The organism is Pseudalkalibacillus sp. R45, assembly GCF_052246725.1.
Classification (GTDB): Bacteria; Bacillota; Bacilli; order Bacillales; family Fictibacillaceae; genus Pseudalkalibacillus.
In genome coordinates this window covers 57672-114105 of record NZ_JBQQCL010000001.1, presented here as the reverse complement: position 1 = coordinate 114105, position 56434 = coordinate 57672, and the positions used below count along the sequence as shown (strand labels likewise).

Below are 56434 nucleotides of genomic sequence, written 5' to 3'. Positions count from 1 at the left end.
ATCGGGTACTCTCTCTAGTGGCAGAGAAACTTAAACATCTGATCGGCCAAAAGGGAGGGGTTTACCGGATGAGTGGTGATGAATTTACAATCTTGATTCCAGACGTCGCCCATATATCCGATCTCTCACAATTAGCGAAAAGGATATCAGAGCTATTCGCTGAGCCGGTCATCATTGATGGCCATGAGTTCAGGATATCGTTAAGCATGGGGGTTTCCATATATCCAGATGATGGGGAGGATGTCGAAACTTTGCTTGTTCATTCGGATATGGCGATGTATCGGGCTAAAGAACAAGGCAGGAACGCCTACGCATTTTACAGTCCATCCATGAAGGAGAACAATTATGAGCGGCTCGTTTTGGAGAATGATCTTCATAAGGCGATTGAGAACGATGAGCTTACCTTGCATTACCAACCGAGAATCGATGTGAAAACGAGTGAAATCATTGGTGTCGAAGCATTGGTTCGTTGGAATCATCCACAGTGGGGAATGATTTCTCCAGGTGAATTCATTCCTTTAGCCGAAGAGACGGGACTGATCGTCCAGATCGACAATTGGGTGTTGAAAACTGCTTGTAAGCAAAATAAACGTTGGCAGGAAAAAGGATTTAAGCCGATTCGTATGGCTGTCAATTTTTCAGCTAGGCAATTTCTTCAACGCAATCTGGCCGCGTCCATACGAGAGGTGCTCATGGAACTTGAGTTAGATGGAAGGTGGCTCGAGATTGAAATCACTGAAAGTACACTGATGAAGTACGAGGACAGTATCGTCCAGAGCCTTGATGCTCTCGAACAGATGGGTGTCAGGATTGCCATCGATGACTTTGGGACAGGTTATTCGTCACTTAGTTATTTGAAAAAGTTCCATGTGCATGCGTTGAAAATCGACCAGTCCTTCATAATAGGTATTGAAAAGAGCTCAGATGAGGCAGCGATTGCTAGAGCTGTCATCACACTTGGACACAGTATGAAAATGCGAGTTGTGGCTGAAGGGGTCGAGACAGAAGAACAGTTCGCTTTCTTGAAAAATCAGGCATGTAATGAAGTACAAGGATTTCATTTTTACAGACCGATGAAAAACAACATTTTAGAAGAGCTGCTCTTAGAAAAACAAGCCACTGTTTTATAAAGTGGAAATATGTGAGGCTCCAGCGGGACAGCAAGCTATGCGACCCCTCAAGCGAGTATAGTTTGAAACTCAAAAACAACAATCTTTACGAAAACAGCTTTTATTAAATAACCCGGATCGTCATCCAGTTCTATCATGTCGTCCTTATCAATAAACATAGTAAAAAGGATAAGGGAGGCGCAGAACAGGATGACTTATTTTTTGCTTTCTTTCATGGCATTTTCACTTGGCACGGTAGGAGTTTGCGGGCTTCTTCAACGATTTGTAAAGATTGACACAACCGATTATGACATCTATCATTTATGGGAAGAGTATGGACATAGAAAAGAGGATTATCACATATTCTAATAGCTCTGTTAAACGCAAAAATCTAAGTTTTTTTCACCACAATACACACTCAATTCTCAGTAAGTTGACAGGGTAATCTATACATGAAAATGAGGAAAGTCACGTGCAATGGAAGATTCTTAAGAATTTACTCTGGTTGACCCTGGTGATTGGCTGTATCATCGCTATAAATTTAATTGATGACCTGTTGTCTCCAACGGTGGCGCAGGATACAAATGCAATGCAGATTGTTGCGATCGGCGATTCCTTGACATATGGAAGCGGTGATCCGAAAAAAGTCGGATATATCGGCCGTGTGCAGCAACAAATGACAAACAGCTTTGGAAGCGATGTCGCTTTACATCGGTACGGGGTCCGGGGGTATCGTACGGATCAAATCATGATCCACGTACAAAATATCGAAACGAGGCAAAAGATCAATCAGGCGAACTATATCTTTTTATTTATCGGAACGAATGATTTCATCCAGGTAGCGAGGAGGGATCTCAATTCCATCAATCCAAAAGAAATGGAAAAGATGCGTCCTGTTTTTGAAGAAAGTTTGGCCAAGCTCATTACACAGATCCGGACAGATAATCAATACGCGCCATTGATTCTTATCGGAATGTACGACCCGTATACGGACTTGGTAAACCATGACCAGCTCCATGGAATTCTCAAGGATTGGAATCAAGTGACCAGGGGAATGGTCGATCAATACCCGAATATCCATTACATCTCGACCATTGATTTGTTCCTTGATAAAGAGAAGAAGCGTTATTTCGCGGATATTATTCATCCGAATCCAAGGGGGTACGAGCTTATCGCAAAACGAGTCATGGATGAAATGAACCGAAAAGGTCTGATCCAATAGATGGACAGCCTGTCACCACCTAATCAAAGGTAGGGACAGGCTGTTTTTTTAGCACTTAAAGAAAGTATAAAATGCTTTCTTCAGTATAAGCGCAACTATGGCTCAACCCGCGCCAAGGCTTGGCTTTGCCAAGTTTTCTTTATTAGGCTGTTTTCGCAAACTTTGTTGCTCTTGCACTTAAAGAAAGTATAAAATACTTTCTTTAGTATAAGGGCAACTAAGGCTCGACCTACAAAAGGCTTGGTCTCACCAAGTTTTCTTTAAAAGTCGTTGATTTCCGCTCCAGGATGCTCGCTTTCCGCGGGGCGTGCGGTGAGCTAATCGGTTCCCTCAAAACTGCACAACACTAACTTAATCAGGAATGCCCACAAAAATGGTGGATTTCACCCTGAAATGAACAGAGCCAATTAAAAAGATGACCCGGATAAGGGGTCATCTCACTTTTCAAAGCGTTTATTTCATTGGCATATCGGAATTCAGTTTACCGTTCATATCGATCATGAAGCCGATTTCGCGTCCGAGTAACTGAGAAAGTTCTTTCGATTTCTTTTCACTTTCAGATTTGATCTGCTCTATTGTGAGTTCTCCTTTAAGCTTTGAAGAACCTACGATAATCATTAATTCCCCTTTTTCAAAAAAGACAATCCTCATATGTCCAACCTCCGTAAAATAGAACTTTTTTCTAACTATAGTTTTCGCCTTTCTTAAGCGGAGATAGGGGGTAATCCAATAGCACTTTTATGAGAAAATTTACGTGTTTTTGTAAAAGTTTGTCATGCTCTCCCGAAAAAATGATATGATGTAGCTAATAGGAAAACAGGAGGCTATACTAGTGGAAAACGTTACTGACCTCATACTGCTTGTTGCGACAATGTTCATTACAAAATTGAAGACACTCGTTATGGCAATCTGGTCGTTCTTGGATTTCTTTTTGGAGTATTTTTGGGTGCAATTCGCACTCGTTACAATTCTGTTGTATGCTATTTTACGTGTATCCGAAAAGGTCTATTTCTGGTATATGTACCACAATTACATGCATCGGAAGGTTGAGAATAGTCTTACCAGTTTCGTAGATTTCGAATTGTTCTTTACTGAATTGACAAATAAAAAGCGATCGAATGGCATCGTTCCAGATTTGAAATATGTCAAGAATCGACTTCACCAATATAATGAAAAAGAATTGAAGCTGCTTGCCTCATTTATACATACTGTTCATCGTGGCTATCGTGATTTACGCCCTAGCGTCTGGGTGGTTGCCTTCCTTTTTGGTATCGCGGCAGCATATATTTTGAATGTGATCAATTTTTCAACGTTGACATGGAATTTTGAAGTAGTCTTGAAAACGACTACGATCATCGCCTTCTGGTACTTGATCGCTTTATTCCGCTATACGAACCGTAAGAAAAAAGTGTCCCAACTGATCGGGTTGATTTCAACAAGTACCAAGGAAAAAATGCTGCAGTCTGATGAGGACCTGCAGTTGAAAGAATTGAACCCTTCACATTGAATAAAAAAAGAGTCAGCTATAAAATTGCCGGCTCCTTTTTACATATTTAGCTTCACTTAGATACATATGGATTTCCTCTGATTGAAAATCTCCAGGGAAGGTGGATATGTTCTTCGGCGTAATCGATATTGACCCTTGGTCCTGCTACGATATCCTCTTCTTTTATGGCCTCATAAGGCTGGATCAGGATTTCTGATCGATTGATTGGGAGGCCGTAATGCGCCATGTTCAATCCGAGTGATCGGCAAAGTTTCCCAGGACCGTTGGTGAGGTTCTTATAGTGTGTTTTCAAATACTTTGGTTTCTCTCCGAACCTCTTATGAAGCATGTGATCAATCCCCTTAGTAGGCTCAATCCCACGCACTAAAATCGCTTCTGGTTTACCAATCGGACCTGTCACGATATTAAAACAGTGATGCATACCGTAAATCAGAAACATATAGACATGTCCTGGTTCCCCGTACATCACTTCGGTTCTGGTAGTTCTCCTGCCACCGAATGAGTGTGCCGCTTTATCTTCTGGACCTTTGTAAGCTTCAACTTCTACGATCTTACCAGCCAATTCTCCATATGCGGTATCATGTACGAGTTCCATCCCTAACAATTCTCTGGCCAGCTCCAACGTCTCCTTTTTGAAAATCGGATCTATCGTCTTCAAAATGATCACCGGTCTTTCGTTAACTTGTATTATTTTCAAGTTGACACTTTTTCTCGCTTCTTACATAATAGTGATGGACATTATACGCTAAACAACAAGAATGGAAGTGAAGAGAATGAAGAAAACATATGCACTTGTTTTTGCAGCGATGTTTGCAGCTGTCATTGCAGCTCTTGGGTTGGTGCCACCGATTCCAGTGCCTGGTTCACCTGTACCTATTACAGCACAAACATTAGGGGTCATGCTAGCCGGAGGTCTTCTGGGAGCACGTCTTGGAGGATTAAGTCTTCTTGTTTTCATCGCCTTGATCATTGCTGGAGCGCCTGTCCTTTCCGGTATGAGAGGTGGGATCGATGAACTTGTCGGACCTAGTGCAGGCTACATTTTAAGCTGGCCGATTTCAGCCTTTGTGATCGGTTATCTCGTTGAAAAATCATGGAACAAATTGAAAATGTGGAAGGTGCTTTTAATCAATATATTAGGGGGAATCATCCTGGTTTATGCAGCTGGAATCCCAGTAACGGCATTCGTCTTGGATCTCCCGCTTCAGGCAGCAGCATTATCAGCGCTTGCTTATATCCCTGGTGATCTGGTGAAAGCTGTGATCGCGGCCTTTGTCGTTGTGAAAATGAAGAAGAGTAATCCGGTCCTTTCTAACAAAAAGAAAAATCTTGCCGCATAAATTGTATATGATACCCTGAAGGAAGAGGTTTGTCGATAGACGAAGCCTCTTCCTTTCCGTTATTGCACGTAAAGAAAGCATAAAATACTTTCTTCAGTATATGTGCAACTATTGGCTTAGCCAAGTTTCCTTTAAAAATAATTGAGGTAGGTAGAGACGATGATCATACTAGATTGTGTCACGAAACAAGCAAACTTACATCCAAATGAGATTGCCCTCAAAACAGATTATGGAACGATCACATATAACGAATTAATCCATAAAATCGATATGGCGGCTTCTCTGCTGTACAAAAGGAAACCGCTTACGGACGGTACTATAGCAATCTATTTTACAGAAAACCGTATAGAGTTCATCATCTATTTTCTCGCCGCCTCCTCACTAGGCTGGAAAGCTGTTCCGATTGATCCGAAATTGCCGATTGAAAAAGCGAAAATGATCCTTAAGGACAGTGAAGCGGATGCGTTGGTTTCCGATGCTTGTCACAAATGGTGGGATGGAGAAACGATCCATGCAGGGCAAGAACTTTCCTACACTTCTAAAAAGGAAAACTTGTCGAAAGCAACACCCGATTCCATCTTTTACTTAGGGTATACCTCGGGCACCTCTGGAAAGCCGAAGGGGTTCATACGTACACAAGAATCATGGACGGAAAGCTTCAGAAATACGGCCTGTGAGTATACACTTCATGCAGGAGATCAAGTGATCATCACTGGTTCACTTGCCCACTCTCTATTTTTATATGGGGCTTTACATTCATTATCCACCGGTGCAACTGTTGAGCTGTTGGATCATTTTTCTGCCGAAGCGACAGCTGGTCGTGTAAGGAATGACAAGAAAACGATTGTCTATGTTGTTCCAACCATGCTCGAAGCACTCTTGAATGAATCATATCCGCAGTGGAAAGCGATTAATCTTATCATTTCCTCAGGATCAAAATGGAATGTTGAACGGCGAAGAACGATTGAAAACACGTTTTCCAATGCGGAGTGCATCGAATTTTACGGGGCTTCGGAACTGAGTTTCGTTTCCATTCTCCATCAGGATGCCAGCTCGACAAAAATAGACTCTGTCGGGCGTCCTTTTACAGGTGTTGAAGTGTCGATTAGAGACGATCAGCTTCAAGAAGTAGCTTATGGAGAAATTGGAACCCTATATGTCAGAAGTAAGATGGTCTTCAGTGGATATCAGTATCTCCCTGCGGAAACTGCAAATGTTTTTATAGATGGCGAATGGGCAACAGCCGGAGATTTAGCTCGTATGGATGAAGATGGCTATATCTATCTTGTCGGAAGAGCAAACCAAATGATCATTAGCGGGGGACTCAATATTTATCCAGAGGAAGTAGAGCGGGTCATCCAACTTGTATCTGCAGTGGAGGAGTGTGCAGTGATTGGTGTTCCAGATATTTATTGGGGAGAAAAGGTTGTCGCATTCATCAAATGGCGACCGGGGCTAGAGGGTACAGATGATCTTTTAAAAGAAATCTGTCTCCGCGATCTTCCTAAGTACAAATGTCCGAAAGAATTCATCACTTTAGATGAATTTCCATACACCGTCAGTCGAAAAATAGCGAGGAACGAATTGATCCATCTTTATCCGGAAGGCTGTGGAAATCGTGCATAATGTTTTTATTTTAGAAGCGAAACGAACCCCCATCGGCAAGCTTGGCGGACAGTTGAAAGACTTTTCACCTGAACAACTGGCTGCTGAACTCATTCAAGAATTAGTAAAAGAAATGGATATCGATCCGCACGAAATCGACGATGTTATTTTAGGTAATGTGGTAGGACCAGGCGGGAATATAGCACGGTTATCGGCGTTAACTGCTGGTTTACCAGTCCAAATACCTGGAGTAACGGTTGATCGTCAATGCGGTTCTGGATTAGAAGCGATCAACCAAGCTGCAAGATTGATTCAGTCAGGTGGTGCAGAGCTTGTCCTTGCAGGAGGAGTGGAAAGTACAAGCCGTGCACCTTGGAAAATCGAAAAGCCTTCCAGCCTTTATTCGCCTTCTGGTCCTGCTTTTTATAATCGTGCTAGATTCTCACCAGAAGAGGTTGGTGATCCGGAAATGGGAGAGGCAGCCGAGAACGTAGCGGATGAGTATGGAGTTTCACGAGAAGATCAGGATATTTATGCATTGAAAAGTCATCAGAAAGCTGTTGCTTCTCAAAAAGAAGGACGTTTTGACAAAGAAATCGTTCCCTTGAAAAACGGAGAGATACGTACAGATGAATGTCCTAGAGAAAATACGTCATTGGACAAATTGAAACGATTATCACCTGTTTTCAGGAAGCATGGGACGGTCACTGCAGGCAATGCCTGTCCGATCAATGATGGTGCATCGATTGTTGTGCTAGCCTCAGAAAGAAAATGCCGACAACTTGGATTAAAACCCTCGATTCGCTTTGTCGATGCTTGTGTAGCAGGAGTCGATCCTAATCTGCTCGGTATTGGCCCAATTCCCGCGGTAAGGAAAGTATTGCAGCAACAAAGCTTGACTGTGGATGAGTTGGATGTAGTGGAATTCAATGAAGCGTTTGCTTCTCAAGTGTTGGCATCCTTAAGGGCGTTGAATATTCCGGAAGAAATCGTCAACATTGGCGGGGGTGCGATTGCACTTGGACATCCATATGGTGCATCTGGAGCGGTTCTGATGACAAGGATGTTTCATGAAATGCAAACGAGAGGACGTTCAAGTAAAGGGTTACTGACACTCGGAATCGGCGGGGGACTCGGACTTGCGACATTGATTGAGAAAACAGAGGAGGGGTGGGGAAGTTGAAAGTCGGCCAACAGACGGAACTCTTCAAAATGAGAATCACAGAATCAGAAGCGATGAAATTTGCCGAGGTCATCCATGATCTGCCGTTAGCTAAGGAGACTAGCCAGGCCATTGTTCCAGCCACATATCCGATTGTTTACTGGCAGAAGGTCGAACTCCCCTGGTTAAAAGATATTGGACCTCTTGTCCACGGAGAACAGTCCTTCCACTATAAGGACCCGCTTCTGACGGATCACACGTATTATGCTGAAATCAAACTGGTCGATATAAAAGAGAAAACAGGAAAGTCCGGAAAAATTGTCTGGCTGGTACATCAGATGTATGGCTATCAAGATGCACTGAAGAAACAGCCGGTATTTACGGGGATCACCACTGCGATGTTCAGACCGGAACAGGAGGGAGAAACTTGAGTCCAACACCGATGAGTTCCCCACAACTGATTTTTTCAAAACAGGATATTCGTGATTACGCTGAAGTCAGCGGAGATTTCAACCCAATCCATTTATCTGAGAAGGATGCTAAACGTATGGGCTTTAAAGCGTGTGTGGTGCACGGTATGCTTGTCATGGGCCGCATTGGAGCGGTATGCCGGGCGCAATTGGGAAGAGAGGAGATCATAGAAGATTATGAGATACGCTTCCAGGCACCTGTTTATGTGGAAAGGCCATATGAACTTGAAATCGAAATGGACGGACATGAATTATCTTTTCACCTTTATGCGGAATCTGGTATCTCAGTCATAAAAGGAAAAACAAAAATAAAAACATCACGATAGGAGGATCATCATGAAAGATAAAGTGATCATCATAACGGGATCGACTAAGGGGATAGGAAAAAGTATTGCACAGAGGCTCGCTACTGAAGGGGCAGCTATCGTCATCAATGGAAGAGATAAAGTTAAGGTAGAACAAACAGTAGAGGATTTGATGGAGATACATAATCGGATTATCGGCGTCACCGCTTCTGTTTCATCGGAGGAGGCTTGCAAACGTATCATTGATGAAACAATTGCTGCCTTTGGGCGAGTGGATGTCCTCATCAATAATGCTGGTATCACACGCGACCGCATTTCCTATAAAATGACTTTGCAAGAGTGGGATGATGTTATTGAGACACATTTGAGAGGAACATTCGCATGCACGAAACACGCGGTGCTGGCTATGCGTGAGTCCGAGGTAAAAGGGACGATCATCAATGTAACCTCTAAATCAGGAATGGAGGGGTTAGCTGGTCAATTGAATTACAGTGCTGCAAAAGCAGGGATCAATGGGATGACCAGAACGCTTGCCAAAGAGCTTGATCGATTCGGCATCAACGTTTATGCGATTGCACCTGTTGCAGAAACAGACATGACCCTCCCAGTCATCGAAATGCTGAAAAAAGAAGCCGATAAACAAGGTAAAGCGTTACCGGATGAATGGCGCATGGGCTCACCGGATGATGTCGGCATACTCGTTTCAACTATTCTGGATGAACTTCCGGAAACAGGTTCGATTTTTTCAGTCAATGGAGAAAAGATTGGCCGTTGGAAGGCACCTGAACATGAAAAGATTCTCCCATCCTCTAAAAATTCGACAGATATTGCTATTTTTCACGCCTTTTCCAAAAAAAGAGAGGATAAATCCACTAAATAATGACATATTTCGATCCTTATTGTATAATAGACCTAAGATTCTGAAAAATAATCCAAGTCTTATAAATCGTTAGATAAAGGCAAACTCATTGAAAAGTGAGGACGCAAAACTATAGGGACTAATTTGTAAACACAATATGTCAGCCAGTTGCCGGAACGATTATCATGTATCACCGATTTATGAGATAGGTTCAATCAAGGTGTTGAAGGATATGTCCATTTATCAAATCTTACTGCCTATGTCATCATTCATTCTTATTTACACATTCCTCTTATTCATCATTACTTCGCTTATCAAAGGATTACCCGATCGTTGGATGAATGCCTTGTTCAACATGGGTATTATTTTCGCTGCAATCCTCTGGGTTTATCTCATCAGTCGTCATGACATTTTTTAACTTTAAATCCAGAACATGTTTATGACTTTTTGGCGAATATTGTCGAATATTTGTTTTTTTGAAATAACATTTATCTTATGGGGATTGACAGCATTAAATTTTTCTTACAAATTTATTACCGCTTGAAATGGTGTTGAACCCTGTTATATCAATAAGTACACCGGTTTCCAGAATTTAGATCCTCTACGAATTTCCCGAAACCCCTTTCCGTGTGTTTTTTATATGTTTATAATATTAGTAACAACTTTAAAAGGGGGATGGTTATATGGCGACATTAACCATGTTAAGGTTATCAGAAGAGGAGAAAGCTTTGTTATTGGATGTAATGATGGAGCAGCGATATGCATCGGAATTGGTCAGCTGCGAGATTACAGATATAGAAACAGGGCATAAGCAATGTGAAGACGCTCGAGTCAAACGGTTGAACAACTTACTAGTGAGATTACATAAAGCTGGTGTTTAGTTGAGTATAAAAAAGAGTGATCCCATTATCGGGGTCACTCTTTTCTTCTAGATGCTTCAGCTTTCAATTAATTGTCCAGTAACCCTTTACGTCTTGCTTCCATACGCCATTCTGCTTCTTTAATATATCGTTTTGAAGCAGTATTACGAGTACGTAAATACGACCAATAATTTGTGTAGTTAGGAGGTCGGAATTCAGTAGGAACTCTGCGAGCATAACCCCACCAATTCATTTCTTGGTTCTCTAAGAGGATTAAATAGTGATCGTATTCTCTTTTCATGTTTGACTTACACTCCTATAAATTCATCTTTTAAATTCATTCTGTCTTTTTTGATCCTTTCATATTCATAAAATAAAGACTTTGTTAGTTATTATTGTTGATTTCTACGAAATTTACTCTCTTTCCGCTGGAAAACGAAAAGCGGTAGCGACCCGATTAAAAATACAATGAGCTCAAAATACATCTATATGGTTAGAAGCTCATAAAGTGTACAAATTGGATGTATTCATTAGACTCTTTTTTCTGCTCCTATAAGCCTATTTATTGGTAGAAAAAAGGCGTTTTCACTGAGCTTATGGAATTTATTACTATGCAAATAAGGATTGGAGGAGTTTGACCATGATGGAACAAGTGTTGATATTTGCATCCGTCTTAGCTCCGATTGTCACCGGTCTGACTGAAGTAGCAAAGCATTCTTTCAAGATTTCGAAGCGATTCATTTCACTCGTCAGCTTGATCATCGGTCTTCTCATCGGTTTAGCTGCTTTTCCTCTTACTGATCTTGATTGGACATTGAGGGTGTGGGCTGGAGGTATGGCTGGTCTTGCTGCTACTGGATTGTATGAAGTAGGGAAATATCGCATAAGGAATCGGCGAAGATAGCTTATTAAAATGGGCACTCTATTTATCGAATAGTTGAGTTCCTCGAGCTTCTGCTTCATATAATATCTTAGGGGGAGTACAAGCTGGAGGTATTTGAAATGGAATGGACATATTTTATCGTGTCCATGGTAGTCAGTGTATTGACGACATTAGCTGCCGTATATTTGAGACAAAAAATTAAGGTTAAGCTTGAAAAGGAGCAAAACCAACAAACTGCGAGAGAACTTGCAAAAACGATCCTCTTGCAAGAATTACAAGATAATCTGAAATTGTATTTGCGGAAAGAGACTCGAAACGGCGCCAGCCTTCAGGACTTTTTAGAACATGGGAATGTGGAAATCCAGGGTAACGAAAAGATATGGCAAGATGTTTATCTCTTTAAACTGGATGAATGGGATAAAGTGAAATATGAAATTGCTAAGCTGGATCCTGTGTTAGCAGATGAATTATTTAAAGTTTATCAGCAGATTGAAATCCTTGATGCCCACGCTCAGCTGGAATCGCCGATCTTTAGAGTAGACCGCCTTGGCTTTTATAACTTTACTGAAAAATATGAAACGATCATCAACGTACTCAAGACTTGAGGGAATCATTACCTGTTTCAAGAAGGTAATGATTTTCTTACATATAGGCTCTTATATTCAGAATTGTTAGAAAGGCGTATTTTTACAAAAATTTTAATTACCTACAAAAATTCAATTTTATCGACAAAACCGCCACGAGCGTATTCATGAGCTTTACAGGTTTTCAGCGACCTTGCCGTCGTAGGCTGCAATCCTTAATTTATAATCACTTAACGACTTCATTCGTCAAAACCAATCATTATTCCCAGAAAACGAAAATCATTCAACAAATCTCCCGTTACAACAAGAAAATTGGCGAATGTTTTTTCTAGTCACAATGGCATAATTTAGGAAAAATAAAGAGGGGAAATGACTTTCTGTATGGAATTGCATAAGACGGTTATAAATGTTTGAGCATGTTCTGGAAAAGGTATACTAAATATGAAACTAGTTCAGAATAATAAAGATGCGCATTTGACTTTATTTAAAAAGGGGAGTTAGGAAATGAAGAAAAGTTTAGTACCAATGATTGTAGGCATGTTTGTCGCTTTTGGTCTCTTTTGGGCTGGTCAACCGACAGACTCTACAACTCATCAACATGCAGACGGTTCGGAACTTCCTAAAAAATCATTTGCGAAAAGCCATGTGGAAATCCAAAACCAACCAATAGCTACCGCTACTAATATGGAGTTTTCAGATAAAAAAGAGAAAGTCAAGACGACTAGTGCTGTCAGTAAAACAGATGACCAAGCACCGAACAAAGGGGACTTCGTAAAAAAAGCAGATACATTCATGCAAGAAGTGGTTCAACCTACTGATGAAAATTATAAAGTTGAAGACTTTAACTCAAAACAAGAATTGATTGAATACTTAACCAAGTATGTGACAGAAGATGTTGCAACGTATTATGTAGATGGTCTATATGAAGAGAAACAGAATGGGCTTTATATCATACCGACAGAACTGCCTCCGTGGATCGTGAAGGGTGAATCTTCTAATCTGACTAAAGTGGATGATGAACATTTCCGTTTGGAGCAGAAAAACAGCAGTGATTTATATGGTGACTATATGATTGAACTGAGTTTTAAAAAAGAGAATGACAACTGGATCATTGAATCTGTAGATGTCCAGTAGGAATGATAACCGACTCATGAAAGGCTGATCCAGGAGGAGGGTGCATAAACTCCTTAGGATCAGTTTTTTTATTTGCTTCCCTGGTTTTATTTTATTGTGGATCTTTTAGTAAGGCAGTTTTCACAAACTTTGTTGCTCTTGAAAGTTGTTGATTTCCGCTCCAGGATACTCGCTTTCCGCGGGGCGTGCGGTGAGCCCACCCGTCGCCTTGCGACATTGAATGGTCTCACCTGTCCAACTGATCCCGCAGGAGTCTCGCACCTTGCTCTCCAATCAACTTGCACAAGATGGTTCTTTACAAAAATGACCCAATAGTAACAATCATTAAGAAAAGAGCCTTTAGTAAGTTGTTTTTAAATCCGTGGGAATTATACTCGCTTTCCGCGGGCGAACGAAAAGCGGAAGCAACCTACTTAGTCACGGAGGTCACTGGAGTACTGACGAGGAGGGGTTGTTGCGTCCGCAGGAAGTCTGAAGTGATTCAAGTGGCTGGTCGGTATATTTCAACCACTCAGTGACTTCCATCAATCACAACAAACTTTTAGTATACAGCCAAAAAACAAAGATCAAGCACTAAGAAGAGAGTTCTGAAGGTGTGATGTTGGAAAAAATCAAAGATCAAGCACTCAGAAGAGAGTTCTGAGGGGGTGATGTTGAAAAACAAAGATCAAGCACTCCGGAGGAGATTCAGGCGTACAGATGATTACGGATGTTTTGGAAAGGGATTGCGAATTTCCTGGCACTTAAAGATAAAATACTTTCTTCAGTATAAGAGCACAAGCTGGTGGCTTGGGAAGCAATACACCGCACGAAGGAAAAGCAATTGCTTTTTCGAGGAACTAAAGCTCAGCCTGCGCCAAAGCTTGGCCAAGTTTTCTTTAAAATCATGGTTTGAGAGTAAGAGCAGAAGACAATGAGATGTTTTTTTGGTGAAGATACGGTAGAATAAGCATACAACTTCCTAAAGGGAATAGATATCCAGATACGAGCAGATCACCAACACTAGCCTAAACATAACAGATGGCTTAGATAAATTGGAGTTTTGAATATGAGTTATTTTACATTTCAAGATTATTATAAAAATACTGTAGAGCTATCCTTCACAAACCATCCTTATTCACTCACACCAAAGCACGTATGGGTTATATGCAGGTTCAAGGGTCAATGGTTGTTGACGGAACACCCCCGGAGAGGAATTGAATTTCCAGGCGGTAAAGTGGAGAATGGAGAATCTGCTGAAAAGGCAGCGGTGCGTGAAGTTTTTGAAGAGACAGGGGCAACAGTCGATGCATTGAAATACCTTGGCCAATATCGTGTCAAAGGTAAAGGCGGAACGATCATCAAGAATATTTACTTTGCTTCCATCGATAAAATAAAATTAAAGGCCCATTATTTTGAAACTAATGGACCTATCCTGATGAAACAGCTTCCGGACTCGTTAAAAGACAACGACAAATACAGTTTCATGATGAAAGACGAAGTGCTTGAACGTAGTATGGAATACATATTCAAAAATAAGATCCTTCAGCTTTGACGTTTGCGTAGAAGGTTTTCAAACATTCCTACTCCTGTATACATGATCGTCGCCATCCCGGCAATGATGAGCAAGCTGAGTAGAACAAGTGTAAAGTTGAATACCTGGAATCCATATATGATCAGGTAACCTAACCCTTGTTTGGAAACAAGGAATTCACCAACAATGACCCCAACCCATGACAAGCCAACATTCACTTTCAATGTTGAAATGATTGTCGGGATTGCAGATGGAAAAATGACCTCATTGAACACTTGCTTCTTATTGCCGCCAAACGTTTGGATAACCTTTATATAATTATCATTCGTTTCATGAAACGCAGTATAGACAACGAGTGTTGTTATGATGAAGGATATCAGCACACCCATAGCAATGATTGATAGATAGCCAGGCCCGAGAGCGACAATGAGAATCGGACCTAGTGCAACTTTCGGCATAGCATTCAGCACGACCAGATATGGATCGGATACTTTAGAAACAAAAGGTAACCACCATAAGATTGCAGCAACAGCCGTTCCGAGAACTGTTGCGATGATGAAACTGGCTATCGTTTCACCAAACGTGACCATGAGGTGTGTCATCAAGGTTCCATCCATGATTTTCGTATAAAATAGATTAGAAATTTTAACAGGGGAACTGAACAACAAAGGATCAATCCAAGTGTTTTTCGATGCCGTTTCCCATATTCCCAGGAATGCAATGAAAACAAGGACCTGTGTGATGAACACATGTCTTTTTGTTCTGCGTTCCCTGTGTTTATATTGTGCATATTCTACTTCAATTTTCGACTTCAAGCTCATTCAACTCCTCCCAGATCATCTGGAAGATGTCTTTGTAATCCTCATGATTTCGAACATCAAAAGGCTCCATCTTAGCTAAATGCTCCGGTACGATATATTCAGACTTGATCCTGCCAGGGTCTGCTGAAAAAACAATGACACGATCAGACATGGCGATTGCTTCACCGATATCATGAGTGACTAGCAAGGCTGTTTTTTTATGCTCTTTTAAAGTTGTGAACACGAGATTTTCAAGCTTCAATTTCGTCTGATAATCCAATGCAGAGAATGGTTCATCCAGCAATAGAAGTTTCGGATTGGTAGCTAAAGTTCTTACCAATGCTATGCGCTGCCTCATGCCGCCAGAAAGTTCATGAGGATATTTATTCCTCGTATGCCCCAGGTTCATATGGTCTAATAGCTCAAATGTCATTGTTTTGCTCATATCGTTTAAGTTATCCTGTATCTTCAATCCAAGGAGGATATTTTGTTCGATCGTCTTCCAGGGAAGCAGGTAATCTTGCTGAAACATGTATCCGATCTGCTCATGTGCCTGTTTGACCGGTTCATTCCGTATGGTGATCGTCCCGAGAACTGGTTGGAACAAACCTGCAATCAGGGAAAGCAGGGTCGTTTTTCCACAGCCGCTCGGGCCGAGGAAAGAAACGAATTCACCTTCCTCGACCTCAAGGCTGATATCCTGTAACGCTGTTGTGACGGAGTCTGTTGAAAAGTAAGCATGGGTGAGTTGATCTATTGTTAAAAAGGCCAAAACCGATCTCCTCCTGTTACTTTGCTACACTTTCAGCGATTTCTGTATTGACCAGCGTGCTATGATCGACTTGCTTAGGCAGTTCACCCGCTTCATCCATGATTGTTTGCAAGTTGTTCCATTCCTCAACGTCGAGAATCGGGTTTGTGGCAAAGCTGTGTTGTTCTTTGTAACGTTCAGTTGAGGATTCAATCAGGTCGATCGGCGTATCTTCAAAGTAAGGTTCGATTACAGCAGCTATTTCCTTTGCACTATGGCTGTCAACCCACTGCTGGGCTTTGTATACGGCCTTAGTAAATCTCTCCACAATGTCTTTGTTTTTGTTGATATAACTTTCTTTTGACATGAAAGTCGTGTAAGGGATTTTACCGGATTCAGTACCGAAGGAAGCTACAACATGACCGATGCCTTCTTTTTCGAACAGGCTGGCAGTCGGTTCGAATAATTGCACGTAATCACCTGTACCAGAGGCAAAGGCATTCGGGATGTTTCCAAAATCGATATTTTGAATCAGATTCATATCTTCATGTGGATCGATCCCATGTTTCTTCAATCCGAATTCTCCAGCCATTTGTGGCATGCCGCCTTTTCGCTGACCGAGGAATGTACTGTCTTTAAGTTGCTCCCAATTAAATGTATCCGTTTTTTCTCGTGCGACGAGGAACGTTCCATCTGTCTGGGTCAGCTGTGCGAAATTGATGACTGGATCCGTCGTCCCCTGGGCATATACGTAAATGGATGTTTCTGAACCGACCAGTGCGACATCTGCACCGTCAGATAAGAGAGTGGTCATCGTTTTGTCTCCGCCCCAAGTTGTGGTAAGTTCAATATCAATCCCTTCTTCTTCAAAAAATCCTTTTTCTATGGCAACATATTGCGGAGCATAAAAGATCGAACGGGTAACTTCAGCAACTCGTACTTTATCATTGGTGGATCCGTTGGAACAGCCAGCAGCCACTAGGCTGATAGCAAAAAGTACAGTCACAGCTCCTATGATATGTCGTTTGATTCCCTTAAGCATTAATATCCCTCCACACACTATAGATGCAATAGTGTATGAAGCGAGTTGAAAATGTGTGTTGGCCTAAACTTGGTTCGAGGTGGTTTTATGGAATATTCATATCGAATTGAAAAAATAAACCGGTTCCCTTCGCCGAATCCAGACATCAAGTTATCTATTGTGACCTACCGTAGTCAGGATTTACGTGTAAAAGGTTTGTTGGCTGAGCCTAAAGTGGAAGGTCCTCTGCCTGGGGTTCTATATTTACGCGGCGGGATCAAACAGGTTGGAAAAGTACGGATTGCGAGGATCGTACAGTTTGCTTCTCAAGGCTTTGTGGTCTTTGCCCCTTTTTACAGAGGGAACGAAGGTGGAGAAGGGAAGGAGGATTTTTGCGGTGAGGATCGGCATGATGCATATGAGGGATTGAAGGTGCTCGAGGAACTCCCATCAACAGATTCAGCCTCCCTCCATCTATTTGGATTTTCAAGAGGAGGAGTGATGGCTTTATTTACTGCTGTATATCATTCGGATCTTGTCAAATCCATCGTCGTATGGGGCGGAGTGACGGATATGAAACTGACATATGAGGAAAGGACAGGTCTTCGTAAAATGCTCAAGCGTGTCGTCGGAGGCTCTGTATATAAATACCCTGAACGATATGAAGAGAGGACACCATTATCTCTAGTTGATGAGATTGTTGCACCAGTATTGATCATTCACGGTGCTTACGATAAGAATGTGTCGATCGAACATGCCTATCGTCTTGAAAAAGAACTGATCAAACATGGGAAATCGTATGAAACCTGGTACTTCGAAGACGATCACCACTTTTCCCCAAAAAAGAAACGCAAAGTGACCCATGAACTGCTGGAGTGGATGAAAAGTCATTGACTGTTTTTTGAAACCATTCATTGGACTGGTCCGTATGCATGGGGAAAGGGGAAATAGCTATGAATGAACAACTTTTTATTGATGTATCTCTGACATCAGAGGATTCTCTTGCTGAAGTACTCTCGCAGATTGTTGACGAAAAACGTGAGGAATCAGGCTCATATGATGTCACTGTACATAATGTCATTCCAGTAGGTCAAAACCGTTTCACAGTAATCTTGAACATCGTTGTCGAAGGCGTGTATGAATGAGCCGTTTTTGGAAATTTGCTTTTGGGTTTACCTTCATCTCAGTCATCTATGGATGGATATGGTTCATGTATGATTTTATCAAATTCAGTTCCTTCAATTTTAATGCTTTTTATTTGGCTTTTGCGATGAGCTGTTTATGGTATGTTACGTTCAAGGACAGAAGGGAATGGTAGACCTGCTGATGATCACGCATACAGGCGACCTTATGTACACGAACCTTATTTAAAAATTAGAGGACACCAGAGACCTTATTTACTGAAAACCTTCATGAATCAGCTTCGAATTTGCCAAATAGCGGAATAGTTGTCCTCTAATTTTTAAAATCACCCTATTTTGTCACAAATAACGGAACAGATGTCCTCTATTTCGTTTCAAACCTAATTGAACAAAAAAAGGAGTGCCCTCGAAAGGATCACTCCTAAGTGATTGAAATTATACAATCGGTCCTGCGTTTTTAATATCTGAACTTGCGTTTTCGAACTTATTGAAGTTTTCCTTGAATTTCATTGCGAGTTCTTTCGCTTTCTGATCATAGGCTTCTGGGTTATCCCAAGTTTTCTTAGGTTGCAGGACTTCACCTGGTACACCAGGGCAGCTCGTAGGGATGTGTAGTCCGAAAATCGGATCAGTGACCGTTTCAGCTGAACGTAACTCGCCTTCTAAAGCGGCTTGCACCATCGCGCGCGTGTGTGTCAAGTCCATTCTCTTGCCTACTCCGTATTCACCGCCAGACCATCCAGTGTTAACCAAGTAAACATCAACATCATGCTGAGCAATTTTTTCACCGAGCATTTTCGCATATCTTTCAGCATGCAATGGAAGGAATGGAGAACCGAAGCAAGTGGAAAATGTCGCTTGTGGTGAAGTGACGCCACGCTCTGTTCCTGCAAGCTTACTTGTATATCCTGATAGGAAATGATACATCGCTTGTTCTTTTGTCAACTTGCTGATCGGAGGCAATACCCCGAATGCATCTGCCGTCAAGAAGATGATCGTATTCGGATTTCCTGCAACGCTTGGTGTTATGATATTTGGAATCGCATCGATCGGATAAGCTGCACGAGTATTCTCTGTCAAAGTCGTGTTGTTGTAGTCGACCAATCGTGTGCACTCATCTGAGACTACGTTTTCAAGGACTGTTCCGAAACGGATCGCATTCCAGATTTGCGGCTCTTTTTCTCGAGAAAGGTTGACGCATTTTGCGTAGCAGCCACCTTCGATATTGAAGATCCCATTGTTTGCCCAACCGTGCTCATCATCACCGATCAGACGGCGGTTAGGGTCTGCAGATAGTGTTGTCTTACCAGTTCCACTTAAACCGAAAAATAATGCAACGTCACCCTCGACGCCAACATTCGCTGAACAATGCATGGAAAGGATGTCTTGTTCCGGAAGCATATAGTTCATAACCGAGAAAATCGATTTTTTGATTTCGCCAGCATATTCAGTTCCACCGATAAGTACAATTCGCTTTTCAAATGATATGATGATGAATGTTTCAGAGTTTGTACCATCAACTTCAGGATCAGCGTAGAAACCAGGTGCTGAAATGACCTGGAACTCTGGGGTGAAGTCGTTTAAATCGCTTTCATTCGGGCGTATGAAAAGTTGACGTGCAAATAGATTATGCCATGCATATTCGTTGATGACTTGCAGTGGAAGTTGATATGCTTTATCCGCACCGGCAAATCCCTGGAATACGAATGTTTCGTCTTTACTTGTTAAGTATTCGATGACTTTTTTATATAAGTTATTGAACTTCTCTTCATCAATCGGCTGATTGACTGAACCCCAATCAATCTTATCTTTTACAGAAGGTTCCAAGACAATGAATTTATCCTTTGGAGAACGTCCAGTATATTTACCCGTTTCAACTTGAAGTGCGCCTGTTGATGTAAGGACGCCTTCATTTCTAGAAATCGCACTTTCTACTAATCTTGGTGTCGCTAAATTCTTGTGTGTTGTTTCTTTACTTAATAACTCATCGGTAAGAGAGCTGAATTGTGCTGTATTCATATAAACCATCCTTTTTCACTTAAAGTTTAAACCAATACTTCGCTTAACTCGGAATTAGTATAACATATTTATTTTAATAATGTATACTATTTTTCCGTATTTGTGACATGTTAAACCTTAATTAGGATATAAATAGGCGTGAGGCTTAATATTGTAAAAATGCTTTGTTAAAAGCATCTCTTAAAATCGTAATTTTACCCATATATTGTGTGCGGAATATCCTCAATTACAGTGGGAATTCCGTTGACATAGTATGGGTACTGCGATATGATATTGCGAGAACGGCTACTCTTATTCCGAGTAGGTGGAGGGACAGGCCCAATGAAACCCAGCAACCGACACCATGATAGAGGTGAAAAGGTGCTAACCTGAAAAATAAGAGGGTGAAAGGTATACAACGAACCACCTTTCCTCTGAACAGGAAAGGTTTTTTTTCGTTCAATAGGCAGAATCCTTTTAAAAAAAGACTGAGAAGAAAATTGTTATACATGCAGCAGTTTTCCTATATATTATGAAACTTTGTTGCACTTTCTCATAAGGAAATGAGTACCGTATCAATTAAAACGATACTTAAAGGTCGTTGAGGAGGTTCCGTAATGGCAAAAAGCAGACGTCTATTCACATCTGAATCAGTTACAGAAGGTCATCCGGATAAAATTTGTGACCAGATTTCAGATGCGATTCTAGACGAAATCCTAGCAAGTGATCCAAATGCGCGGGTAGCGTGTGAAACATCTGTGAATACAGGGCTCGTTCTGGTTGCAGGTGAGATCACGACTTCTACTTATGTAGACATACCGAAAATTGTCCGTGAAACGGTGAAAGGGATCGGTTATACACGGGCGAAATATGGTTTCGATTATGAAACGTGTGCAGTTCTCACATCCATCGATGAACAATCTGCTGATATCGCACAAGGTGTCAACCAGGCTCTTGAAGCAAGAGAAGGGTTGATGACAGAAGAGGAGATTGAAGCAATCGGTGCAGGTGACCAAGGATTGATGTTCGGCTATGCGTGTAACGAAACGCAAGAATTGATGCCGCTTCCCATCTCCTTATCACATAAGCTTAGCCGCCGTTTGACAGAAGTACGTAAAAATGAAGTTGTTCCATATTTGCGTCCAGATGGCAAAACACAGGTAACAGTGGAATATGATGAAAACGGTCACCCGGTACGAGTGGATACGATCGTCATCTCTACTCAACATCATCCTGAAGTAACCCTTGAGCAAATTAAACGTGACTTGAAAGAGCATGTCATCAATCCTGTCGTGCCTTCTGAGTTGATCGATGAGAATACCAAATATTTCATCAACCCGACAGGACGTTTCGTCATTGGTGGCCCACAAGGGGACGCAGGACTAACTGGCCGTAAAATCATCGTCGACACATACGGAGGATATGCACGCCATGGCGGTGGTGCCTTCTCAGGTAAAGATCCTACAAAAGTTGACCGCTCTGCAGCTTATGCAGCGCGTTATGTAGCGAAGAACATCGTAGCGGCTGGGTTAGCTGAAAAATGTGAAGTACAACTCGCTTATGCGATCGGTGTCGCTCAACCTGTATCGATCTCAATCGATACGTTTGGCACTGGCACTGTATCGGAAGAGAAGCTTGTTGAGCTTGTTCGGACGAACTTCGATCTTCGTCCTGCAGGAATCATCAAGATGCTTGATCTTCGACGCCCGATCTATAAACAGACTGCAGCTTATGGTCACTTCGGACGTACCGATATCGATCTTCCATGGGAACAAACGGATAAAGCTGAAACATTGAAAAATAACGCATAAGTATATTAATAAAACCCCAAGTTGCATGATTAGAGTGCAGCTTGGGGTTTTTTGAGTACTGAAATATGCTGAAGTGAATTTCACAAAAATCAACAATAATAAGGTATAACGAGCTCTTTTTTTGAAGGCTCTTTTCAAAAGATTGTAGCTTTCGAGTTATTTTTAAAAAATCACCTTGTGCAAGTTGATTTGGAGAGCAAGGTGCGAGACTCCTCGAAAATGAAAATCGCATTTTCTTCGTGCGATGTAACGCTGCCGAAGCTTTCCTTGTCCTGCGGGATCAGCGTGCCTACTACCTGAATAATCTCCTCGCAAGGCATGCGACGAGGAAGCTCGCTTCGACAGGACTTTCTAGTAGACGCAGGAGCACAAATGCTTCCTTGAAAAGGAGACTCCTGAGATCGCAAGGCGACGAGTGGGCTCACCGCACGCCCCGAGGAAAGCGAGCATCCTGGAGCGGAAATCAACGACTTTTAAAGAAAACTTGGCGAGACCAAGCCTTTTGTAGGTCGAGCCTTAGTTGCCCTTATACTGAAGAAAGAATTTTATACTTTCTTTAAGTGCAAGAGCAACAAAGTTTGCGCAAACAGCCTTCTATTTTAAACGATCAGCAGCACTAGGTCGGATCGTCAATTGATAGACAATCATGATAGAGACGATGCTTAACCAGAAGGTATAGTAGCCGATCTGTGTCGTATACATATCAAGAACCGAATAGGTAGGTTCCATATCAAAAAGATAATCTATCATTTCATTATGTATGACCCAAACTGCGGCAACATAGAGATGCCACCTTTTGATCCGGTAAAATGGCGCGTATAAAAGTCCTTCGATTGCCATTCCCAAATGTGAGAAAATCAGCATATAATTTACCCATGTCAACGAACCGCTAACATATCCTCCGAGTAAATTCATCGCAACAGCCCAAATGCCATACTTGAAAAGAGTAATTGCAGCCAGTGCTTCTAATAAAGGCCAGTTACGCTCTAGCAAAAATGCAATCAATACAAATACGAAGAAAAGGCTGGCAGTTGGACTATCCGGAACGAATGGCAAAAAGTACCATGGCGTCGTTTTCAATTGTTCGGCATACCAGATATATCCGTAAATCGTCCCTAAAATATTGATGATAAGCAGCATCCATAAGACGGAACGATGACGCATTAGCATTAAGATAGTGTTCATGGTCGATCTCCTTAACATTCTGTATCTTTAATTTGTGTTGAAAAAAGCTGACTTTTTCAAGTCAGCTTAGTGTTGGTTGTTATTTTTTTTCAAGTTCAGAAATGAACTTTGCTAGTTCTTGTAGCTCTTTATCCGAACCTTTGAATTGATCAGCCGGCATGCTTCCTACACCGTTTTTCGCAATATCAGCAATTTGTTCGGGTTTCATTCCAGTTCCGATCAGTGATGGTCCGCTTCCACCCTGAAGATTATTACCATGACAACCTATACAGGTTTGTTCCTGATAAATTTTATAACCCTCAGCTTCTTTATCGATTTCCACTTCAACCGGTTTACCCTGTTCTTCAGCTTTTTCCCAGTCATGGTTGACAACTGATTCCCAAGTCAGAAAGACGATTGAAATCAATGCCAATAGCATCATAGTGGTCGCTACAGGTCGTTTCTTCGGACGACGCTCCGGTCCAAGGTCCAACCATGGTGCCAACAATAGGGCTCCAAATGCCAAACCTGGCATAATGACCGTACCGATCAGTGTGTAATCCCCTGCTGCGTATTTATATTTCAATAATTGGTATAAAAATAAGAAATACCAGTCAGGTAACGGAATGTAACTCGCATCCGTTGGATCCGCCTTACGCTCAAGCGGTGATTCGTGAACGACTGTCAGGATGAGATAGCCAATCAAGAATACGGATCCGACCATCCATTCTTTTAAAAGGAAGTTTGGCCAGAACGCTTCCGTTTTTCCAGGATACTCGGAGTAATCCTTCGGAATGTTAGGCTTACGTTCTGCAGGGATACGAGAATCCCCGACAAACTTCATACCTTTGCCACGATGCATCTTTCTCCCTCCTTATCCTATCGCATCTTTTACAGTGGTCCAGAAATTCCTTGCTTTCGAATCATGATAAAGTGCGCTCCCATCAGGCCAAGAAGAGCACCAGGCAAGAAAAATACATGGATTGCGAAGAATCGCGTCAATGTCTGTGCTCCGATGATCGTAGCATCACCTGCTAACAGTGTTTTCAATGCCGGTCCAATTACAGGAACGGTCACCGCGATTTCAAGTCCAACCTTCGTTGCGAATAGCGCTTTCATATCCCAAGGCAATAGATAACCTGTGAAACCGAGTCCAAGCATGACTCCAAAAATCAATACTCCGACTACCCAGTTCAATTCACGAGGTTTTTTGTACGCACCCTGGAAGAAAACACGTAAAGTATGTAGAAACATCATTACGATTACTAGACTAGCACCCCAGTGGTGCATTCCACGGACAATAACACCGAATGCGACTTCATTTTGCAGATAATGAACGGATTCATAGGCATTGATTATGTCCGGAACATAATACATCGTCAAAAACATTCCAGAAAGAATTTGGATTACCGTGATGAAAAACGTCAATCCGCCGAAACAGTAAACGAACGCTGAGAAATGGTGAGCAGGGTTGACATGCTCAGGCACTTCATGGTCTGCAATATCTCGCCACATAGGCGTAATATCTAGACGTTCATCTACCCAGTCATACATTTTTTGTAACATCAATTACGCCCCTTTCTACTGTGGTTCTGCTTGACCTAAATAAATCTTTCCGTCCTTGACCTCTTTCTGATACACATCAAGTGGTGCAAGCGGCGGCGTACCTTTCACATTCGTCCCATCCTTCGTATAACGTCCACCGTGACAAGGACAATAGAATTGATTTGGATGAGAAGGGTCTGTCCCCCAGTCTACTGTACAGCCAAGGTGCTTACAGATTGGTGATAATGCAACGATGTCACCATTCTTGTCTTTGAACACCCAGGCAGCTTGTGTGACTTCTGATTCATACCAGCCATCTTTTTGGTTAACTTTAAACGTAAATCTTTGCGGTTCTTCAGTAATTTCACTCTCTTCGACAACAGCTACCATATCTTGACCTGCCCCTTGTTTCAAGACAGGATCGATCGCAAACCGTACCATCGGTAAGAGCATGCCTGCAGCCATGAATCCACCAACACCGGTTAAGGTATAGTTCAAAAATTGTCGTCTGGAGACTTCATCTTTGTTGGCCATTGGTTTCCCCCCTTACGCAGTAGACTAAGTCCAACCGGACAATTGATTATATTACACATATATTACTAGGACATTAACATGATAGCGTAACTTAACACCCTCGTCAATAATATGATTGTCCATTTCAATCAATCTATTCGCTTTAAAATGCGTTTTGCCACTTTTTTGTGACAATTTGTAGAATATGCTTGACTTGTTCAGAAACGATTTCCCTCTGATATTCTTCATCCATATGCTCTAACGGTACGGGTGGTATATTGACCAGACGATCTCCGAACTCTTCCATTCCTGTCCACCTTGCATCCGAAGTGATGAACACCGGGTATGGCATTCCTCCGTTTTCAAGTTCATCAGTGAGGGCGGTAATCCGTTTTAGAACATCTTCATCAGACTCACTAACCAAATATGTAACAGCAGGAAAAAGGAAAACCCGCCCCTTCAATTGTCGCTCAATTTCCTCGGTTAAAATCAGAGGAAATTCACCTTTGAGTATATGATTCTTCATTTGTGATCCCCAAGTAATCGGAATCAACGGGACGATTGCTGTGTCTACATACTCTGAAGCTTGTAAGTACATGTCCAGATCTTTTGAGCACCATTTCATCAACGTTCACATCCTTCTTCAAGTGCATTCCTCCTCAGTTTACCATTAGCAATTGGGTTAGGAAAAGATTATGGATAAACAATTTATTCAAAAGATAGAGCTGCCTGTGTTAAAGCCAGCGTCATTATCTCGTTTTCAGCACTGATTTGTCCGTATGAAACGTTCATAGGACACTTTCACCTTCTTTTGGGCTACTTTTAATTAAGCACAAAAGTCCTAATCACAATTCTTCACACTCAAAAAAGAACAAACCCTCTTTCTATCTTTGAAAGGGTTTGTTCGTTATGGCGAGCAGCTACATAATCTCAAAATTCTGATCATCATAGCTTATTAAGTTCTTTAGTCAACCGTTCAAAGGAATCGTAATCCTTCCGATCAAGCGCCTCATCGATTTGCGTTTGCAGCGATTTCTTACGGAAATGGCTGAATGATTGATCAAGGATCATTTCTGCCCATAATCCATACTTCTTATCTGGTACCATGTTCTCTGGAATATGGGGGTTTTCCTCTAGTACAGCTACGTATTGGGGGGTACGGTATGCCCCTTTGAACTTCAATTCGATATAAACGTCCTCGTCCTGATTCAAACGGATATCATGAAACGATTTTTCTGCGTCCGTAGTCAGGATATTCTGTTTATAGAACCTGAATGGTACACCGTCTACACAGTTAGTGGACATGATGATCGCCTTCGGACAGTATTCTGCGTTTTCCACAAAATGGACATTTTCCATCAGCGCTTCATCACTTACCAAATAGTTCAGCAACCATACACATTCACGCTTTTTCAGTTGATAGTGGTTTAGAAACCATTTTAGAAAATCCTTTTTTTCTAGGACGGTAACGGTGCTGCTCATTGCAATCCCTCCATCATTCCCATGTCATTCGAGATCTTACAATTTCCTACAGCTCAACAAATTCACATGATTCATTTGATGATTACTTACTATGTTCTATCTCTAAACAATCAATTCCTTCTTTATTGTGAAATTTTTGTGTAATTTTAAGAATTTCCAGTGGTGGAAATGGTACCCAAAAAGTTCACAAATCTTGTAGCCTGTTGATTTCTTCCTCCAGGTGGAAACGGTCTGGATCGATTTCCATTGCTTTTGTAAATAATGTCTTCGCCTTGTCTCGCTGACCGATCTCAAGGGAATACCATCCATAATCCTCTAGAAATTCAGGCTGTTCTTTAAGCTCAGTATATGCTTCTTCATACTTTTCCAATGCATGTTCATCATCTTCTAGTTCTCTATAAGCAACAGCTGTTTTCCAGTTCGCATCAGGTGAAAGATCACCGTAACGTCCAATCTCAACTGCCAGGTCTATAAGAGCTTCGAACATTTCATCCTGCAAGTATTGTTCCATCAGAACAGATGTCGCTTTCATGTTAGACGGATTAAGACTTAACGTCTGCTTCAGCAGCTCCATCCCTTTTTCCTGATCATTCAAACGGAAGGCGAGTTTGCCAGCCTGAAGGTATAATTCCTCATTGAATTCATCCCAACGGATCCCTTCAAGGCTAACATCCATCGCTTCCTTCAAAGCCCCCTCTTCTTCATACGCCTGTGCCAATGCCGGGTATAACGTCGTATATTGTGGATCTAATTCCTTCAAGTGATTGAGGGCTTGTATCGTCTTCTGGTATTCACCGATCCTGCTTGCTGTCAAAGCATACCCGAACCAATCATCCGGGTTGGACTCGTCCTGAAGTCCTTTTTCGTAATAGTTCAAGGCTTCCTCAAATTGACCGGATCCTGTCAACGATTCTGCCATCCGTAAAAAGACAGGAGTCTGATTGAAATGTTCATGTCCTGATTTGAGCAATTCTTCATAATAAATCCTACTTCTATGAAAATTCCCTTGATGCAAATAAAATTCCCCAAGTCCGAATGTAATAACCGGTTCATTTGGCGCAATACGTTTAGCAGTCAACAATTTCTGTTCTGCCACTTCAGTAAGTCCTTGTCTTTCATATAAATCAGCTGAAAGCACGAGAGCTTCGAGATATCCTTCATGATCAGGTGTGATCGTTGAAAGCTGCTGGAGTGCTTCTTCTTCCCGTTCAATTTCCATATATAGTTCTGCTGCAAATAATTTCAACTCATCTACATCCGGATAAAACGCAATCAATTCCTCTGTCACATCGATTGCTTCTTCCATGAATCCGAGTTCATTGTATAGTTGTGCGATCTCTAATAACGTATCATGATCAGCGTTTTCTCTTACGTTTTTCAATAAACCGAGTCCCTTTTCAATCTCTCCCCGGTCTATACTCTCAATAGCTTCCTGCACACTGGGCATGATGGACATCCTTTCTTTCTATAACAAGTCGTTGGACATCGCACGGAAGATACCTGGCCGGATGATTCTCAACTCTCTCCCAGCACCTGGTTCAAGGTGGATTTCCTTTCCCGCTTTGATGACCTTTCCATTTTGTACAACAATATCTGGATTATTACTTCCATCATACTTGAGTATTTGTTCCTCATCAACCCAAATGTTTTCTTTATAAATCAAATAATCCACATCACAGCCGGACACCCATGAACCCTTTTTAGGATAGATTCCAAGTCCTTGTAGTTGTTCTTTTGTAAATCGTTCTCCTTCATCAGGAAATGCATCGATTGTACAGATCGACTTCTCTTTACAGATTCTGTTCCATTTCTCTTTCAATTGGATTAGTCTTTTTTCATGCACGGGAAGTTGCGACCAATCAGCAACGATTGGGATCGTGTAGGGGAAATTCACGTTCCTGATCCATTCCCAAATAACAGTCTCCAAATCTTCTTCTTGTTCAACAATTGCATTTATGAAAGGAATTTTGTGCTTCTGGCAGGTTCGGATCAGTGAAGGGGAAATACGAGTCATAGGCATCTGTAGACCAATGACGTAGTCGATCGGAAAGATAGCGAGCTGTTTCCTGAAATCTTCTAAACGAGGGACGAATTCTTTTGTGTATTTCAACGGAAAAGCGGTGACAATAGCGGTACATCCCTGAAGAACGAGTTCTTCACAATGCTTGAGCAATGATTCCTCATTAGTTTCGTTGATTTCAAATTGTCTAAGAATATGTCCAGGAATCACATTCAATCCAGCAGAGTTTACAGAAAAACACTTCATTCTAAGAGGTCTTTCTGAAACGTAACACACAACATTATTTTTGATATGCACATGTTTTTGCCGAGGATCTTTATCAGTCGTCCAGACATTTTCTAAAATATATTCCATACCCTACGGTCCCCTCCTCAAAATAGAACACGGTGTTATAGACAGGCTATGAGGAGAGGCCAGATTTCAGAACTTTTTTGCTTCAAAGCTATCCGTATGACAGTTTAATAATAAGGCTCTTTTCTAAAAGATAGTTGCTTTTGAGTTTTGAGTCATTTTTAAAAACTCACCTTGTGCAGTTGATTGGAGAGCAAGGTGCGAGACTCCTCGAAAATGAAAATCGCATTTTCTTCGTGCGATGTAACGCTGCCGAAGCTTTCCTTGCCTGCGGGATCAGCGTGCCTACTACCTGAATAATCTCCTCGCAAGGCATGCGACGAGGAAGCTCGCTTCGACAGGACTTTCTTGTAGACGCAGGAGCACAAATGCTTCCTTGAAAAGGAGACTCCTGAGGTCGCAAGGCGACGAGTGGGCTCACCGCACGCCCCGCGGAAAGCGAGCATCCTGGAGCGGAAATCAACGACTTTTAAAGAAAACTTGGTGAGACCAAGCCTTTTGTAGGTCGAGCCTTAGTTGCCCTTATACTGAAGAAAGTATTTTATACTTTCTTTAAGTGCAAGAGCAACAAAGTTTGCGAAAACAGCCTATAATAAATAAAAAAAGACCAGTTAACATGCAGGAGTCCTGCAAGGTAACTGGATCAATAGTCCATTTTTATATGGATAGGAGTGGAGAGAAACCATACTACAATTATTATAACAAGCTATACTGAAAAATCAATATATTTTTTGAAAATTTATATTATTGTACCTTTTCTGATAAAATCAACCGTTCGAATCACCGTCCGTCCAATTGGATAGACATTGTATAATCCCTTCGTTCTGCTCAGTACTTCCCACCGTAATACGTACACTTGTTGGAAATCCTAAAGCATTTCCTGAACGGACGATATAACCGTTTCTCAACAGATAATTGAAAACTTCATCACCCTGTTTCGTTTTGAAGTCGATCAGAATGAAGTTCCCTTGTGATGGGAAATAGTCCAAATCATATTTATTACAAAAATCCTCATACATTTTCATTCCTTCACGGTTCCGCTCACGACACATCTCAATGAAATCCAAATTATCCAGTGCCGTGATTGCTGCTCTTTGTGCAACGCGGGAAGTATTGAAGGGTTCACGGACCGGATCAACAACTTTAATCAGATTCTCATGGGCAACACCATATCCGATACGTAAAGAAGCCAATCCAAATGCTTTGGAAAAAGTACGAAATACGATCAAATTAGGATAATCACGTTGAAGCGTCAAGGTATCTGGATAGTCGTCCGCGACAACATATTCCTGATAAGCTTCATCACAAGCTACAATGACATCAGGCGGTACCTTTTCCAGGAATGATACGAGTTCTTTTTCCGTGACATATGTCCCTGTTGGATTATTTGGACTGCAAATCCAGACGATTTTCGTATTCCTATCGATCGCCTCATACATTTTATCAAGATCGTGCTTTCCATCCTTCGTTAGAGGTATCTCTATAATCTCAGCGCCTTCAATCACCGAATTATGTTTGTATTGCGGAAATGTTGGTGACGCCATGACGGTGTTTGATTCAGGCGATAAATATGTACGGCAAAACATCTCGACCACTTCATCTGAACCATTCCCGAAAAGAATTTGTTGCGGTTTTACATTCAAATAGTCGGCTAGCTTGAATCTTATTTCTGCTGCATATCCATCCGGATAGATCGATACACTATTCAACTCATCCATTACGGCATCTTTTACTGCTGGTGCACAGCCAAACGGATTTTCATTCGATGCGAGTTTCGTCACTGATGTCAATCCGAGTTCCCTTTTGACCTCTTCAATAGGTTTGCCTGGCTGATAGGCTTTCAAAGATAATATCTGCTGTTTCGCTTTCATACAAACACCCCTGTTCCAAATCATATTAAGTAGATAGCTTCAATTATTTTCTTGTTCCTTATCTGATCAACTCGTACCGATTGATTTAACCCAAGACTTGAAAGAATCCAATTGTTCAAGTATAACTTGATCCTCCACTTTTTCGAGAGTCGCTTCACCACATTCCTCCAGTAAGACCATCCAAATTTGTTGTCTACTATTCTTCTTGTCTTGCTTTATTCTCTCGAGCAATAACCCCGGTCGGTTCAAGGTAGGATGCCAATTCGCGTATCCTAATTGGCTGATCCAGTCATAAAATTTTCCGGACACGATCGAACGCTCCAATCGTTCTTCACTCAATTTGATTGCATAAAGCATCCCAATCATTACTGCTTCTCCATGAGAAATGCTTTGATACCTGCTTTCAGCTTCGATAGCATGCCCAAGTGTGTGCCCGAGATTCAGATATGCCCGGATTCCAGCTTCACGCTCGTCCAAACTTACGATTTCTGCCTTCAGTTCTATGGCACGCTTGATGACTTTTTCCAGTATGTCTTCTTTTACAGGTAGAGACTCAACTTTAGAAGATAGATATTCATAGAATTCTGCATCTCTAATAAGTCCCATCTTTATAATCTCAGCAAATCCGGATCGCCATTCCCTGACAGGCAATGTTTTAAGGAAATCGATGTCGAACAGGACCGCTTCGGGTTGATGGAATGCCCCGATCAGATTTTTACCTAGCGAATGATTGATCCCAACCTTTCCTCCTACACTGCTGTCATGAGCTAAAAGAGTTGTTGGGATTTGGATGAACCTGATGCCACGAAGATATGTGGCGGCTATGAAACCAGCAAGGTCGCCGACAACTCCACCTCCAAGAGCTATGATCAGAGATTTACGATCCAATTGACACCGCAGGGCATAGGTAAGGCCTTTTTCATATTCTCTCAAAGATTTACTTGATTCTCCTGCAGGGATGATCCATTCATTCACCTGATGGCCATCGAGTTCCTTCTTGACTAGTTTGAGATAAAGCGGTGCAACATTACTATCAGAAATGATCAAAATGCTGCTGCACTCAGGGACAGTTTCCTTGATAATCGTATTTAAATTTGAAATCATCCCTTTTCCGATAAAAACAGGGTATTGTTCGTTATCTGTTCTTACTTCAATGGTTTCCAATTTAAAACTCCTCTGACTGAATCAAATAATCCAAGTATTCCGTTTTTTAGCCACCCCTACAGAATCGATCCTTTTCGTAAATTCATCCATCATTCACTTTTTCCTATAAAAAAATGTTGCAACGGATTCAAGTCCATATTGATTCGGATTGAATATCTGTTCGGTGCTTCCAACAAACAAAATACCTCCAGGACGTAAAGCTTTACTGAACTTTTCGTAGAGCTGCTTTTTTGCATCCTCAGTAAAATAAATCATGACATTTCGACAAACGATAAGGTCGAAATTCGACTTGAATGGATCGGCAAGCATGTTATGTTTTTCGTAATGAATATTTTCTTTCAGTACATCACTTACCTTAAAACCAATTCCATCTTTTTCGAAATATTCCTTCTTCATTTTTTCAGGTACATCCTTCAAGCTTTTTTCGAGATAATAACCAAGTTTTGCACGCTTGATCGCTAATTCATCAATATCGGTAGCGAGGATAGAAAATTTCTCAGAAGAAATGCTCTCTCTTAATATCATAGCAAGAGTATAGGGTTCTTCTCCAGTAGAACATGCTGCACTCCAAACATTCAAGGAATCTTTCCCATTTAGTAACACAGGGATCCATTCTTTTTGAAGCACTTCCCATCTTGATGGATTTCTGAAAAACTCCGAAACGTTGATTGTCATCCTCTCAAGGAATTCCTTGAGCAGAATGTTATTCCTTGTCATTGCATCATAAAAATCAGAGAATGTGTCATAACCCTTCTTTTCCCTTAGAGCGATAAGGCGGCGTTTCATTTGCGCCTCTTTATAAAGGGTTAAATCAATTCCAGTCACCTGCTTGATTTGTGTTGAAAACTGTGAATAATCCTGATCCATTTTTTTCTTCTCCTCATTTGTGTTTTCTACTATATATATCGGTTAAAAAGCTGATTATTTATGAAAGAATGAGATAAAAAGAAATTTGAGGAAATAGAAATGGAGAGTACTTAAAATAGAGGACAACTGTTCCGTTATCGGCTACAAAAAGTGGTATTCCGGAAAATTAGAGGACATCTGTTCCGTTATCTGGGGTTTAGGAAGTGCTTTTTTATCATAATCAAGCTAATAAGGTCTTTGGTGTCCTCTATTTGTTTCAAACATGGCATTTTGGGGGAAATAGCGTCTCTGGTGTCCTCTAAAAGTTCAGAATGGTCAACTTTCCTCGTTGTTTACTTTGGCTCTTTTCTTAAAGATTGTTGCTTCGGGGTCATTTTTGTTATAAACCACCTTGTGCAAGTTGATTGGAGGAGAGCAAGGTGCGAGACTCCTCGAAAATGAAAATCGCATTTTCTTCGTGCGATGTAACGCTGCCGAAGCTTTCCTTGTCCTGCGGGATCAGCCGGACAGGTGAGACCAATCAATGTCGCAAAGCGACGAGTGGGCTCACAGCACGCCCCGCGGAAAGCGAGCATACTGAAGCGGAAATCAACGACTTTTAAAGAAAACTTGGCGAGACCAAGCCTTTTGTAGGTCGAGCCTTAGTTGCCCTTATACTGAAGAAAGTATTTTATACTTTCTTTAAGTGCAAAAGCAACAAAGTTTGCGAAAACAGCACTTACTTTAAACGAAGCCTAAGTAAAAACCAGCCGATTGGATTCGGCTGGTTCACAGTGTTGCTTATACCCACTTTGCAATTGACTTGTTGTAGTTCACCAATTCTTCTTCATTGAAGAACAAGTTGATTTCTCTTTCGGCACTTTCAGGAGAGTCAGATCCGTGAATGATATTCTGACCCACTTGGACAGCATAATCACCGCGGATTGTTCCAGGAGCCGCATCAGATGGATTTGTTTTCCCCATCATATTACGAGCTGTTGCAATTACATTTTCACCTTCCCAAACCATTGCAAAAACTGGTCCAGAAGTAATGAAATCTACAAGCTCACCGAAAAAAGGACGCTCTTTATGCTCACCGTAGTGATTCTGAGCTAATTCATCAGAAATCTGCATCAGCTTAGCACCAGCCAATTTAAATCCCTTTTTCTCGAATCGGCTTACGATTTCTCCGATAAGATTACGTTGAACGCCGTCAGGCTTTACCATCAAAAATGTTTTTTCCATTATCATTTACCCCTTACTTATGTATGATTTCGGACTTCCTTGGTTGTCCGAAATGATTTTATCAAATTTTAAGCGTTTTCACAACTTTTAATAGTTTCTGCGGCCGATATATTCAGCGATTTGTTTCAAAGACCGCTTGGCACGGTTATCTGGAAGCTCTTCTAGAGCACGGAAGGCTTTTTTTAAGTAACGATCGGAAATTTCCTTCGATTCTGCAATTGCCCCCATATCGTTAATTTCTCTAATCAATCCTTCCATCACACTTTGTGATATTGGTTGATTTTTAAATACGCTTTCCAGTCTCTCTTTGAAAGCAGGATCCTTCATTGCAAAAAATACAGGCAACGTTATGTTTCCTTGTTGCAGGTCACCTCCTGCAGGTTTACCAAGTTGTTTTTCAGTAGAAGTGAAATCCAAGATGTCATCCGTAATCTGGAAGGCCATCCCGACATAATAACCGAACTGCTTAAGTTGTCTCTGGACATGAGGATCGGTATCTCCTGCAAGAGCCCCTAATTCACAGCTGACAGAGATCAATAAAGCTGTCTTACGTTTGATCCTTCTGAAATAATCACGCAAATTCTGATTAAGGTCATACTGTTCCTTGATTTGTTCAATCTCTCCCAGGCACATTTCCATGATTGCTCCAGATAAAACCCTATGAGCCTCCAGGTTATTCAAGTAAGTAATATACTCTAGAGACCTAGCAAAGATATAGTCACCTGTATACATCGCTACACGGTTATCATATTGAGCTTTGATGGTGGATTTTCCACGTCGTAATGATGCATCATCAATGACATCATCGTGCACAAGCGAAGCCATATGGATGAGTTCTAACGCAACAGCCGCTTTTTTGACTCGATCCACATCGTATTTACCAAACTGCGCAGACAACAACACAAAAACAGGGCGGATCCTTTTTCCCCCTGCTTTCAATAATTGAATCGATGCATCTTGAAGAATCGAATGTTGTGCTTCAATGGTCTTCTCCAGGTCATTTTCAATTGTTGAGAGATCGTTACGCAAATGAGAATAGATTGTTGTTAATTTCATAACTTCACCTTAGCCCTGACGTTCTTGTGGATCAACGGGTTTATAACCAATATGGGTTGCTGCTACGCCACCTGAATATGGAATGACTTCCACGTTTTCGAAACCAGCCTCTTCGAAGAGTGCAGCTAATTCCTTTCTCCCTGGAAAGTCTTTAGCTGATTCTTGCAGCCAAGAATATTCTTGATAGCTTTTTGCAAAAATACGCCCCAATGCTGGCATGAGATAACGGAAATAGCCATAATAGAGCTGTCGGAAAACTGGTATAGTCGGTTGTGAAGTCTCAAGGCAAACAACTTTGCCGCCAGGTTTGACGACGCGCTGCATTTCCTTCAACACCTGTTTGAGATCAGGTACATTCCTCAACCCGAAACCGATGGTCACATAGTCGAATCCGTTATCATCGTAAGGCAGTTCCATGGCATTCCCGTGTTGCAGCTGAATATTTGCTAAACCTTCATCCTTTACCTTCTCTTCACCTACAGACAACATATTTTTACTGAAATCCAGTCCGTAAGCTTTTCCTTCCGGACCGATCACCTTCGCCATGGCAATCGTCCAATCACCTGTTCCACAGCAGACGTCCAATGTAGTTGAACCCTTTTGAACATCCATACGTCGCATGGTATCCCGACGCCATGCGACATGTCGCTGGAAACTGATGATCGAGTTCATTTTGTCGTAATGATTCGAAATGGATTCAAACACTTGGTGCACACGCTGTTCTTTCGTTTCTTGCTGCACATGATCACCCTTCTTCTGCATATTTCTTCATCCTGAAACCTGATTGCTTGATGTATTGTTCGATCCGTTTTTCTAACATTGAACTCATGACAGGTTCTTCAGCCCATAATTTTTCCAAACGAATCTTCGAATGAAGGATATAAGCATCAACCACTTCGAGGATTTGATTCTTCAAAGATAGCCAGCCGCCTTTTGATCGGTTCAATTGATTCATGATTTTCGCGACTAATGGAGTATAGGTGTTGTTCTGTATCCTCTTTCTTTCCACTAGCATCCGTTTCATGAACGTAAATTCGTCAGCTATGCCTTTCCATAATGGAAGGTGGAAGTGATCTGCAGTTTTCAACAATAGTGAGGATTCGATCCGATGGATGTTTTCCATTGAATTTTCGATAGATTGATTCTCGTTTTTATAGTATTGCATTTTATTTTCATTGATTTCTTGAATCGCTTGAGCAAGGGTCCGGATCATCGTCAAATCTTTTATTTCAGATAATAGATAATAGTACAGACTACTATAGTAATCCCCTGCTAAAACCGTCAATTGCCGGTTTTTCCTATCGTGATCCTCCGTCAACTCATGTGAGGAAATCTTCTCGTGCGTATCCAATGCGACCTGGACAAGCATGGAGGAAACGGCATAGTACTCCAGTTCTACATCACTCAACTCTTTTTCCTTGAGCATGATATATGTAAGGAGAAGCTTGTCCTCATCTATGACAGGTTGCTCGATGAAACGCATAAGATAAGGATGTTGTAATTTTTGGTTAATTTGTAGTAGCAGATCCGAAATCTTCCGACCTATGTCGTTGTTATTCATTGATTTTTTGCCCCCACCATTTCATGAATCTATGAAGAACAAAACGGATTCAAGAAATCGTCTTGTATTTACAGTATGTATGAAATCAACCAACTTGGTACTGCTTATTATATCATAAAACCCCTCGTATCATGCGGTCGTCTTTTAAGATGTGATGGTTAAGGGGCACTGAAATATGTTTTACCAATGGCTGACTGAGTGTCGGTGTTCTGAACAACTGAACACTGACACTCAACCCTATCGTTAACAGCCGATAATCAGTCTTGATCAGTATGCATCTCGCCATGTCTTGTCTGAATGACAGCTTTCCCTCTTACTTTTACGGCTGAAGTATGCTCAGTGAATTGTGCAATCATCACTTCATTCTTATCGAGCTTTTCTGAATGGTGGAAACGTGTATCCGAACCTCTCGTCAAACCGATTACGTTAACACCGTTCTCCTTTGCCTTGATCACGAAAAATTCGTTTTCTGATGTGGCCATAATACTTCCTCCTCGTTTATGACTTGATCAAGCCCATCACTTCAGCACGGGCAGCTTGGTCTTTTTCGAAAATTCCTCGCACTGCGGAAGTAATCGTTTGCGAACCTGGCTTCTTTACGCCCCGCATTGTCATGCACATATGCTCCGCTTCAATGACGACCATCACTCCATATGGGTGAAGTGAATTCAATAAAGAATCTGCAATCGTAGAGGTGATTCTTTCTTGAAGCTGTGGACGTCTTGTTACCGCTTCGACTGCTCTCGCCAATTTACTGAGCCCGGTCACTTTTCCACCCTTCGGAATATAGGCGACATGCGCTTTACCAAAGAAAGGTACGAGATGATGTTCACACATCGAGTAAAACGGGATATCCTTCACCAATACCAATTCCTCATGGTCTTCACCAAAAACCGTTTTGAAATGTTCCGCAGGATCTTGATTCAATCCCTGAAAAACTTCTTCATACATTCTTGCAACCCGTTTAGGTGTATCTAATAGCCCCTCACGTTCAGGGTCTTCACCTATCGCTTCAAGTATCATCTTAACAGCAGTTTCTATTTTTCCGTGATCCATTTCTAATCTCCTTCATTCAATACAGTATCAAACAGATAATAGCATAATCGCCTCTTAATAAGCAAAAAAGAAGAGCCGATGGAATCGACTCTCCTTTCACGCCCTATGTACGATTACTTTACAGCGTCTTTAAGGGCTTTACCTGGTTTGAATGCAGGTACCTTGCTAGCAGGGATTTCAATTTCATCTCCTGTTTGCGGGTTACGGCCTTTACGTGCAGCACGCTCACGTACTTCGAAGTTACCGAAACCGATGAGTTGAACCTTGTCCCCACCCTTTAGTGATTCTTCAATCGCTCCAAATACAGCATCAACTGTTTTAGAAACGTCTTTCTTAGAAAGTTGGGTTTGCTCAGATACTGAATTGATAAGATCTGTCTTGTTCACACGACTCACCTCCTCTCAAATGGTTATTGATTTTTCATTAATCGATTTTTAGTCATTATAACCAATTATTCAAAGAACTAACAGCGTGAATACGTTGACATGCCTTATATTAAACGAAAATGTTTAGGAATTCAATATTTTTTCTAGATATTTGTATAAATGTCTGTAATTTTCAAACATTTTCACATGATCATGTGGTCATTTTCGTAAAAAGGTGACAAAAAAGGGCTGACGCCGCTCCATATCAACGTGTTATAAAATCATAACATTTCATCTGGTAGTTGTACAAAGATTTTCTTTGAAACGGATCGTTTTCTGTCGATCCCATCCACTTTTACAGATTGCATGTTAGTTTTTATTGTTGATTTCTACGATTCACTCCCTTTCCACGGGCAACGAAAAGCGGAAGCGACCCGACTTGTCACACACACGATCAATTTGAATTCGAGCAAGTATTTTTCGACTTTAGCGGACACAGGAGACCTTATTTGTTCAATATCAACCGATTTTGAAGAATAGCGGACACCAGGGACATAATTTAATGTAAATTCATAAAAAGCAACTGTTATATCAACATATAGCGGCTCTGGTGTCCGTTATCCTCCTCCCTCCAAGGACTTGCCTGCTCGTTTTTCCCAGAGCAAATAAAAAAGACTCCTCTTAATGGAGTCTTTTTTATTATAGGATGATCGCAATCAGACCGCCTGAACCTTCGTTAATGATTCTTTCTAAGGTTTCTTTCAATTTGTATCTGGCGTTCTCTGGCATCAACGAGATTTTAGCCTGAATACCTTCCCTTACGATCGAGTTAAGTGATCGACCGAATATATCTGAGTTCCAGATTGATAATGGATCATCTTCAAAATCTTGCATCAAGTACCGAACCAGTTCTTCACTTTGTTTTTCTGTTCCGATGATCGGTGCGAATTCTGATTCTACATCGACTTTGATCATATGAATCGATGGTGCGACTGCTTTCAATCGGACACCGAACCTGGAGCCCTGGCGGATGATTTCGGGTTCATCTAAACTCATATCAGACAATGCCGGTGCTGCAATGCCATACCCTGTCTGTTTCACCATACGGAGGGCATCTGAGATTTGATCGTATTCAGACTTCGCGTGGGCGAATTCCTGCATCAGTTGGAGGAGGTGATCCTTACCTCTGATTTCGACCCCTACGACGTCTTTCAAGATTTGATCGTACAAGTCATCTGGAGCATATAGATCGATTTCGGCAATCCCTTGCCCCATCTCGATACCTGCGAGTCGTGCTTCATCAATGAATTCAAAATCAGTGAAATTACCGACAACCCGATCGACATCACGTAATCGTTTGATATCTTTCACTGTTTCGCGCACAGACTCTTCATAGCTGTGTCTTAACCAGTGCTCGTTGTTCAACACCATAACCCAGCTAGGAAGGTTGACATTGACCTCAAGTACCGGGAATTCGTAAAGGACTTCTCTTAATACGTTGTTTATATCATGTTCGGTCATACTCTCGACACTTAATGAAAGTACTGGAATATCATGTTCTTCAGCTAATTGCCTTCTTAACTTTTCCGTCTCAGGGTGATGTGGATGAACCGAATTGATAACCATGATGAATGGCTTTCCGACTTCTTTCAGCTCTTCAACGATTCGGTGCTCGGATTCAACATAATCGTAGCGTGGAATCTCACCGATGGAACCGTCCGTCGTTACAACCACACCGAGTGTCGAGTGTTCCTGGATGACTTTCCTCGTCCCGATCTCTGCTGCTTCATGAAACGGTATCGGCTCTTCATACCACGGTGTATGGATCATTCTAGGGCCATTTTCGTCCTCGTATCCTTTTGCGCTAGGAACTGCATAACCAACGCTATCAACTAGTCGTATGTTCACTTCCAAGCCTTCATCCACTTCAATTTTCACTGCATTGTTCGGGACGAATTTCGGCTCTGTCGTCATGATCGTTTTACCTGCTGCACTTTGAGGCAGTTCATCCTGTGCACGTGCTTTATCTGATTCGCTCTCAATGTTCGGCAGGACGACGAGTTCCATGAACTTTTTGATGAAAGTCGATTTACCGGTTCGAACAGCCCCCACTACACCCAAATAAATATCGCCGCCAGTCCGTTCTGCGATATCTTTGAAGATATCTACTTTTTCCATTAGTTCCCCTCCCCATTCCAGAGTAGTGTTTGGGTAGTTATAGACAATATATGTCTATGATGTTGTCCAATGAATATGACTGATTCTGCATTATTTTCAAAAATATCATTGCAAAAGATCAAAATTTATCTCTTACAAAGTCCTATAGGAAGAACATGCAGGAATACATATTCGCTATCAACTGCTCTCACCATTCTCGATGATACTTCCTGTTGAACCATTTGATATTTTTGACGCGCAAAAAAATCCCTCCCTTTCTACACTTTATTGGTAGAGAGGAGGGAACATACCTATTTTAATAAAAAAACAGGTTCATCATCTTCAACAGTATAAGGAACTGAAAAAGCAGGTACGAATGGAGAATCTTCAACAAGGATATCTCTGATGTCATCACCCTTCTTATAGTTATGCTCTTTCTTTTCAAGAGCCTGATAGAGATCCATCGAATAGTCAATATAGACATTATTCTTATTATCGACGATCAATGGAAGGTGATTTCCTGTAAATGGACTTTTGACTGTCGGTTGTTCTTTATAGCCTAATTCTTTATGTTTCAAAGTATATCTTTCGTTTGCGAGAACTTTATCATAAGGGGGATATTTATGCTTTTGGATATACAGTCTCAACTTCGTTTTATAATCTTTCACTTGTTCCACTGTTTCAAGGTCTACAAGTTTGACCTTAGGATCCTTTTCAACATCAAAAAGGACATATTGATAGACTCCTCCATTTTCATAAGAATTGCCTGGAGGTTCTTGGATGTAACGAGGAACTAGTTTCCCAAAATCAATAGGATATTTAACATATATAGGCGTACCTTGATCACGGTTTACGATGGGCAAGACGCCATTATCTTTACGGTATTCGATGACCGCATTTTGAACATTGTTCAATTGATCTTCATAAGGAACACGATTTTGCCCCAGCCTCTCTTCAGGATAAAGACACCCAGTAAGGAGAGTAAACACCAGGATCACAGACATCAATCGGATTAAAAGTTTCATTGTATCACCTATTTCACTGTGCTGTGGTATGTAAGCTTGTCCAAGATTAGTTTATGATCATACCGGGTACTGGACCGCTGAAGACTACCAGCAAGATCAGAATACCAGCAGTGACCATGCATACATACGCGAATAACGTGACGATGAATTTGAGTATTCCATTTAGTTTCGTACGACTCCATGTTATTGAAATGACGGCGAAAAACATCAAACCAATCGCGCCAAGTGCAATCCACATTTTCAATAAACCATCAGACATTTCCATACCTCCTTGATACCGGTATAATTATAGCACAATCTCATCTTTGTCCAAATGTAAATCTGATGAACATACAAAGGATTGCCATCAAAAATGGGGAAGAACTTCGCAAAAGCTAAAGTGAACAGTTATATGTACATTTCCCAGCTTTTCTTGAACGTTTGTTGATCTTGCACTTAAAGAAAGTATAAAATACTTTCTTCAGTATAAGGGCAACTAAGGCTCGACCTACAAAAGGCATGGTCTCGCCAAGTTTTCTTTAAAAGTCGTTGATTTCCGCTCCAGGATGCTCGCTTTCCGAGGGGCGTGCGGTGAGCCCGCAGGACAAGGAAAGCTTCGGCAGCGTTACATCGCACGAAGAAAATGCGATTTTCATTTTCGAGGAGTCTCGCACCTTGCTCTCCAATCAACTGCACAAGGTGAGTTTTAAAAATGACTCAAAAGCAACAATCTTTTAGAAAAGAGCCATAATTAAAATACAAATTAAAAGCTGAAGAAAAGGGCGCCCCTTTCTTCAGCAATGACTAAATAACTATTTCCCACTGCAGCTCAAACTGTCCATTCCATGCTAGTTTATGCAAGATTTATGGATACTGTATCGCTCAATCGCCTAATTTTCTAAACAATTATTTTTTGTTGAACATTTTCGCGATCGAGGTCATGTCCAGAGGGATATTATTATTAATGATCGCTTTCACAATCTGATCTTCTTTTTCCTTAGAAACTGGGACACCAGCCATACGAGAAACTTGTGAAATCAATTGTCTGATTGTTTTCTCATCACGTAAATTAGCACTTTGTACAGAATCTGCTAATTTGAAAATATCTTCTTTTTTTACACCTGTCTTTTTCTCAATGTCATCCATGAAATTTCTGTCCATCGAAGTCCTCCTCACACGTAACATTCATAATATCCTATGCGAGATGAAAGACTTCGTGAGTTCTATTCAGGATTTAATTTTCATCGAGTGTATATCGTTCTGAAATCAATGAGCTGAGATCCTCGACTTCATGGGTACGGCTTCGTCTCATCAAGGAATCCACCGCTTCCTTAGGTGTCTTGGAATCGAACAAGACCTGGTACAGCTCATTTGTAATCGGCATTTCAACGCCTTCCTTTTGCGCAAGCTGATAAGCCGCTTTCGTCGTTCTGACACCCTCGACGACCATTCCCATATTTTCAAGAACTTCCTCAAGCGAATTGCCTTTCCCAAGCAGATTTCCTGCCCGCCAGTTACGACTGTGTACACTGGTACATGTAACGACAAGATCTCCGATGCCAGAAAGCCCAGCAAACGTCAAAGGCTTTGCACCCATGAATGTACCAAGTCTGGCAATTTCCGCTAATCCTCTCGTCAACAAAGCAGCTTTGGCATTATCTCCATATCCGAGACCATCGGAAAGGCCAGCCCCCAGTGCAATGATGTTCTTCAGCGAACCACCTAGTTCGACACCTACGATATCTGGATTTGTATAGACACGGAAATTAGGATTGATGAACAAATCTTGAACTTCTTCCGCAGCTTCCTGATCCTTTGAAGAGACGGTGACTGTGGTCGGTTGTCTCAAGCTGACCTCTTCAGCGTGACTTGGGCCAGAAAGAACGACAACCGATTTTCTGAGCGTTTCTGGAATTTCGTCTTCGATCACTTCAGACACTCTGAATAATGTATCAGGTTCAATTCCTTTACTAGCATGAACAAGTGTAACTGGTTTCGTGAAGATTTCCTTCAATTGACCGAGAACTTCCCGGATTGCACTCGTCGGTGTAACAAGCAGTACTGTTTCGGTATCCTTTACAGCATCCTCTAGATCGTTTGTCGCTACTAAATTTTCAGGGAGCTTTATGTCCGGCAGGTATTTGCTGTTCGTATGCTTTTCATTGATTTCTTCCACTTGTTCAGATCTACGCGCCCAAATCCGAACATCATGATCATTATCAGCAAGTACCAACGCAAGGGCTGTCCCCCAGCTCCCCGCTCCAATAACAGCAACTTTCTTCATCAACTGGTCACTTCCTTCTTTTGTCCAAGTTTACTTTCTGTTCCTTTTACGAGACGTTGGATATTTTGTCTATGACGCCATAACGACAATAATCCGATTATGGTCGCCAATATTATATAGTTCGTATCATAGTCCCCGAATATCAAGGTAAGGACAGGTGTTAAAAACATGAAAATAAGTGAACCTAATGAAACATATCTAGTGATGGCAATCGTTAGTATAGCAACAATTCCAGAAATTAATGCTGGGACGAATACAAGTATCGCAAAGACACCAATTGTCGTCGCGACACCTTTACCGCCCTTGAAACCATAGTAGATCGGCCAATTATGCCCAATGATGGCAAATAAACCAGCAATAAAGGCAATCCATCCTTCGACACCGACAAGGTAACTTAATAAAACTGCGACGATTCCTTTTGAAGCATCCAGAAGCAGAACAGTAATGGCTGGACCCCAACCTAATAATCGCAATGTATTGGTAGCACCAGCATTCCCGCTCCCCTGGGTACGAATGTCGATTTTCTTGATTTTCTTTGCAATTAGATAACTGAAACTGATCGAGCCTATCAAATATCCAATAATACTGACTACGATAATGTTGACGAATTCCATACGTTCCTCCTATTCATTTTTTCTACGAGCAATGATACGAATTGGAGTTCCTTTGAATCCAAATGCTTCACGAATACGATTATCTATGAATCGTTTATAGGAAAAATGAAGCAGTTCCGGATCATTGACAAACAAAACGAAGGTAGGCGGTTTTGTCGCAACCTGGGTCACATAATTGATTTTAAGACGTCTTCCTTTGTCTGTAGGAGTCGGATTCATCATCACCGCATCCATCACAACATCGTTCAAGACGTTCGTCTTTACGCGCATTGCATGGTTTTCTGCAACGGTATTGATCATCGGCATGAGCGTATGAAGACGTTGTTTCGTCTGCGCAGACACGAATACAATCGGTGCATAATCAAGGAACAAGAAGTGATCTCTGATTTTTTGTTCGAATTCCCGCAGTGTCTTATCATCTTTTTCAATGGCATCCCATTTATTGACGACGATCACGACTGCACGTCCAGCTTCATGGGCGTACCCAGCAATTTTCTTGTCTTGTTCGATGATTCCTTCTTCTGCATTCAAAACGACGAGTACGACATCTGAACGGTCGATTGCTTTTAAAGCCCTTAATACACTATACTTTTCGGTGGACTCATATACTTTTCCTTTTTTTCGCATTCCGGCAGTATCGATGATCACATATTCTTGACCATCACGTGTGAACTTTGCATCGATTGCGTCCCTTGTCGTTCCCGCAATATCACTGACAATTGCACGTTCCTTCCCAACAATTGCATTGACTAAAGATGATTTCCCCACATTGGGGCGGCCGATCAATGAAAATTTGATAGTAGATTCATCATAATCATCAATTTCATCTTTCGGAAAATGTTTGATGACTTCATCAAGCATATCCCCTAAACCAAGACCATGAGCACCCGAGATCGGTACTGGTTCACCGAAACCAAGTGAGTAGAATTCATACACTTCACTCATGCGTTCTGGGTTATCGATTTTGTTTACCGCTAGGACGACAGGCTTTTTTGAGCGGAATAATATTTGTGCCACTTCTTCGTCAGCAGCGGTTATCCCTTCACGACCATTAACCATGAAAATGATGACATCTGCTTCATCAATTGCAATTTCCGCTTGCTGTCTCATTTGTTTCAATAACGGCTCATCACCAAGATCGATTCCCCCGGTATCAATGAGGTTGAACTCAGTATTTAACCATTCTGCAGAGCTGTAAATACGATCTCGTGTCACTCCAGGTTTATCTTCAACGATAGCTAAACGGTCTCCAATAATACGGTTGAATATCGTAGACTTTCCTACATTAGGTCTACCTACAACAGCTACGACCGGTTTTCGCATATAATCACTTCCTTTTCTGAGGTGCAGCAGTTTTGCAGCTGCACGTATATTCCGGTTTTGTATGTACGCGTGGTATATATACAAATGAACGCTTTGAATTTTAGCTTTTCGACAAAATCAGAACTCATTTATTTTAGCAAAAAACCGATAGAGCCACAACAAGAAGAAATATAAATAGCCTTATTGAATATTTTGTTTCACGTGCTTGACAGGCTTGTCAATTTTGATTCTCAACGTAGTCGCAAATAATTCATACATCGACCATAGATACACAATCATGCACGACAGACTGATAATATCGAGGAATAAGAAAGAACCGATCACATAATCCGGCGCGAAATCCTTGAATAGTATAATATAGGCGATTTCACCATGAGCATATCCTGATAAAAGCACTGGCAACCTGACATGAAAGTTTTTTGCCATGATCAAGACGAACAGTGATAGTGGAATAGCGATGAAAAAATTCAAATCAATGAAAATCCATACTGGGTCATAAACAACGATGAAGTGCATTCCTACATAAGATAAAGAAATGAGAAAACTCATGAAAATGGAATACCAAAGGTCCCGGAACTTTTGCATTCCCATGTATGCATAGCTTATCAGGATAATGATAACTAGTGATATATTGATAAGATGTCCGTCAAGGTCGAGCGTAATAGCTGAGCAATAAATCAAGGTTAAAAGCAATGCCGATAATACGACCCTTTGTTTCGTTTTTGCGAGAAAAAATGTGCTAATCGTCCAGCCAATCCAAGCGAACCAGTAAAATAATGTGCCTTCCATACAGAGATCCCCCACCTGAAATTCAATTCATATCTATTCAAAGTATGGAAAAAAGCTGGTGTTTCTAAACCCTTGCTCTTTGTGAATAGGATAAAGCAATTCCCGCAAAACTATCACTAAAGGAGTGATACAAGTGGGTAAAGATCGACAAGAGAGAAAGTTGAAGCAATCCAAACGTGTTGAATCGGATCGCGATCAGGCACTGCACCATGATGGAGCAGCAAGACTAGATACACCAGAAGAAGCAAGGGAAGATAACAGGAGATAATGATTGAATAAGGCATACGAGGTGTTTGAAAATTAGAGGACATCTGTTCCGTTATTTGTGACAAATTGGCAAGTTTTGAAAAATTAGAGGACATCTGTTCCGCTATTTGGGTAATATACGGTTGATTTCGATGGATTTACAGTAAATAAAGTCTTTGGTGTCCTCTAAATATTTGAATGACTTTACAAAAGTTGCAAGATGATCACACTAAAGATAAAAAAACTCCTATACCGGGAGTTTTTCTTAAGGCTGTTTTCGCAAACTTTGTTGCTCTTGCACTTAAAGAAAGATAAAATACTTTCTTCAGTATAAGGGCAGCTAAGGCTCGACCTACAAAAGGCTTGGTCTCGCCAAGTTTTCTTTAAAAGTCGTTGATTTCCGCTCCAGGATGCTCGCTTTCCGCGGGGCGAGCGGTGAGCCCACTCGTCGCCTTGCGACCTCAGGAGTCTCCTTTTCAAGGAAGCATTTGTGCTCCTGTGTCTACAAGAAAGTCCTGTCGAAGAGAGCTTCCTCGTCGCATGCCTTGCGAGGAGATTATTCAGGTAGTAGGCACGCTGATCCCGCAGGAGTCTCGCACCTTGCTCTACAATCAACTTGCACAAGGTGAGTTTTTAAAAATGACTCAAAAGCAACAATTTTTTAGAAAAGAGCCTTTGACAAAGAAAGCATAAAATACTTTCTTCAATATAAGCGCAACGAAAGCTCAGCCTGGGCCATAGCTTGGATTTGCCCAAGTTTTCTTAATCGAAGGGAGAGGGAGTAAGTGAAAGGGAAAGATAATGCATACTTTTGGATGACCGTTCCAGCATTGATACTTTTCTTCATCTTCCATACTTATCCGGCACTGCAAGGTATCTTCTATAGTTTTACGGATTGGAAAGGGTATGGTGACTGGAGTTTCGTCGGCCTTAAGAATTATTTCAATGTGTTTCAAGATGGTCGTGCTTGGAGTGCTTATTTGTTTACGTTCCAATTTGCAATCGTTTCTACGATACTCGTAAATGTTTTCAGTTTAGTAGTCGCCATAGGACTAAATGCCAAAATTAAGTTCCAAAAGACCTTACGGGCGATTTATTTCCTACCGAATATATTAAGCATTCTTATAGTAAGTTACATTTTTAATTTCATGTTTGCACATTTTATTCCACAGATAGCGGATTCGTTAGGTCTTACCGCATTATCTAAAAATATCCTGGGCGATCCGGATCTCGCCTGGTTCGGGATTGTCATCGTAGCCGTCTGGCAGGCGGTAGCATTCAATACGATCTTATACCTGGCTGGTCTTGCTACTATTCAAGATGATCTATATGAAGCGGCAAGCATTGACGGTGCAGGTGCATGGAAGAAATTCTGGAAGATTACATTTCCGATGATCGCTCCATTTTTCACCATTAACATGGTCCTTGCAATGAAAAACTTTCTAATGGTTTTTGATCATATCATCGCTTTGACTGGCGGTGGTCCAGGACAAGCCACTGAGTCTATTTCCCTCTTAATCTATCGTGGAGGATTCGAAGGCGGGGAATTTGCTTATCAATCTGCCAACGCAGTCATCTATTTCATTGTCATACTAATCGTTTCCATTGTCCAAATCCGTATCTTGCAACGAAGAGAGGTGCAAGCGTAATGCCGGGAAGAAAAGTGAATTGGATTGTCACAGCTTTATTGTTTCTAGGATCTTTATTGATTTTGTTTCCCTTATACTTAACAATTACCATTGCGCTCAAAACGCCTCAGGAGATGTCAGGGAACTTTTTAGCTTTACCGAAAGAATGGCGTTGGGAAAACTTTGTAGAAGCTATTGAAGTAACAAACTTTTTTAATGCTTTCTCAAACAGCTTTTTCATAACCGTTTCAGTTGTCTTGCTTACACTGATGACGAATTCCCTTGTGGCTTATGCAATTGCACGTAACATGCATAAACGATTCTATAAGATATTGTTTTATTATTTTGTGAGCGCCATGTTCATACCATTTCCAATCATCATGCTGCCGATTGTAAAACAGACAAGTACATGGGGGATGGATAATTTAACAGGATTGGTGTTTTTATACGTCGTTTATGGACTGGCTTTCAATGTGTTCATTTATGTAGGTTATATTAAATCGATTCCAATCGAATTAGAAGAAGCAGCAATCATTGATGGTGCTTCCCGGTGGCAGGTTTTTTGGAAGGTCATTTTTCCATTGTTGATGCCGATGAACGCAACAGTGGCAATCTTAACAACCTTATGGGCATGGAATGATTTCATGTTACCGTTGGTTATTTTAAGTGATTCGGATCTTGCTACATTACCACTTGTTCAATATATGTTCCAATCACAGTTCAGTACAGACTATAACCTTGCATTTGCATCTTATTTGATGGCACTTGCCCCTATGATCATTGTATATATCTTTGCTCAGAAATGGATCATCAGCGGGGTGGTTAAAGGTTCTATCAAATAGTTTGGCTGTTTTCGCAAACTTTGTTGCTCTTGCACTTAAAGAAAGTATAAAAACTTTCTTCAGTATAAGGGCAACTAAGGCTCGACCTACAAAAGGCTTGGTCTCGCCAAGTTTTCTTTAAAAGTCGTTGATTTCCGCTCCAGGATACTCGCTTTCCGCGGGGCGTACGGTGAGCCCACTCGACGCCTAGCGACCTCAGGAGTCTCCTTATCAAGGAAGCATTTGTGCTCCTGCGTCTACAAGAAAGTCCTGTCGAAGCGAGCTTTCTCGTCGCATGCCTTGCGAGGAGATTATTCAGGTAGTAGGCACGCTGATCCCGCAGGACAAGGAAAGCTTCGGCAGCGTTACATCACACGAAGAAAATGCGATTTTCATTTTCGAGGAGTCTCGCACCTTGCTTTCCAATCAACTTGCACAAGGTGAGTTTTTAAAATGACTCAAAAGCAACAATCTATTAGAAAAGGGCCAATAGTTATAACCAGAGAGGAGTTACGTTTATGAACCGTACTTGGTGGAAGGAAAGTGTAATCTATCAAATATACCCACGGAGCTTCAACGATAGTAATAATGATGGTATTGGTGATATTCCCGGGATCATTGAGAAGCTCGATTATTTACAAGAGCTTGGGATCGATGTCATTTGGTTATCCCCTGTCTATCAGTCACCAAACGACGATAATGGCTATGATATTAGTGATTACCAGGCGATAATGGATGAATTCGGGACGATGGAAGATTGGGACCTGTTACTTGAAGAAATCCATCGTCGAGGCATGAAACTGATCATGGACTTAGTCATCAATCATACATCGGATGAACATGAATGGTTTATAGAATCTCGAAAGTCCCATGATAATCATTATCGGGACTATTATATTTGGCGTGAAGGTAAAGGTGGAAAAGAACCGAATAATTGGGAGTCAATCTTCAGTGGATCTGCATGGCAGTTTAATGAAAGAACAAATGATTATTATCTTCATTTATTTTCAAAAAAACAACCAGACTTAAATTGGGAGAATCCGAAGCTTCGGAAGGATATTTATGAAATGATCAGATGGTGGCTTGATAAGGGGATTGATGGGTTTAGAATGGATGTCATCAATTTCATTTCCAAAGATCAAGCGTATCCTGATGGAGATGTGGTGGAGGGTAAGCGATATGCATCAGGGGCGAAATATTTCATGAACGGTCCACGCATACATGATTATCTGAATGAGATGAACAGGGAAGTTTTATCTGACTACGATATTATGACAGTAGGCGAAATGCCTGGGGTCACCCCAGAACAAGCAAAACTTTACTCTGGTGAAGACCGGAATGAGTTGAATATGGTTTTCCATTTTGAACATATGGATCTCGATTCAGGCCCCGATGGAAAATGGGATGTAAAACCTTGGTCCCTTGTAGAAATGAAGAAGATTTTCAACAAGTGGCAATTAGATTTAGGTAATGAGGGATGGAACAGCTTATACTGGAATAACCACGATCAACCTCGTGTCGTTTCCCGTTTTGGTGACGACTCGGCCTATAGGGAAACCTCCGCTAAAATGCTTGCTACAACCTTGCACATGATGAAAGGTACGCCTTACATCTATCAGGGGGAAGAGCTTGGAATGACTAATGTGAAATTTAATTCAATCGAAGAGTACAAAGACATTGAGACCTTGAACATGTACAAGGAAAAGATCGAGAATGGTGAAAATGTGGATTGTATCATGGAATCAATCCATATCAAATCGAGGGATAACGCAAGGACACCGATGCAGTGGAACGGAGAAACCAATGCAGGTTTTACAAATGGTACTCCATGGATAAAGGTTAATCCCAACTATAAAGAAATCAATGCAGAACAAAATACCCGGAATCCTCAATCTGTTTATCATTACTATCGGGATCTGATTAAACTGCGGAAGGAACATGAAATCATCGTCTATGGGGCATACGAATCTTTGCTGGAAGAAGATGAAGATATTTTCGCTTACCTACGAAGACTTGAGAATGAAGTATTGTTGGTGATCAGCAATTTCAGTGGTGAAGAGCAGCACTTTGTGATTCCTCCTGAAGTACGAAATCACCAAACGTGCAATTTAATGATCAGTAACTACAATCTATATGAAGATGATCTGCAAGATTTCCATTTGCAACCATATGAATCCAGAGTTTATAAAATAAGGCTCTAAGCTAAGCTTTATTAAATAATGATCTTAATTTAAGGCTGAGTATTATTAAAAAAAGCTTTATTTGCGACACTCATGTGGGAAAAGCGAGCCAGTCGAGACCCCACAACCATAATGTTTTTAGTTAACGGACACCAGAGCCGTTATTTGTAGGTAAAATCGGTGTTTCTAAATTTTAACGGACACCAGAGCCGTTATTTGTGAACAAAGCAGCTGATTTCCTATGATTTTTGCGAAATAAGGTCCCTGATGTCCGTTAAGTTTGTAAATTTCCATAAAATTGGCCAAATAAGGGCTCCTGTGTCCGTTAACTGTTTAGCCAACTTGGGTTTAAGCCAGAAGAGAACGTGGTTGCGCAGATCGCCTGCGGAAAGGGAGAGAATTTCGCAAAAATCAACAATAAAGTTAAACAAAGCCCTGACTAAAATAAAGATATAAAGCTTAAAGAATACAGATAACCGTCCGTTCAGCGGTATCTGTATTTTTTATTTCATTTAAAGAAAGTATAAATACTTTCTTCAATATAAGGGAAACTAAGGCACAGCCTGCACTAAAGCTGGGCTGTGCCATGTTTTCATTTTGGACAAAATAGAAAAAATTACTGGATGTGAATGCATGAAATTAAACGGGAACATCATATCAGGAGATTTCGACCAGGTGAATAATGAGTTCATGCTGGAGAGAGTCAAACAATTTACTACTGAATCAGCTCTTAATGAGAAACAGTTAAATACACTGTATGAATATTTAAATAAGAATGCAGACGTAACAGATGGATTGATTCTTACGCTATATGATCAAATGCTAGTCCATTTAAGCCAGGAAGACATCAGTCAGTTCTTAAAAGACTTAAACGAAATCAGAACGTTTTATCATTAAAAAGTGGAGGCTGTCCTTTAAGTGTCAGTCTTTTCTTTTGGCTGTATTCGCAAACTTTGTTGCTCTTGGACTTAAAGAAAGTATAAAATACTTTCTTCAGTATAAGGGCAACTAAGGCTCGACCTACAAAAGGCTTGGTCTCGCCAAGTTTTCTTTAAAAGTCGTTGATTTCAGCTCCAGGATGCTCGCTTTCCGCGGGGCGTCGGTGAGCCCACTCGTCGCCTTGCGACCTCAGGAGTCTCCTTTTCAAGGAAGCATTTGTGCTCCTGCGTCTACAAGAAAGTCCTGTCGAAGCGAGCTTCCTCGTCGCATGCCTTGCGAGGGGATTATTCAGGTAGTAGGCACGCTGATCCCGCAGGACAAGAAAAGCTTCGGTAGCGTTACATCGCACGAAGAAAATGCGATTTTCATTTTCGAGGAGTCTCGCATCTTGCATCTCCAATCAACTTGCACAAGGTGAGTTTTTAAAAATGACTTAAAGGCCACAATCTTTTAGAAATGAGTCTTTTCTTTTTTGACTTCGGGAGATTTCTCAAAATTTCGAAAAATAATATATGATTTGGGAGGATTTTGTCATTTTAAGAGGAAAATTAATTATATACAACCTTCCTCTTCAATCTCTAAAGACAATGTTTTTATTTCATTTAAAGAAGTATAAAGACTTTCTCAATATAAGGAAAACTAAGGCTCAACTTGCGCTAAGGCTTGGTTGAGCCAAGTTTTCTTCATAAAATGTATACGCTTACAATGTCTTTTTACTTGGCTATGTTCTTTAGAAAAGGGGAGGAAAGTACTTACATACATAGGAGGGCGGTAAAGGTGTTAGGAATGGAAGATGGCGGAGTTGCGTTTGTTTGGATCGCTACGGTACTATCAGCGATCGGTTGTGTGGTCTTTGGGGCAGTAATGTGGAACCGTGGGGGAGATGAGCAATGAATTTAGCTGTTTTGATACCCATCATTATCGTCTATATAGGAATTATGTCAGGACTCGCTTACTACGGTTATAAAAAGACGACTACGGAAGCGGATTACTTGGTAGGAGGACGAAACATCCACCCTGCTGTTATGGCTCTTTCTTATGGAGCTACGTTTATAAGTACCTCTGCGATCATTGGATTTGGTGGAGCTGCAGGTGTGTTCGGAATGGGGTTGTTATGGCTCGCCTTCTTGAATACCGTTCTCGGAATTTTCGTTGCATTTGCGGTATTCGGCACACGGATTAGAAGATTATCTCTTCAGTTGGGTGCAACAACTTTTCCTACTTTACTTGGAAAGCGATATGAGTCCAATTTCATTACGGTATTTGCAGGTGCAATGATTTTCGTATTGATGCCTGCTTATACGAGTATCGTCTTGATTGGTGGTGCGCGGTTCTTGCAAGAATCCCTTGCCATGAACTTTAATATCGCACTATTGATCCTCGCATTGATCATTGCACTCTACGTGGTCAGCGGGGGAATCAAGGCAGTGATGTATACTGACGCTTTCGGTGCAGTCATCATGCTCGTCGGAATGGCGATCTTCCTTTTCGTAACCTATCAAGCTGTCGGAGGTTTGATAGAAGGACATAGTGGATTATCAGCCATGAAAAGTTTGGTGCCGCAAGCCTTAGTTGATGGAGGACATCTTGGGTGGACTAGTATGCCGGCGCTTGGCTCTCCACTATGGTGGACTGTTGTAAGTACAATTATCATGGGTGTCGGTATTGGAGTGCTTGCACAGCCACAGTTAGCTATGAGATGTATGACGGTTAAAGATGACCGCGCTCTCTATCGGTCTGTACTTGTCGGAGGAATCTTCATCTTCTTTATGACTGGGGCTGCATTTGCAATTGGCCCGTTGAGTAACTTATATTTCTATAATACATCCGGTGAAATCGCGTTAACAGTCGCTGGAGGAAATGCAGATTTAATCATTCCAAAATTCATCAATGCACTTATGCCTGATTGGTTCATTTACTTGTTTACGCTTACGCTGATATCTGCCACGATTTCAACGGTTTCTTCATTGATTCACGTTCAAGCTACTGCATTTGGACAGGACATTTTGAAAACACTTGGTATCAAGAGTCTGTTCGGAATGAAAATGAATCTGACCAGAATTGGAGTTCTACTTGGGGTTATCGCAGCGATTATTTTGGCGTATCTATTGCCGGCTGGGATCATTGCTACAGCGACGGCATTCTGGTTTGGAATATGCGGGGCAGCATTCTTGCCTGCTTTGATGGGAGCTTTATTCTGGAAAGGTGCGACAAGAGCTGGTGCGACCTATAGTATTGTTACTGGGTTTACAGCCAGCATACTCGGTTTTCTTTTCTTCCATCAAAAGGAAGCCGCGGCATTTGGTATTTCAAAGGCGATTTTCGGTAAAGAAACGTTACTTGCATTTCCTTGGACACATGTTGACCCATTGTTTTATGCGTTGCCATTATCTGCGATCGTCTTTGTGGTGATCAGCCTGTTGGATACAAGCTCGAAAGTGAAACGCGAATATAGTGAGCAACAAAAAACTGCTTTATAAAGTGCTAACGACGAAATGATGAACTTGCACATTAATAGCTTAGATGTACAAAAGGAGACTGTCCCATTCCAGGACAGTCTCTTTCAATGCTTTAAACTGATTTTTTCTCGTTCCTTATATGCTGCAGGGCTCGCTTGAGCATGACCTGGTTCTTATCACAGATCTCTTGTTTCCTTGGAATGTTTGGATAGAGGTCGGGCACATCATCCCATAACGTTGGTAGTTCGATAGCTGATTTCTCTTGCCACCTTTTCAACCAGGATTCAGGCAGTGAGCCCTGAAGGTCAAGTCCGTTCATTTCTGCCCAGATAAGGGACCAGGCTCTCGGTACGACTCTCCAAATATCGTAACCACCGCCACCTACAGCAATCCAACGTCCCTCTGTATAGCGATCGGCTGCCCGATTCACCAATTCAGGGATTTTACGGTAGGATTTCATTGTCAGAGAAAGGTGGGTCAGAGGATCCCAGTAATGGGCGTCAACTCCATTTTGGCTGATGATCACATCGGGCTTGAAGAACCTGACGATTTCTTCGATTGCTTCCTCAAGCAATGGTATCCAGGAATCGTCCTCTGTAAAGGCGTCAACCGGCAGATTGAAGGAGTAACCGTAACCTTTTCCAGCACCTTTTTCTGAAACGTTACCTGTACCTGGGAATAGGTAACGTCCAGTCTCATGGATCGAAAATGTGCAAACATCCGGATCGTCATAAAAAGCCCATTGGACCCCATCTCCATGGTGGGCATCTGTATCGATATATAAGACACGAGCATTGTATTTTCGCTTCATATATTCAATTGCTATGGAACTATCATTATAAATGCAAAACCCAGAAGCACGCCCTCTGAAGCCGTGGTGTAATCCGCCACCTAAACTGAGGGCTTTGTTTGTTTTACCTTCAAATACCTGCTCAGTAGCAGTCAATGTTGCACCGACAAGCCAAGCACTGGCATCATGCATATTTTCAAAAATCGGTGTGTCATCCGTATTCAAGCCGAAGCTCGACTCTTGCGATTTGGGCAGCTGCCCTTGCCCGGCTTTTTTGATAGCGTTCACGTAATCTTCATTGTGAACGAGCATGATTTCTTCATCAGTCGCTTTTCGCGGTTGGACGATTTGTTCGTCCGATAGGATCCCAGTTTCTTTCAAGAGTTCATAAGTCAAATGGAAACGAAGCGGATTGAACGGGTGATGATTACTAAACTTATAACTTAAAAGCTGATCTGAAAAAATGAAGATCGGCTTGGTCATACGTATTCTCCTGATGCGTCCGGCCATAATACGTTGTATCCCTCCGTTTTCAGATGATTGATGATCGGTTGAGGATTCATTGTCTGCACTCGAAGCACAAGCACCTTGGTTGCATCTGTTTCTCCAGGGTAGACGAGAACACTGTTGATGTTGACATTATGGTTCCGGATCACACCGGTTACATCCGCTAACTTTCCAGATACGTTTTCAACTTTGATTTCAAATTGGGAGCTTGGCTGATGCGCTCCCGTAAGCTGTATCAAGGTATAAAGCATGTCCCGTTCAGTAATCATCCCAACGACTTCGTTGTTCTTAACAACAGGAATACATCCAATCCGTTCCTCATAAAAAATCGAAAGTAGCTCTTCAACGAAATCCAGCGGATGACACGTAATCACATCT

General features: G+C 41.4%; 68 protein-coding genes and 2 riboswitches (2 of these 70 only partly in view). Of the genes, 30 read left to right on the top strand and 38 right to left on the bottom strand.

Going from position 1 to position 56434, the window contains the following annotated elements; genetic code table 11:
• The 3 genes from ACTWQL_RS00600 to ACTWQL_RS00590 form a co-directional block, all read left to right on the top strand.
• Positions 1-1130, top strand: partial view of a bifunctional diguanylate cyclase/phosphodiesterase gene (locus tag ACTWQL_RS00600; RefSeq protein ID WP_443140504.1) — the 3' end only. It extends 1819 nt beyond the left edge of the window; the window shows 1130 of its 2949 coding nt (coding positions 1820-2949); the start codon falls outside the window, past its left edge; its stop codon occupies positions 1128-1130.
• 189 nt (positions 1131-1319) lie between these two features.
• Positions 1320-1478 carry a hypothetical protein gene (locus ACTWQL_RS00595; protein WP_261130653.1) on the top strand — a complete coding sequence of 53 codons (159 nt, stop codon included), beginning with the start codon at positions 1320-1322 and terminating at the stop codon, positions 1476-1478.
• 103 nt (positions 1479-1581) lie between these two features.
• On the top strand, positions 1582-2331 hold the full coding sequence (locus ACTWQL_RS00590; RefSeq protein ID WP_443140503.1) for a GDSL-type esterase/lipase family protein: 750 nt from the start codon (positions 1582-1584) through the stop codon (positions 2329-2331).
• 453 nt (positions 2332-2784) lie between these two features.
• Here the strand turns inward: ACTWQL_RS00590 and ACTWQL_RS00585 are convergent, their stop codons facing one another.
• A complete protein-coding gene (locus tag ACTWQL_RS00585) occupies positions 2785-2982 on the bottom strand; it encodes a hypothetical protein (RefSeq protein ID WP_221566499.1) in 198 nt (65 codons plus the stop codon).
• Between the two features lie 181 nt (positions 2983-3163).
• Between ACTWQL_RS00585 and ACTWQL_RS00580 the strand changes: the two genes are divergently transcribed.
• Positions 3164-3838 carry a hypothetical protein gene (locus ACTWQL_RS00580; RefSeq protein WP_443140502.1) on the top strand — a complete coding sequence of 225 codons (675 nt, stop codon included), beginning with the start codon at positions 3164-3166 and terminating at the stop codon, positions 3836-3838.
• Between the two features lie 52 nt (positions 3839-3890).
• On the opposite strand, the gene ACTWQL_RS00575 is transcribed toward ACTWQL_RS00580, so the two are convergent.
• On the bottom strand, positions 3891-4496 hold the full coding sequence (locus ACTWQL_RS00575) for a DNA-3-methyladenine glycosylase (RefSeq protein WP_443141434.1): 606 nt from the start codon (positions 4494-4496) through the stop codon (positions 3891-3893).
• A gap of 115 nt (positions 4497-4611) precedes the next feature.
• On the opposite strand from ACTWQL_RS00575, the gene ACTWQL_RS00570 reads away from it, so the two are divergent.
• The 8 genes from ACTWQL_RS00570 to abbA all read left to right on the top strand — a co-directional run bounded on the left by ACTWQL_RS00570 (position 4612) and on the right by abbA (position 10460).
• Complete coding sequence (locus ACTWQL_RS00570; RefSeq protein ID WP_443140501.1) at positions 4612-5178, top strand: biotin transporter BioY; 567 nt, start codon at positions 4612-4614, stop codon at positions 5176-5178.
• A gap of 159 nt (positions 5179-5337) precedes the next feature.
• Positions 5338-6804, top strand: coding sequence for an AMP-binding protein (locus ACTWQL_RS00565; RefSeq protein ID WP_443140500.1), 1467 nt, complete (start codon positions 5338-5340; stop codon positions 6802-6804).
• Positions 6797-7966, top strand: a complete 1170-nt coding sequence (locus ACTWQL_RS00560) for a thiolase family protein (RefSeq protein WP_443140499.1) — start codon at positions 6797-6799, stop codon at positions 7964-7966. The genes ACTWQL_RS00565 and ACTWQL_RS00560 overlap by 8 nt, the downstream gene beginning before the upstream one ends.
• Positions 7954-8376: an FAS1-like dehydratase domain-containing protein gene (locus ACTWQL_RS00555; protein ID WP_443140498.1), complete on the top strand. Its 423-nt coding sequence runs from the start codon at positions 7954-7956 to the stop codon at positions 8374-8376. The genes ACTWQL_RS00560 and ACTWQL_RS00555 overlap by 13 nt, the downstream gene beginning before the upstream one ends.
• Positions 8373-8741 carry a MaoC/PaaZ C-terminal domain-containing protein gene (locus ACTWQL_RS00550; protein WP_443140497.1) on the top strand — a complete coding sequence of 123 codons (369 nt, stop codon included), beginning with the start codon at positions 8373-8375 and terminating at the stop codon, positions 8739-8741. The genes ACTWQL_RS00555 and ACTWQL_RS00550 overlap by 4 nt, the downstream gene beginning before the upstream one ends.
• Before the next feature lie 10 nt (positions 8742-8751).
• A complete protein-coding gene (locus tag ACTWQL_RS00545) occupies positions 8752-9600 on the top strand; it encodes an SDR family NAD(P)-dependent oxidoreductase (protein WP_443140496.1) in 849 nt (282 codons plus the stop codon).
• Positions 9601-9668: 68 nt separating this feature from the next.
• A riboswitch (cyclic di-GMP riboswitch) is annotated at positions 9669-9755 on the top strand.
• Positions 9756-9811: 56 nt separating this feature from the next.
• Complete coding sequence (locus tag ACTWQL_RS00540) at positions 9812-9997, top strand: hypothetical protein (protein WP_443140495.1); 186 nt, start codon at positions 9812-9814, stop codon at positions 9995-9997.
• Between the two features lie 265 nt (positions 9998-10262).
• Entirely contained in the window at positions 10263-10460 is a 198-nt protein-coding gene (gene abbA, locus ACTWQL_RS00535; protein ID WP_443140494.1) for an antirepressor AbbA, read from the top strand.
• 67 nt (positions 10461-10527) lie between these two features.
• Here abbA and ACTWQL_RS00530 read toward each other — a convergent pair whose 3' ends face one another.
• Positions 10528-10740 (bottom strand): hypothetical protein, encoded by a 213-nt coding sequence (locus tag ACTWQL_RS00530; protein ID WP_225064320.1) that lies wholly within the window; start codon positions 10738-10740, stop codon positions 10528-10530.
• A gap of 342 nt (positions 10741-11082) precedes the next feature.
• On the opposite strand from ACTWQL_RS00530, the gene ACTWQL_RS00525 reads away from it, so the two are divergent.
• The 4 genes from ACTWQL_RS00525 (at position 11083) to ytkD (ending at position 14574) form a co-directional block, all read left to right on the top strand.
• Complete coding sequence (locus ACTWQL_RS00525; protein ID WP_443141433.1) at positions 11083-11343, top strand: holin; 261 nt, start codon at positions 11083-11085, stop codon at positions 11341-11343.
• Between the two features lie 98 nt (positions 11344-11441).
• Positions 11442-11927 carry a hypothetical protein gene (locus ACTWQL_RS00520; protein ID WP_443140493.1) on the top strand — a complete coding sequence of 162 codons (486 nt, stop codon included), beginning with the start codon at positions 11442-11444 and terminating at the stop codon, positions 11925-11927.
• A gap of 483 nt (positions 11928-12410) precedes the next feature.
• Complete coding sequence (locus ACTWQL_RS00515) at positions 12411-13040, top strand: hypothetical protein (protein WP_443140492.1); 630 nt, start codon at positions 12411-12413, stop codon at positions 13038-13040.
• 1048 nt (positions 13041-14088) lie between these two features.
• Positions 14089-14574, top strand: coding sequence for an RNA deprotection pyrophosphohydrolase (gene ytkD / locus ACTWQL_RS00510; RefSeq protein ID WP_443140491.1), 486 nt, complete (start codon positions 14089-14091; stop codon positions 14572-14574).
• Here the strand turns inward: ytkD and ACTWQL_RS00505 are convergent.
• From ACTWQL_RS00505 to ACTWQL_RS00495, 3 genes are read right to left on the bottom strand one after another with little or no spacing between them, the layout of a single operon-like run.
• Entirely contained in the window at positions 14565-15374 is an 810-nt protein-coding gene (locus tag ACTWQL_RS00505; RefSeq protein ID WP_443140490.1) for an ABC transporter permease, read from the bottom strand. The genes ytkD and ACTWQL_RS00505 overlap by 10 nt on opposite strands.
• Positions 15352-16125: an ABC transporter ATP-binding protein gene (locus ACTWQL_RS00500; protein ID WP_443140489.1), complete on the bottom strand. Its 774-nt coding sequence runs from the start codon at positions 16123-16125 to the stop codon at positions 15352-15354. Before ACTWQL_RS00500 ends, ACTWQL_RS00505 begins: the two co-directional genes overlap by 23 nt.
• Before the next feature lie 16 nt (positions 16126-16141).
• On the bottom strand, positions 16142-17146 hold the full coding sequence (locus tag ACTWQL_RS00495; protein ID WP_443140488.1) for an ABC transporter substrate-binding protein: 1005 nt from the start codon (positions 17144-17146) through the stop codon (positions 16142-16144).
• Positions 17147-17233: 87 nt separating this feature from the next.
• Here ACTWQL_RS00495 and ACTWQL_RS00490 point away from each other — a divergent pair, with 87 nt between their 5' ends.
• Complete coding sequence (locus ACTWQL_RS00490) at positions 17234-18019, top strand: alpha/beta hydrolase family protein (RefSeq protein WP_443140487.1); 786 nt, start codon at positions 17234-17236, stop codon at positions 18017-18019.
• Positions 18020-18078: 59 nt separating this feature from the next.
• Positions 18079-18270 carry a hypothetical protein gene (locus tag ACTWQL_RS00485; protein ID WP_443140486.1) on the top strand — a complete coding sequence of 64 codons (192 nt, stop codon included), beginning with the start codon at positions 18079-18081 and terminating at the stop codon, positions 18268-18270.
• A 432-nt stretch (positions 18271-18702) separates the two neighbouring features.
• On the opposite strand, the gene pckA is transcribed toward ACTWQL_RS00485, so the two are convergent.
• Positions 18703-20286, bottom strand: a complete 1584-nt coding sequence (gene pckA / locus ACTWQL_RS00480; RefSeq protein ID WP_443140485.1) for a phosphoenolpyruvate carboxykinase (ATP) — start codon at positions 20284-20286, stop codon at positions 18703-18705.
• A 288-nt stretch (positions 20287-20574) separates the two neighbouring features.
• Positions 20575-20668: riboswitch (SAM riboswitch) on the top strand.
• Positions 20669-20882: 214 nt separating this feature from the next.
• Between pckA and metK the strand changes: the two genes are divergently transcribed.
• A complete protein-coding gene (gene metK, locus ACTWQL_RS00475) occupies positions 20883-22076 on the top strand; it encodes a methionine adenosyltransferase (RefSeq protein ID WP_443140484.1) in 1194 nt (397 codons plus the stop codon).
• A gap of 170 nt (positions 22077-22246) precedes the next feature.
• Here metK and ACTWQL_RS00470 read toward each other — a convergent pair whose 3' ends face one another.
• The 24 genes from ACTWQL_RS00470 to ACTWQL_RS00355 form a co-directional block, all read right to left on the bottom strand.
• Positions 22247-22396, bottom strand: a complete 150-nt coding sequence (locus tag ACTWQL_RS00470; protein WP_443140483.1) for a hypothetical protein — start codon at positions 22394-22396, stop codon at positions 22247-22249.
• A 274-nt stretch (positions 22397-22670) separates the two neighbouring features.
• Positions 22671-23261, bottom strand: a complete 591-nt coding sequence (locus ACTWQL_RS00465) for a DUF1405 domain-containing protein (protein WP_443140482.1) — start codon at positions 23259-23261, stop codon at positions 22671-22673.
• A 79-nt stretch (positions 23262-23340) separates the two neighbouring features.
• Positions 23341-24102, bottom strand: coding sequence for a c-type cytochrome (locus ACTWQL_RS00460; protein ID WP_443140481.1), 762 nt, complete (start codon positions 24100-24102; stop codon positions 23341-23343).
• A gap of 29 nt (positions 24103-24131) precedes the next feature.
• Positions 24132-24806: a menaquinol-cytochrome c reductase cytochrome b subunit gene (qcrB, locus tag ACTWQL_RS00455; RefSeq protein WP_221565180.1), complete on the bottom strand. Its 675-nt coding sequence runs from the start codon at positions 24804-24806 to the stop codon at positions 24132-24134.
• A 15-nt stretch (positions 24807-24821) separates the two neighbouring features.
• A complete protein-coding gene (locus tag ACTWQL_RS00450; RefSeq protein WP_221565182.1) occupies positions 24822-25319 on the bottom strand; it encodes a ubiquinol-cytochrome c reductase iron-sulfur subunit in 498 nt (165 codons plus the stop codon).
• Between the two features lie 142 nt (positions 25320-25461).
• Entirely contained in the window at positions 25462-25923 is a 462-nt protein-coding gene (locus ACTWQL_RS00445) for a YpiF family protein (protein WP_443141432.1), read from the bottom strand.
• 320 nt (positions 25924-26243) lie between these two features.
• Complete coding sequence (locus ACTWQL_RS00440) at positions 26244-26780, bottom strand: ReoY family proteolytic degradation factor (RefSeq protein ID WP_261129126.1); 537 nt, start codon at positions 26778-26780, stop codon at positions 26244-26246.
• A 184-nt stretch (positions 26781-26964) separates the two neighbouring features.
• Positions 26965-28227 carry a tetratricopeptide repeat protein gene (locus ACTWQL_RS00435; RefSeq protein ID WP_443140480.1) on the bottom strand — a complete coding sequence of 421 codons (1263 nt, stop codon included), beginning with the start codon at positions 28225-28227 and terminating at the stop codon, positions 26965-26967.
• Positions 28228-28245: 18 nt separating this feature from the next.
• Positions 28246-29154 (bottom strand): hypothetical protein, encoded by a 909-nt coding sequence (locus ACTWQL_RS00430; RefSeq protein ID WP_443140479.1) that lies wholly within the window; start codon positions 29152-29154, stop codon positions 28246-28248.
• A 158-nt stretch (positions 29155-29312) separates the two neighbouring features.
• On the bottom strand, positions 29313-29462 hold the full coding sequence (locus ACTWQL_RS00425) for a hypothetical protein (protein WP_443140478.1): 150 nt from the start codon (positions 29460-29462) through the stop codon (positions 29313-29315).
• 456 nt (positions 29463-29918) lie between these two features.
• On the bottom strand, positions 29919-31022 hold the full coding sequence (hisC, locus tag ACTWQL_RS00420; protein WP_443140477.1) for a histidinol-phosphate transaminase: 1104 nt from the start codon (positions 31020-31022) through the stop codon (positions 29919-29921).
• A 66-nt stretch (positions 31023-31088) separates the two neighbouring features.
• Positions 31089-32186, bottom strand: a complete 1098-nt coding sequence (gene aroB / locus ACTWQL_RS00415) for a 3-dehydroquinate synthase (protein ID WP_443140476.1) — start codon at positions 32184-32186, stop codon at positions 31089-31091.
• A gap of 93 nt (positions 32187-32279) precedes the next feature.
• Positions 32280-33053: a CheR family methyltransferase gene (locus ACTWQL_RS00410; protein WP_443140475.1), complete on the bottom strand. Its 774-nt coding sequence runs from the start codon at positions 33051-33053 to the stop codon at positions 32280-32282.
• 379 nt (positions 33054-33432) lie between these two features.
• Positions 33433-33573: a hypothetical protein gene (locus ACTWQL_RS00405; protein WP_443140474.1), complete on the bottom strand. Its 141-nt coding sequence runs from the start codon at positions 33571-33573 to the stop codon at positions 33433-33435.
• A gap of 260 nt (positions 33574-33833) precedes the next feature.
• Positions 33834-34277 (bottom strand): nucleoside-diphosphate kinase, encoded by a 444-nt coding sequence (gene ndk, locus ACTWQL_RS00400; RefSeq protein WP_443140473.1) that lies wholly within the window; start codon positions 34275-34277, stop codon positions 33834-33836.
• A gap of 87 nt (positions 34278-34364) precedes the next feature.
• Positions 34365-35333 carry a heptaprenyl diphosphate synthase component II gene (gene hepT, locus ACTWQL_RS00395; protein ID WP_443140472.1) on the bottom strand — a complete coding sequence of 323 codons (969 nt, stop codon included), beginning with the start codon at positions 35331-35333 and terminating at the stop codon, positions 34365-34367.
• A gap of 9 nt (positions 35334-35342) precedes the next feature.
• Positions 35343-36095 carry a demethylmenaquinone methyltransferase gene (gene menG, locus ACTWQL_RS00390; RefSeq protein WP_443140471.1) on the bottom strand — a complete coding sequence of 251 codons (753 nt, stop codon included), beginning with the start codon at positions 36093-36095 and terminating at the stop codon, positions 35343-35345.
• On the bottom strand, positions 36079-36816 hold the full coding sequence (locus ACTWQL_RS00385) for a heptaprenyl diphosphate synthase component 1 (protein ID WP_443140470.1): 738 nt from the start codon (positions 36814-36816) through the stop codon (positions 36079-36081). Before ACTWQL_RS00385 ends, menG begins: the two co-directional genes overlap by 17 nt.
• 335 nt (positions 36817-37151) lie before the next feature.
• Positions 37152-37376 carry a trp RNA-binding attenuation protein MtrB gene (gene mtrB / locus ACTWQL_RS00380; protein WP_226549510.1) on the bottom strand — a complete coding sequence of 75 codons (225 nt, stop codon included), beginning with the start codon at positions 37374-37376 and terminating at the stop codon, positions 37152-37154.
• 16 nt (positions 37377-37392) lie between these two features.
• Positions 37393-37950 carry a GTP cyclohydrolase I FolE gene (folE, locus tag ACTWQL_RS00375; RefSeq protein ID WP_443140469.1) on the bottom strand — a complete coding sequence of 186 codons (558 nt, stop codon included), beginning with the start codon at positions 37948-37950 and terminating at the stop codon, positions 37393-37395.
• Positions 37951-38063: 113 nt separating this feature from the next.
• Positions 38064-38336, bottom strand: a complete 273-nt coding sequence (locus ACTWQL_RS00370; protein WP_221565211.1) for an HU family DNA-binding protein — start codon at positions 38334-38336, stop codon at positions 38064-38066.
• A gap of 678 nt (positions 38337-39014) precedes the next feature.
• On the bottom strand, positions 39015-40493 hold the full coding sequence (gene spoIVA, locus ACTWQL_RS00365; protein ID WP_443140468.1) for a stage IV sporulation protein A: 1479 nt from the start codon (positions 40491-40493) through the stop codon (positions 39015-39017).
• A 290-nt stretch (positions 40494-40783) separates the two neighbouring features.
• Positions 40784-41485 carry a hypothetical protein gene (locus tag ACTWQL_RS00360; protein ID WP_443141431.1) on the bottom strand — a complete coding sequence of 234 codons (702 nt, stop codon included), beginning with the start codon at positions 41483-41485 and terminating at the stop codon, positions 40784-40786.
• A gap of 58 nt (positions 41486-41543) precedes the next feature.
• Positions 41544-41756 carry a DUF2768 domain-containing protein gene (locus tag ACTWQL_RS00355; protein ID WP_443140467.1) on the bottom strand — a complete coding sequence of 71 codons (213 nt, stop codon included), beginning with the start codon at positions 41754-41756 and terminating at the stop codon, positions 41544-41546.
• 311 nt (positions 41757-42067) lie between these two features.
• Here ACTWQL_RS00355 and ACTWQL_RS00350 point away from each other — a divergent pair, with 311 nt between their 5' ends.
• On the top strand, positions 42068-42214 hold the full coding sequence (locus ACTWQL_RS00350; protein ID WP_443140466.1) for a hypothetical protein: 147 nt from the start codon (positions 42068-42070) through the stop codon (positions 42212-42214).
• Between the two features lie 168 nt (positions 42215-42382).
• Here ACTWQL_RS00350 and ACTWQL_RS00345 read toward each other — a convergent pair whose 3' ends face one another.
• The 5 genes from ACTWQL_RS00345 to ACTWQL_RS00325 all read right to left on the bottom strand — a co-directional run bounded on the left by ACTWQL_RS00345 (position 42383) and on the right by ACTWQL_RS00325 (position 46486).
• Positions 42383-42637 (bottom strand): stage VI sporulation protein F, encoded by a 255-nt coding sequence (locus tag ACTWQL_RS00345; RefSeq protein ID WP_261129142.1) that lies wholly within the window; start codon positions 42635-42637, stop codon positions 42383-42385.
• Between the two features lie 73 nt (positions 42638-42710).
• Entirely contained in the window at positions 42711-43760 is a 1050-nt protein-coding gene (locus tag ACTWQL_RS00340) for an NAD(P)H-dependent glycerol-3-phosphate dehydrogenase (RefSeq protein ID WP_443141430.1), read from the bottom strand.
• A complete protein-coding gene (gene plsY / locus ACTWQL_RS00335) occupies positions 43760-44374 on the bottom strand; it encodes a glycerol-3-phosphate 1-O-acyltransferase PlsY (RefSeq protein ID WP_443140465.1) in 615 nt (204 codons plus the stop codon). The genes ACTWQL_RS00340 and plsY overlap by 1 nt, the downstream gene beginning before the upstream one ends.
• Positions 44375-44383: 9 nt before the next feature.
• The gene (der, locus tag ACTWQL_RS00330; protein WP_443140464.1) at positions 44384-45697 is read right to left on the bottom strand and encodes a ribosome biogenesis GTPase Der; all 1314 of its coding nucleotides are present in this window, start codon (positions 45695-45697) and stop codon (positions 44384-44386) included.
• 180 nt (positions 45698-45877) lie between these two features.
• Positions 45878-46486, bottom strand: a complete 609-nt coding sequence (locus ACTWQL_RS00325; protein WP_443140463.1) for a YphA family membrane protein — start codon at positions 46484-46486, stop codon at positions 45878-45880.
• Between the two features lie 133 nt (positions 46487-46619).
• On the opposite strand from ACTWQL_RS00325, the gene ACTWQL_RS00320 reads away from it, so the two are divergent.
• From ACTWQL_RS00320 to ACTWQL_RS00275, 10 genes are all read left to right on the top strand, one after another.
• Entirely contained in the window at positions 46620-46754 is a 135-nt protein-coding gene (locus ACTWQL_RS00320) for a YpzI family protein (protein ID WP_261129146.1), read from the top strand.
• A 518-nt stretch (positions 46755-47272) separates the two neighbouring features.
• Complete coding sequence (locus tag ACTWQL_RS00315) at positions 47273-47425, top strand: hypothetical protein (RefSeq protein ID WP_443140462.1); 153 nt, start codon at positions 47273-47275, stop codon at positions 47423-47425.
• Positions 47426-47547: 122 nt separating this feature from the next.
• Positions 47548-48381, top strand: a complete 834-nt coding sequence (locus ACTWQL_RS00310; RefSeq protein WP_443141429.1) for a carbohydrate ABC transporter permease — start codon at positions 47548-47550, stop codon at positions 48379-48381.
• Positions 48381-49202, top strand: a complete 822-nt coding sequence (locus tag ACTWQL_RS00305) for a carbohydrate ABC transporter permease (RefSeq protein ID WP_443140461.1) — start codon at positions 48381-48383, stop codon at positions 49200-49202. The genes ACTWQL_RS00310 and ACTWQL_RS00305 overlap by 1 nt, the downstream gene beginning before the upstream one ends.
• Positions 49203-49476: 274 nt before the next feature.
• Complete coding sequence (locus ACTWQL_RS00300; RefSeq protein ID WP_443140460.1) at positions 49477-49638, top strand: hypothetical protein; 162 nt, start codon at positions 49477-49479, stop codon at positions 49636-49638.
• 61 nt (positions 49639-49699) lie between these two features.
• Positions 49700-51382: a glycoside hydrolase family 13 protein gene (locus tag ACTWQL_RS00295; protein ID WP_443140459.1), complete on the top strand. Its 1683-nt coding sequence runs from the start codon at positions 49700-49702 to the stop codon at positions 51380-51382.
• A gap of 612 nt (positions 51383-51994) precedes the next feature.
• Positions 51995-52258, top strand: a complete 264-nt coding sequence (locus tag ACTWQL_RS00290) for a hypothetical protein (protein ID WP_443140458.1) — start codon at positions 51995-51997, stop codon at positions 52256-52258.
• A gap of 310 nt (positions 52259-52568) precedes the next feature.
• Positions 52569-52718 (top strand): hypothetical protein, encoded by a 150-nt coding sequence (locus ACTWQL_RS00285; RefSeq protein WP_443140457.1) that lies wholly within the window; start codon positions 52569-52571, stop codon positions 52716-52718.
• A 368-nt stretch (positions 52719-53086) separates the two neighbouring features.
• Complete coding sequence (locus ACTWQL_RS00280; RefSeq protein WP_443141428.1) at positions 53087-53194, top strand: hypothetical protein; 108 nt, start codon at positions 53087-53089, stop codon at positions 53192-53194.
• Positions 53191-54780, top strand: coding sequence for a sodium:solute symporter family protein (locus ACTWQL_RS00275; RefSeq protein WP_443140456.1), 1590 nt, complete (start codon positions 53191-53193; stop codon positions 54778-54780). Before ACTWQL_RS00280 ends, ACTWQL_RS00275 begins: the two co-directional genes overlap by 4 nt.
• Positions 54781-54871: 91 nt before the next feature.
• On the opposite strand, the gene ACTWQL_RS00270 is transcribed toward ACTWQL_RS00275, so the two are convergent.
• Together ACTWQL_RS00270 and ACTWQL_RS00265 are read right to left on the bottom strand one after the other, a co-directional pair.
• Positions 54872-56032 (bottom strand): acetoin utilization protein AcuC, encoded by a 1161-nt coding sequence (locus ACTWQL_RS00270; protein ID WP_443140455.1) that lies wholly within the window; start codon positions 56030-56032, stop codon positions 54872-54874.
• Positions 56029-56434, bottom strand: partial view of an acetoin utilization AcuB family protein gene (locus ACTWQL_RS00265; protein WP_443140454.1) — the 3' portion only. Its footprint extends 224 nt past the window's final position; 406 of the gene's 630 nt are visible here — the last part of the coding sequence; the start codon falls outside the window, past its right edge; its stop codon occupies positions 56029-56031. Before ACTWQL_RS00265 ends, ACTWQL_RS00270 begins: the two co-directional genes overlap by 4 nt.

Excerpts from the sequence above, each read along its gene's own strand:
- ACTWQL_RS00595 (WP_261130653.1), top strand. The coding sequence starts at position 1,320 with ATGACTTATTTTTTGCTTTCTTTCATGGCATTTTCACTTGGCACGGTA.
- ACTWQL_RS00585 (WP_221566499.1), bottom strand. The coding sequence starts at position 2,982 with ATGAGGATTGTCTTTTTTGAAAAAGGGGAATTAATGATTATCGTAGGT.
- ACTWQL_RS00570 (WP_443140501.1), top strand. The coding sequence starts at position 4,612 with ATGAAGAAAACATATGCACTTGTTTTTGCAGCGATGTTTGCAGCTGTC.
- ACTWQL_RS00565 (WP_443140500.1), top strand. The coding sequence starts at position 5,338 with ATGATCATACTAGATTGTGTCACGAAACAAGCAAACTTACATCCAAAT.
- ACTWQL_RS00545 (WP_443140496.1), top strand. The coding sequence starts at position 8,752 with ATGAAAGATAAAGTGATCATCATAACGGGATCGACTAAGGGGATAGGA.
- ACTWQL_RS00540 (WP_443140495.1), top strand. The coding sequence starts at position 9,812 with ATGTCCATTTATCAAATCTTACTGCCTATGTCATCATTCATTCTTATT.
- abbA (WP_443140494.1), top strand. The coding sequence starts at position 10,263 with ATGGCGACATTAACCATGTTAAGGTTATCAGAAGAGGAGAAAGCTTTG.
- ACTWQL_RS00530 (WP_225064320.1), bottom strand. The coding sequence starts at position 10,740 with ATGAAAAGAGAATACGATCACTATTTAATCCTCTTAGAGAACCAAGAA.
- ACTWQL_RS00525 (WP_443141433.1), top strand. The coding sequence starts at position 11,083 with ATGGAACAAGTGTTGATATTTGCATCCGTCTTAGCTCCGATTGTCACC.
- ACTWQL_RS00520 (WP_443140493.1), top strand. The coding sequence starts at position 11,442 with ATGGAATGGACATATTTTATCGTGTCCATGGTAGTCAGTGTATTGACG.
- ACTWQL_RS00515 (WP_443140492.1), top strand. The coding sequence starts at position 12,411 with ATGAAGAAAAGTTTAGTACCAATGATTGTAGGCATGTTTGTCGCTTTT.
- ytkD (WP_443140491.1), top strand. The coding sequence starts at position 14,089 with ATGAGTTATTTTACATTTCAAGATTATTATAAAAATACTGTAGAGCTA.
- ACTWQL_RS00505 (WP_443140490.1), bottom strand. The coding sequence starts at position 15,374 with ATGAGCTTGAAGTCGAAAATTGAAGTAGAATATGCACAATATAAACAC.
- ACTWQL_RS00495 (WP_443140488.1), bottom strand. The coding sequence starts at position 17,146 with ATGCTTAAGGGAATCAAACGACATATCATAGGAGCTGTGACTGTACTT.
- ACTWQL_RS00490 (WP_443140487.1), top strand. The coding sequence starts at position 17,234 with ATGGAATATTCATATCGAATTGAAAAAATAAACCGGTTCCCTTCGCCG.
- ACTWQL_RS00485 (WP_443140486.1), top strand. The coding sequence starts at position 18,079 with ATGAATGAACAACTTTTTATTGATGTATCTCTGACATCAGAGGATTCT.
- pckA (WP_443140485.1), bottom strand. The coding sequence starts at position 20,286 with ATGAATACAGCACAATTCAGCTCTCTTACCGATGAGTTATTAAGTAAA.
- metK (WP_443140484.1), top strand. The coding sequence starts at position 20,883 with ATGGCAAAAAGCAGACGTCTATTCACATCTGAATCAGTTACAGAAGGT.
- ACTWQL_RS00470 (WP_443140483.1), bottom strand. The coding sequence starts at position 22,396 with ATGCCTTGCGAGGAGATTATTCAGGTAGTAGGCACGCTGATCCCGCAG.
- ACTWQL_RS00465 (WP_443140482.1), bottom strand. The coding sequence starts at position 23,261 with ATGAACACTATCTTAATGCTAATGCGTCATCGTTCCGTCTTATGGATG.
- ACTWQL_RS00460 (WP_443140481.1), bottom strand. The coding sequence starts at position 24,102 with ATGCATCGTGGCAAAGGTATGAAGTTTGTCGGGGATTCTCGTATCCCT.
- qcrB (WP_221565180.1), bottom strand. The coding sequence starts at position 24,806 with ATGTTACAAAAAATGTATGACTGGGTAGATGAACGTCTAGATATTACG.
- ACTWQL_RS00450 (WP_221565182.1), bottom strand. The coding sequence starts at position 25,319 with ATGGCCAACAAAGATGAAGTCTCCAGACGACAATTTTTGAACTATACC.
- ACTWQL_RS00445 (WP_443141432.1), bottom strand. The coding sequence starts at position 25,923 with ATGAAATGGTGCTCAAAAGATCTGGACATGTACTTACAAGCTTCAGAG.
- ACTWQL_RS00440 (WP_261129126.1), bottom strand. The coding sequence starts at position 26,780 with ATGAGCAGCACCGTTACCGTCCTAGAAAAAAAGGATTTTCTAAAATGG.
- ACTWQL_RS00435 (WP_443140480.1), bottom strand. The coding sequence starts at position 28,227 with ATGCCCAGTGTGCAGGAAGCTATTGAGAGTATAGACCGGGGAGAGATT.
- ACTWQL_RS00430 (WP_443140479.1), bottom strand. The coding sequence starts at position 29,154 with ATGGAATATATTTTAGAAAATGTCTGGACGACTGATAAAGATCCTCGG.
- hisC (WP_443140477.1), bottom strand. The coding sequence starts at position 31,022 with ATGAAAGCGAAACAGCAGATATTATCTTTGAAAGCCTATCAGCCAGGC.
- ACTWQL_RS00410 (WP_443140475.1), bottom strand. The coding sequence starts at position 33,053 with ATGGATCAGGATTATTCACAGTTTTCAACACAAATCAAGCAGGTGACT.
- ndk (WP_443140473.1), bottom strand. The coding sequence starts at position 34,277 with ATGGAAAAAACATTTTTGATGGTAAAGCCTGACGGCGTTCAACGTAAT.
- hepT (WP_443140472.1), bottom strand. The coding sequence starts at position 35,333 with ATGAAATTAACAACAATCTATTCTCATTTGCGTAACGATCTCTCAACA.
- menG (WP_443140471.1), bottom strand. The coding sequence starts at position 36,095 with ATGCAGAAGAAGGGTGATCATGTGCAGCAAGAAACGAAAGAACAGCGT.
- ACTWQL_RS00385 (WP_443140470.1), bottom strand. The coding sequence starts at position 36,816 with ATGCGTTTCATCGAGCAACCTGTCATAGATGAGGACAAGCTTCTCCTT.
- mtrB (WP_226549510.1), bottom strand. The coding sequence starts at position 37,376 with ATGGCCACATCAGAAAACGAATTTTTCGTGATCAAGGCAAAGGAGAAC.
- folE (WP_443140469.1), bottom strand. The coding sequence starts at position 37,950 with ATGGATCACGGAAAAATAGAAACTGCTGTTAAGATGATACTTGAAGCG.
- spoIVA (WP_443140468.1), bottom strand. The coding sequence starts at position 40,493 with ATGGAAAAAGTAGATATCTTCAAAGATATCGCAGAACGGACTGGCGGC.
- ACTWQL_RS00355 (WP_443140467.1), bottom strand. The coding sequence starts at position 41,756 with ATGTCTGATGGTTTATTGAAAATGTGGATTGCACTTGGCGCGATTGGT.
- ACTWQL_RS00345 (WP_261129142.1), bottom strand. The coding sequence starts at position 42,637 with ATGGACAGAAATTTCATGGATGACATTGAGAAAAAGACAGGTGTAAAA.
- ACTWQL_RS00340 (WP_443141430.1), bottom strand. The coding sequence starts at position 43,760 with ATGAAGAAAGTTGCTGTTATTGGAGCGGGGAGCTGGGGGACAGCCCTT.
- plsY (WP_443140465.1), bottom strand. The coding sequence starts at position 44,374 with ATGGAATTCGTCAACATTATCGTAGTCAGTATTATTGGATATTTGATA.
- der (WP_443140464.1), bottom strand. The coding sequence starts at position 45,697 with ATGCGAAAACCGGTCGTAGCTGTTGTAGGTAGACCTAATGTAGGAAAG.
- ACTWQL_RS00325 (WP_443140463.1), bottom strand. The coding sequence starts at position 46,486 with ATGGAAGGCACATTATTTTACTGGTTCGCTTGGATTGGCTGGACGATT.
- ACTWQL_RS00315 (WP_443140462.1), top strand. The coding sequence starts at position 47,273 with ATGCCTTGCGAGGAGATTATTCAGGTAGTAGGCACGCTGATCCCGCAG.
- ACTWQL_RS00310 (WP_443141429.1), top strand. The coding sequence starts at position 47,548 with ATGACCGTTCCAGCATTGATACTTTTCTTCATCTTCCATACTTATCCG.
- ACTWQL_RS00305 (WP_443140461.1), top strand. The coding sequence starts at position 48,381 with ATGCCGGGAAGAAAAGTGAATTGGATTGTCACAGCTTTATTGTTTCTA.
- ACTWQL_RS00300 (WP_443140460.1), top strand. The coding sequence starts at position 49,477 with ATGCCTTGCGAGGAGATTATTCAGGTAGTAGGCACGCTGATCCCGCAG.
- ACTWQL_RS00295 (WP_443140459.1), top strand. The coding sequence starts at position 49,700 with ATGAACCGTACTTGGTGGAAGGAAAGTGTAATCTATCAAATATACCCA.
- ACTWQL_RS00290 (WP_443140458.1), top strand. The coding sequence starts at position 51,995 with ATGAAATTAAACGGGAACATCATATCAGGAGATTTCGACCAGGTGAAT.
- ACTWQL_RS00285 (WP_443140457.1), top strand. The coding sequence starts at position 52,569 with ATGCCTTGCGAGGGGATTATTCAGGTAGTAGGCACGCTGATCCCGCAG.
- ACTWQL_RS00280 (WP_443141428.1), top strand. The coding sequence starts at position 53,087 with ATGGAAGATGGCGGAGTTGCGTTTGTTTGGATCGCTACGGTACTATCA.
- ACTWQL_RS00275 (WP_443140456.1), top strand. The coding sequence starts at position 53,191 with ATGAATTTAGCTGTTTTGATACCCATCATTATCGTCTATATAGGAATT.
- ACTWQL_RS00270 (WP_443140455.1), bottom strand. The coding sequence starts at position 56,032 with ATGACCAAGCCGATCTTCATTTTTTCAGATCAGCTTTTAAGTTATAAG.